Annotated in this window: 56 protein-coding genes (2 of these 56 cut by a window edge); 35 read left to right on the top strand and 21 right to left on the bottom strand. The window is 38.2% G+C overall.

Annotated elements, in window-relative coordinates:
- The 4 genes from M1E96_RS11330 to M1E96_RS11315 all read left to right on the top strand — a co-directional run.
- Positions 1-252, top strand: the end of a protein-coding gene (locus tag M1E96_RS11330) for a YcjF family protein (RefSeq protein ID WP_070929722.1). The gene continues 804 nt to the left of window position 1, outside the view; only the last 252 of its 1,056 coding nucleotides appear in the window; its start codon lies beyond the left edge, outside the window; its stop codon occupies positions 250-252.
- A 235-nt stretch (positions 253-487) separates the two neighbouring features.
- Positions 488-2,053, top strand: a complete 1,566-nt coding sequence (gene tyrR / locus M1E96_RS11325) for a transcriptional regulator TyrR (RefSeq protein WP_369427013.1) — start codon at positions 488-490, stop codon at positions 2,051-2,053.
- The gene (locus M1E96_RS11320) at positions 2,046-2,468 is read left to right on the top strand and encodes a hypothetical protein (protein ID WP_272579721.1); all 423 of its coding nucleotides are present in this window, start codon (positions 2,046-2,048) and stop codon (positions 2,466-2,468) included. The genes tyrR and M1E96_RS11320 overlap by 8 nt, the downstream gene beginning before the upstream one ends.
- A 168-nt stretch (positions 2,469-2,636) precedes the next feature.
- Positions 2,637-3,011 (top strand): ATP-binding protein, encoded by a 375-nt coding sequence (locus M1E96_RS11315; RefSeq protein ID WP_070929719.1) that lies wholly within the window; start codon positions 2,637-2,639, stop codon positions 3,009-3,011.
- A gap of 44 nt (positions 3,012-3,055) precedes the next feature.
- Here the strand turns inward: M1E96_RS11315 and tpx are convergent, their stop codons facing one another.
- Positions 3,056-3,559 (bottom strand): thiol peroxidase, encoded by a 504-nt coding sequence (gene tpx, locus M1E96_RS11310; RefSeq protein WP_070929718.1) that lies wholly within the window; start codon positions 3,557-3,559, stop codon positions 3,056-3,058.
- Between the two features lie 704 nt (positions 3,560-4,263).
- On the opposite strand from tpx, the gene M1E96_RS11305 reads away from it, so the two are divergent.
- Entirely contained in the window at positions 4,264-5,886 is a 1,623-nt protein-coding gene (locus M1E96_RS11305) for a peptide ABC transporter substrate-binding protein (protein WP_349489739.1), read from the top strand.
- A gap of 378 nt (positions 5,887-6,264) precedes the next feature.
- Positions 6,265-7,248 carry a zinc transporter ZntB gene (zntB, locus tag M1E96_RS11300; protein ID WP_272579723.1) on the top strand — a complete coding sequence of 328 codons (984 nt, stop codon included), beginning with the start codon at positions 6,265-6,267 and terminating at the stop codon, positions 7,246-7,248.
- Positions 7,249-7,583: 335 nt separating this feature from the next.
- On the opposite strand, the gene ttcA is transcribed toward zntB, so the two are convergent.
- From ttcA to M1E96_RS11285, 3 genes are all read right to left on the bottom strand, one after another.
- Positions 7,584-8,498: a tRNA 2-thiocytidine(32) synthetase TtcA gene (ttcA, locus tag M1E96_RS11295; RefSeq protein WP_070929715.1), complete on the bottom strand. Its 915-nt coding sequence runs from the start codon at positions 8,496-8,498 to the stop codon at positions 7,584-7,586.
- Positions 8,499-8,766: 268 nt separating this feature from the next.
- On the bottom strand, positions 8,767-9,015 hold the full coding sequence (locus M1E96_RS11290; RefSeq protein ID WP_272579724.1) for a helix-turn-helix transcriptional regulator: 249 nt from the start codon (positions 9,013-9,015) through the stop codon (positions 8,767-8,769).
- Positions 9,016-9,389: 374 nt separating this feature from the next.
- Positions 9,390-10,094: an aspartate/glutamate racemase family protein gene (locus M1E96_RS11285; RefSeq protein WP_369427012.1), complete on the bottom strand. Its 705-nt coding sequence runs from the start codon at positions 10,092-10,094 to the stop codon at positions 9,390-9,392.
- 221 nt (positions 10,095-10,315) lie between these two features.
- On the opposite strand from M1E96_RS11285, the gene M1E96_RS11280 reads away from it, so the two are divergent.
- Positions 10,316-10,657 (top strand): MliC family protein, encoded by a 342-nt coding sequence (locus M1E96_RS11280; protein ID WP_272579726.1) that lies wholly within the window; start codon positions 10,316-10,318, stop codon positions 10,655-10,657.
- A gap of 92 nt (positions 10,658-10,749) precedes the next feature.
- On the opposite strand, the gene M1E96_RS11275 is transcribed toward M1E96_RS11280, so the two are convergent.
- Positions 10,750-14,043, bottom strand: a complete 3,294-nt coding sequence (locus M1E96_RS11275; protein WP_369427011.1) for a M66 family metalloprotease — start codon at positions 14,041-14,043, stop codon at positions 10,750-10,752.
- A gap of 452 nt (positions 14,044-14,495) precedes the next feature.
- Here M1E96_RS11275 and M1E96_RS11270 point away from each other — a divergent pair, with 452 nt between their 5' ends.
- The 10 genes from M1E96_RS11270 to M1E96_RS11225 all read left to right on the top strand — a co-directional run bounded on the left by M1E96_RS11270 (position 14,496) and on the right by M1E96_RS11225 (position 23,156).
- Positions 14,496-15,431, top strand: a complete 936-nt coding sequence (locus M1E96_RS11270) for a substrate-binding domain-containing protein (protein WP_070929709.1) — start codon at positions 14,496-14,498, stop codon at positions 15,429-15,431.
- 76 nt (positions 15,432-15,507) lie between these two features.
- The gene (locus tag M1E96_RS11265; protein ID WP_070929708.1) at positions 15,508-17,064 is read left to right on the top strand and encodes a sugar ABC transporter ATP-binding protein; all 1,557 of its coding nucleotides are present in this window, start codon (positions 15,508-15,510) and stop codon (positions 17,062-17,064) included.
- Between the two features lie 11 nt (positions 17,065-17,075).
- The gene (locus tag M1E96_RS11260) at positions 17,076-18,092 is read left to right on the top strand and encodes an ABC transporter permease (RefSeq protein ID WP_140179163.1); all 1,017 of its coding nucleotides are present in this window, start codon (positions 17,076-17,078) and stop codon (positions 18,090-18,092) included.
- A gap of 400 nt (positions 18,093-18,492) precedes the next feature.
- On the top strand, positions 18,493-18,717 hold the full coding sequence (gene sra, locus M1E96_RS11255) for a stationary-phase-induced ribosome-associated protein (protein WP_070929707.1): 225 nt from the start codon (positions 18,493-18,495) through the stop codon (positions 18,715-18,717).
- 311 nt (positions 18,718-19,028) lie between these two features.
- Positions 19,029-19,808 carry a YaeF family permuted papain-like enzyme gene (locus M1E96_RS11250; RefSeq protein ID WP_140179165.1) on the top strand — a complete coding sequence of 260 codons (780 nt, stop codon included), beginning with the start codon at positions 19,029-19,031 and terminating at the stop codon, positions 19,806-19,808.
- Between the two features lie 362 nt (positions 19,809-20,170).
- Positions 20,171-21,079: a Gfo/Idh/MocA family protein gene (locus M1E96_RS11245; protein WP_070929705.1), complete on the top strand. Its 909-nt coding sequence runs from the start codon at positions 20,171-20,173 to the stop codon at positions 21,077-21,079.
- A 19-nt stretch (positions 21,080-21,098) separates the two neighbouring features.
- A complete protein-coding gene (locus M1E96_RS11240; RefSeq protein WP_369427010.1) occupies positions 21,099-21,536 on the top strand; it encodes a glyoxalase in 438 nt (145 codons plus the stop codon).
- Positions 21,537-21,648: 112 nt separating this feature from the next.
- Positions 21,649-22,077 carry a universal stress protein gene (locus M1E96_RS11235; RefSeq protein ID WP_070929703.1) on the top strand — a complete coding sequence of 143 codons (429 nt, stop codon included), beginning with the start codon at positions 21,649-21,651 and terminating at the stop codon, positions 22,075-22,077.
- 184 nt (positions 22,078-22,261) lie between these two features.
- Entirely contained in the window at positions 22,262-22,600 is a 339-nt protein-coding gene (locus tag M1E96_RS11230; RefSeq protein WP_070929702.1) for a hypothetical protein, read from the top strand.
- Positions 22,601-22,718: 118 nt separating this feature from the next.
- Complete coding sequence (locus M1E96_RS11225; RefSeq protein ID WP_369427009.1) at positions 22,719-23,156, top strand: universal stress protein; 438 nt, start codon at positions 22,719-22,721, stop codon at positions 23,154-23,156.
- Positions 23,157-23,245: 89 nt separating this feature from the next.
- Here the strand turns inward: M1E96_RS11225 and M1E96_RS11220 are convergent, their stop codons facing one another.
- On the bottom strand, positions 23,246-23,539 hold the full coding sequence (locus M1E96_RS11220; protein ID WP_070929700.1) for a DUF5339 family protein: 294 nt from the start codon (positions 23,537-23,539) through the stop codon (positions 23,246-23,248).
- 256 nt (positions 23,540-23,795) lie between these two features.
- Between M1E96_RS11220 and M1E96_RS11215 the strand changes: the two genes are divergently transcribed.
- Positions 23,796-24,203 (top strand): hypothetical protein, encoded by a 408-nt coding sequence (locus M1E96_RS11215; RefSeq protein WP_319065898.1) that lies wholly within the window; start codon positions 23,796-23,798, stop codon positions 24,201-24,203.
- 2 nt (positions 24,204-24,205) lie between these two features.
- On the opposite strand, the gene M1E96_RS11210 is transcribed toward M1E96_RS11215, so the two are convergent.
- Positions 24,206-24,835 carry a TetR/AcrR family transcriptional regulator gene (locus M1E96_RS11210; protein ID WP_272579733.1) on the bottom strand — a complete coding sequence of 210 codons (630 nt, stop codon included), beginning with the start codon at positions 24,833-24,835 and terminating at the stop codon, positions 24,206-24,208.
- Positions 24,836-25,039: 204 nt separating this feature from the next.
- Between M1E96_RS11210 and M1E96_RS11205 the strand changes: the two genes are divergently transcribed.
- The 4 genes from M1E96_RS11205 (at position 25,040) to phoH (ending at position 29,146) form a co-directional block, all read left to right on the top strand.
- Positions 25,040-25,849 (top strand): threonine/serine exporter ThrE family protein, encoded by an 810-nt coding sequence (locus tag M1E96_RS11205; protein ID WP_369427008.1) that lies wholly within the window; start codon positions 25,040-25,042, stop codon positions 25,847-25,849.
- Positions 25,840-26,310: a threonine/serine exporter gene (locus M1E96_RS11200; protein ID WP_180355093.1), complete on the top strand. Its 471-nt coding sequence runs from the start codon at positions 25,840-25,842 to the stop codon at positions 26,308-26,310. The genes M1E96_RS11205 and M1E96_RS11200 overlap by 10 nt, the downstream gene beginning before the upstream one ends.
- 565 nt (positions 26,311-26,875) lie before the next feature.
- Positions 26,876-27,865, top strand: a complete 990-nt coding sequence (locus tag M1E96_RS11195) for an endonuclease (RefSeq protein WP_319065901.1) — start codon at positions 26,876-26,878, stop codon at positions 27,863-27,865.
- A gap of 498 nt (positions 27,866-28,363) precedes the next feature.
- The gene (gene phoH, locus M1E96_RS11190; RefSeq protein WP_070929695.1) at positions 28,364-29,146 is read left to right on the top strand and encodes a phosphate starvation-inducible protein PhoH; all 783 of its coding nucleotides are present in this window, start codon (positions 28,364-28,366) and stop codon (positions 29,144-29,146) included.
- Positions 29,147-29,346: 200 nt separating this feature from the next.
- Here the strand turns inward: phoH and zinT are convergent, their stop codons facing one another.
- Entirely contained in the window at positions 29,347-29,991 is a 645-nt protein-coding gene (zinT, locus tag M1E96_RS11185; protein WP_070929694.1) for a metal-binding protein ZinT, read from the bottom strand.
- Positions 29,992-30,337: 346 nt separating this feature from the next.
- Here zinT and M1E96_RS11180 point away from each other — a divergent pair, with 346 nt between their 5' ends.
- Together M1E96_RS11180 and M1E96_RS11175 are read left to right on the top strand one after the other, a co-directional pair.
- Positions 30,338-33,628 (top strand): hemagglutinin repeat-containing protein, encoded by a 3,291-nt coding sequence (locus tag M1E96_RS11180; protein WP_369427007.1) that lies wholly within the window; start codon positions 30,338-30,340, stop codon positions 33,626-33,628.
- Between the two features lie 20 nt (positions 33,629-33,648).
- On the top strand, positions 33,649-34,203 hold the full coding sequence (locus M1E96_RS11175) for a hemagglutinin repeat-containing protein (protein WP_369427006.1): 555 nt from the start codon (positions 33,649-33,651) through the stop codon (positions 34,201-34,203).
- A gap of 40 nt (positions 34,204-34,243) precedes the next feature.
- Here M1E96_RS11175 and M1E96_RS11170 read toward each other — a convergent pair whose 3' ends face one another.
- From M1E96_RS11170 to M1E96_RS11150, 5 genes are all read right to left on the bottom strand, one after another.
- Complete coding sequence (locus M1E96_RS11170; RefSeq protein WP_369427522.1) at positions 34,244-34,435, bottom strand: hypothetical protein; 192 nt, start codon at positions 34,433-34,435, stop codon at positions 34,244-34,246.
- 208 nt (positions 34,436-34,643) lie between these two features.
- A complete protein-coding gene (locus tag M1E96_RS11165) occupies positions 34,644-35,483 on the bottom strand; it encodes a siderophore-interacting protein (protein ID WP_272579737.1) in 840 nt (279 codons plus the stop codon).
- Positions 35,484-35,657: 174 nt separating this feature from the next.
- Positions 35,658-35,837 carry a DUF2474 domain-containing protein gene (locus M1E96_RS11160; RefSeq protein WP_139158714.1) on the bottom strand — a complete coding sequence of 60 codons (180 nt, stop codon included), beginning with the start codon at positions 35,835-35,837 and terminating at the stop codon, positions 35,658-35,660.
- Positions 35,794-36,804 carry a cytochrome d ubiquinol oxidase subunit II gene (gene cydB / locus M1E96_RS11155; RefSeq protein WP_272579738.1) on the bottom strand — a complete coding sequence of 337 codons (1,011 nt, stop codon included), beginning with the start codon at positions 36,802-36,804 and terminating at the stop codon, positions 35,794-35,796. Before cydB ends, M1E96_RS11160 begins: the two co-directional genes overlap by 44 nt.
- The gene (locus M1E96_RS11150) at positions 36,794-38,131 is read right to left on the bottom strand and encodes a cytochrome ubiquinol oxidase subunit I (protein WP_070929682.1); all 1,338 of its coding nucleotides are present in this window, start codon (positions 38,129-38,131) and stop codon (positions 36,794-36,796) included. Before M1E96_RS11150 ends, cydB begins: the two co-directional genes overlap by 11 nt.
- Before the next feature lie 248 nt (positions 38,132-38,379).
- On the opposite strand from M1E96_RS11150, the gene M1E96_RS11145 reads away from it, so the two are divergent.
- Positions 38,380-39,804 (top strand): PLP-dependent aminotransferase family protein, encoded by a 1,425-nt coding sequence (locus tag M1E96_RS11145; RefSeq protein ID WP_070929681.1) that lies wholly within the window; start codon positions 38,380-38,382, stop codon positions 39,802-39,804.
- Between the two features lie 91 nt (positions 39,805-39,895).
- Complete coding sequence (locus M1E96_RS11140; protein ID WP_070929783.1) at positions 39,896-40,462, top strand: HutD family protein; 567 nt, start codon at positions 39,896-39,898, stop codon at positions 40,460-40,462.
- Here the strand turns inward: M1E96_RS11140 and M1E96_RS11135 are convergent.
- Positions 40,459-41,073 (bottom strand): LysE family translocator, encoded by a 615-nt coding sequence (locus M1E96_RS11135; RefSeq protein WP_272579739.1) that lies wholly within the window; start codon positions 41,071-41,073, stop codon positions 40,459-40,461. The two genes, M1E96_RS11140 and M1E96_RS11135, sit on opposite strands and share 4 nt — an antisense overlap.
- A 155-nt stretch (positions 41,074-41,228) precedes the next feature.
- Here M1E96_RS11135 and M1E96_RS11130 point away from each other — a divergent pair, with 155 nt between their 5' ends.
- Positions 41,229-41,702 (top strand): Lrp/AsnC family transcriptional regulator, encoded by a 474-nt coding sequence (locus tag M1E96_RS11130; protein WP_070929680.1) that lies wholly within the window; start codon positions 41,229-41,231, stop codon positions 41,700-41,702.
- Between the two features lie 159 nt (positions 41,703-41,861).
- On the opposite strand, the gene M1E96_RS11125 is transcribed toward M1E96_RS11130, so the two are convergent.
- Entirely contained in the window at positions 41,862-42,404 is a 543-nt protein-coding gene (locus tag M1E96_RS11125) for an RNA 2'-phosphotransferase (protein WP_070929679.1), read from the bottom strand.
- A 508-nt stretch (positions 42,405-42,912) separates the two neighbouring features.
- Here M1E96_RS11125 and dbpA point away from each other — a divergent pair.
- The 4 genes from dbpA (at position 42,913) to M1E96_RS11105 (ending at position 47,316) form a co-directional block, all read left to right on the top strand.
- Positions 42,913-44,286: an ATP-dependent RNA helicase DbpA gene (gene dbpA / locus M1E96_RS11120; protein WP_272579740.1), complete on the top strand. Its 1,374-nt coding sequence runs from the start codon at positions 42,913-42,915 to the stop codon at positions 44,284-44,286.
- A gap of 212 nt (positions 44,287-44,498) precedes the next feature.
- Positions 44,499-45,092: a LemA family protein gene (locus M1E96_RS11115; protein WP_272579741.1), complete on the top strand. Its 594-nt coding sequence runs from the start codon at positions 44,499-44,501 to the stop codon at positions 45,090-45,092.
- Positions 45,092-46,249 (top strand): YgcG family protein, encoded by a 1,158-nt coding sequence (locus M1E96_RS11110; RefSeq protein WP_272579742.1) that lies wholly within the window; start codon positions 45,092-45,094, stop codon positions 46,247-46,249. Before M1E96_RS11115 ends, M1E96_RS11110 begins: the two co-directional genes overlap by 1 nt.
- Positions 46,250-46,338: 89 nt before the next feature.
- Complete coding sequence (locus M1E96_RS11105; protein ID WP_369427005.1) at positions 46,339-47,316, top strand: Gfo/Idh/MocA family protein; 978 nt, start codon at positions 46,339-46,341, stop codon at positions 47,314-47,316.
- Positions 47,317-47,388: 72 nt separating this feature from the next.
- Here M1E96_RS11105 and M1E96_RS11100 read toward each other — a convergent pair whose 3' ends face one another.
- Complete coding sequence (locus M1E96_RS11100) at positions 47,389-49,038, bottom strand: alpha-keto acid decarboxylase family protein (protein ID WP_272579888.1); 1,650 nt, start codon at positions 49,036-49,038, stop codon at positions 47,389-47,391.
- 123 nt (positions 49,039-49,161) lie between these two features.
- Between M1E96_RS11100 and M1E96_RS11095 the strand changes: the two genes are divergently transcribed.
- Positions 49,162-50,049: a LysR family transcriptional regulator gene (locus tag M1E96_RS11095; RefSeq protein ID WP_369427004.1), complete on the top strand. Its 888-nt coding sequence runs from the start codon at positions 49,162-49,164 to the stop codon at positions 50,047-50,049.
- A 258-nt stretch (positions 50,050-50,307) separates the two neighbouring features.
- The gene (yafC, locus tag M1E96_RS11090) at positions 50,308-51,207 is read left to right on the top strand and encodes a DNA-binding transcriptional regulator YafC (protein ID WP_369427003.1); all 900 of its coding nucleotides are present in this window, start codon (positions 50,308-50,310) and stop codon (positions 51,205-51,207) included.
- A gap of 32 nt (positions 51,208-51,239) precedes the next feature.
- On the opposite strand, the gene dkgB is transcribed toward yafC, so the two are convergent.
- Entirely contained in the window at positions 51,240-52,043 is an 804-nt protein-coding gene (gene dkgB, locus M1E96_RS11085; RefSeq protein WP_319065915.1) for a 2,5-didehydrogluconate reductase DkgB, read from the bottom strand.
- Between the two features lie 318 nt (positions 52,044-52,361).
- Here dkgB and M1E96_RS11080 point away from each other — a divergent pair, with 318 nt between their 5' ends.
- Positions 52,362-52,940 carry an NAD(P)H-dependent oxidoreductase gene (locus M1E96_RS11080; protein ID WP_369427002.1) on the top strand — a complete coding sequence of 193 codons (579 nt, stop codon included), beginning with the start codon at positions 52,362-52,364 and terminating at the stop codon, positions 52,938-52,940.
- Between the two features lie 361 nt (positions 52,941-53,301).
- On the opposite strand, the gene ychF is transcribed toward M1E96_RS11080, so the two are convergent.
- Together ychF and pth are read right to left on the bottom strand one after the other, a co-directional pair.
- Entirely contained in the window at positions 53,302-54,393 is a 1,092-nt protein-coding gene (ychF, locus tag M1E96_RS11075) for a redox-regulated ATPase YchF (RefSeq protein ID WP_070929654.1), read from the bottom strand.
- Between the two features lie 120 nt (positions 54,394-54,513).
- Entirely contained in the window at positions 54,514-55,104 is a 591-nt protein-coding gene (pth, locus tag M1E96_RS11070) for an aminoacyl-tRNA hydrolase (RefSeq protein WP_369427001.1), read from the bottom strand.
- A 294-nt stretch (positions 55,105-55,398) separates the two neighbouring features.
- Here pth and ychH point away from each other — a divergent pair, with 294 nt between their 5' ends.
- Positions 55,399-55,671 carry a stress-induced protein YchH gene (gene ychH / locus M1E96_RS11065; protein WP_070929652.1) on the top strand — a complete coding sequence of 91 codons (273 nt, stop codon included), beginning with the start codon at positions 55,399-55,401 and terminating at the stop codon, positions 55,669-55,671.
- A gap of 244 nt (positions 55,672-55,915) precedes the next feature.
- Here the strand turns inward: ychH and prs are convergent, their stop codons facing one another.
- Positions 55,916-56,863: a ribose-phosphate diphosphokinase gene (gene prs, locus M1E96_RS11060; RefSeq protein WP_006661866.1), complete on the bottom strand. Its 948-nt coding sequence runs from the start codon at positions 56,861-56,863 to the stop codon at positions 55,916-55,918.
- Positions 56,864-56,926: 63 nt separating this feature from the next.
- Positions 56,927-57,671: the 3' portion of a 4-(cytidine 5'-diphospho)-2-C-methyl-D-erythritol kinase gene (gene ispE, locus M1E96_RS11055; RefSeq protein ID WP_140179244.1), read on the bottom strand. It continues 131 nt past the right edge of the window; 745 of the gene's 876 nt are visible here — the last part of the coding sequence; its start codon lies beyond the right edge, outside the window; its stop codon occupies positions 56,927-56,929.

Genomic DNA, 57,671 nt, shown 5'->3' with positions numbered 1-57,671 from the left:
TTTGCGGGGGCGTCTGAATTAATTCGTGAGGTCGGTATGGATTGGCTGTCTCAGGATATTACTGCACGTTTATCAACTCGTGCCGCGCAAGGTATTGGCGCCGGTTTATTAACGGCAAGGCTGGGTATTAAAGCGATGGAGTTATGTCGTCCATTGCCTTGGATTGATGATAAACCACGTTTAGCTGATTTTCGCGGGCAGCTATTAAGCCAACTTAAAAATGCAGTGCCTAGTAAAAAAAGCACGAAATAAACCTTTTACTGGCAGGTTGCGTTGATAGTAAACAACACTTGCCAGTAGAAAAGAACGTCATTTTTTCATTTCATCATAACGCTTTATTTTCCATCGTTATTATAATAATACCTTTGTCATTTGTTGGCTGTAAATCATTGCTGTCAATAATATGTGACACATCTGCTGTATTCCAGCTGTAAATACGCTAAAATATTTAATAACTATTTCTATTTCCGTTAAAGGTTCTTAATCCATGCGCCTTGAAGTGACTTGCCAAGACCGTATCGGTCTCACTCGTGAATTATTAGACTTGCTCGTCTTGCAAAATATTGACCTTAAAGGCATTGAAATATCAGCGCAAAGGCGGATCTACCTTAATTTTACCCCCGTTGATTTTCAGGTATTTAGTACACTGATGGCAGAGATCCGCCGTATTAACGGCGTCATTGATGTTCGGCGTATTTTCTTTATGCCTTCAGAGAGAGAGCATAAAGCTGTTTGGGCTTTGTTAAATTCATTCCCAGAGCCTGTCCTATCTATTGATAACAAACTAAATATTGAATTAGTCAACCCAATGTCATTGCAATTATTTGGTGTTGATGAAAACAAAATTAAACAGAAAACTTTTTCAAATTTAGTCAATAATCACGGGCTACAGCGTTGGTTTGAGCGAGAAGAGCCTGAAGCCTATACCGAAAGGGTGACTGTAAAAGGTAATGACTATTTGATGCAAGTTACTCCCATTATTTTGGATGATGAAAACGGTAAATCACATTGCACTGGTGCGGTATTATTACTTAAATCAGTCGCTATCTTAGAAAAACAGCGTCAGCAAATTGTTGGTGTTGATGTGGATGGCTTTGATTTGATTGTTGCGAGTAGCCCTGCGATGTCACATGTCATCGAACGTGCAAAGCGTATTGCCATGTTAGATGAGCCATTATTACTCGTTGGTGAAACCGGAACGGGTAAAGACTTGCTAGCAAAAGCGTGCCATTTACACAGTGCCCGAGGGAATGCACCTTTCTTAGGATTAAACTGTGCATCAATGCCTGATGATGTGGTAGAAAGTGAATTATTTGGTTATGCGGCAGGCGCTTATCCAAATGCGCTTGATGGCAAAAAAGGCTTTTTTGAACAGGCAAATGGTGGCACCGTTTTATTAGATGAAATTGCCGAAATGTCACCACAGATGCAAATTAAATTACTACGTTTTCTCAATGATGGTACATTTCGGCGTGTAGGAGAAGAGCGTGAAGTAAAGGTCAATGTACGAGTGATTTGTGCGACACAGAAAAATCTTCCTGAATTGGTTGCACAGAAAAAGTTTAGAGAAGACCTTTATTATCGCTTAAACGTGCTAACACTGACTATTCCTCCACTACGAGACAGACAAGAAGATATTTTACCCCTCACTGAAGTATTCGTTACTAACTTTTCTAAAGAATTGAATATTGCCAAACCCCGACTAACGCCATCATTGATTGATTATTTAAGCCGTTATTATTGGCCGGGCAATGTTAGACAATTACGAAATGCAATTTATCAAGGCTTAACGCAGTTAGAAGGTGATGTATTAAATGTCCATGATATTGATTTACCGGATACGGACAGCTTACCCGCTATTGCAATAGATTCTTTAAATGGATCATTGGATGAAATTACCAAACGTTACGAAGCATCGGTACTATCACGCTTATATCGCGATTATCCAAGTACACGTAAATTGGCAAAACGTTTAGAGGTATCTCATACGGCAATTGCAAACAAATTGCGTGAATATGGTTTGAATCAGAAAAAAGAGCAAGATAATGAATAACTATCTATTACTGGTTTTTTTGTTCTTTTGTTTTAATCACCAAAGTATTGGGCAAGAGCTCACTCAATCTGCTGAAATGGATAAGTATTGTCATACCCCACAGCAACAACCTGATGATATTTATGAGAATGGCTATTTGATCGAATGTGATTTTGCTAATGCAAATATACCTGTTGCCTTTGAGCGTTATAAGCAGCTTGATAGTGAAGATCGCTATAATTTGGTTAAAAAATTGGTACCCAATAAAAATATTAAGGTGAAATGTAGTCAAGGTGGTTGTATTGAAGCGGATTATCATTGGCCAAATTCTAAACAGTTAGAAATCAGCTTAATGTTTGAAGGGGGAGAGACGTTGTATAAGTTTATTGAGCAATCAGAAGGCACTAAGTTAGAAATTAGAATGTTCCCGGATTAAACAATCCTTTTATGATTAATGTGATCGCTGACGAATTTTTCATCGCCAGCGGTATCTTTTAGCACAAAAAGCACACTATACTGAAGTTAGCACATCCATATTTTCGCTTTGTTTTGATTGATGATAACCGATGTCGCAAGGCTGTTTAAGAGCCTGCAAGGAGTTGCTATGGATCAATTCGCTCTTAACTTTATTGTTACGACTAAACTGCGCAATTATCTCAACCAGCGCCACTATAAAAATGATATGTTTGAGGTTGCGGCTTCAGCTGCTGAGCTCTATTTAATGAATCGAGCAGCAGCCCGTTATCTGGAAAAGCGTCATCGCTTTACTTGGGAAGCGTTAGTTAAAAATGGTAATAAACCGAGAGATCTGATTATCGATATTCTTACCTCATCTTGCCCTGTTGATAAAGAACAGGCGATGAAGATCCTCAGTTGTTGCTCCCACTCGTTGGTAAACATGATGGGGGATAATAAACTATTCGCGAATGTTGTTAACGCAAAACATCATAAAACATTAAATTGGCTTTATGTTGACTAAAGCCATCAATAAGCAGCCAGCATAATACTGGCTGCTCAGCTAAATTACTTCAGTGCAGCAAGTGCTTTGTCGTAATCAGGCTCTTCAGTGATTTCAGGAACTAACTGGCTGTAAATAACGTTGTCATTTTCATCTAATACCACGACTGAACGCGCCGTTAGGCCTTTCAATGGGCCGCTAGTTAATGCTACTCCGTAGTTATGAGCAAACTCAGGGTTACGGAAAGTAGATAGCGTGACAACATTATCTAAACCTTCGGCACCGCAGAAGCGCGCTTGTGCAAAAGGTAAATCAGCTGAAATGCAAAGAACAACTGTGTTGCTTAAGTCATTAGCCAATTGGTTAAATTTACGAACTGATGCAGCGCAAACACCGGTATCAACACTAGGGAAAATATTCAGCACTTTACGCTTACCTTTGTAGCTATCAAGTGTTGCTTCAGAAAGATCTTTAGCAACTAAGGTAAATGCTTTTGCTTGCTGTCCTGCTTGTAAAAATACACCGTCAACAGAGACGTCATTACCTTTTAATTTTACTGATTGTGACATAATTTATGTTCTCCCATTAGTGAGTCAACGTGCAAGTTATTAGACTAACATCAATTCGCAATGAGTTGCGATAAAACTCATCATTTATATTAGTTTAAACCCCACATAGCGATTTTTGACCAGTTTGGATATTAAATCCTATTGATATGTGCCATTTGGCTTTATCGGCTTTTATTATACCTTAGTTAGCGCTTGGTGATGCATGAGAAAGTGCAAATGATAAGGTAATATGTATTCTATCATTTGATTAATATTTTCTAATAATGAATTAAGAAAACTATTCATTAGTTAAAGGGATCTAGCTAACTTGATATGATGTGAATAAACGCAAATTAGATAATATAAACCTGCAAGTGATATTAATATGCAGATTAATCGATACTGTATGGATTTTTGTTCAATGAACGAATATGATGCCTATAACTCGTTATACTTCAAGTTGCAGCACCTTGTGTTGAGTATGTGACTAATATCAATTCACATTGTTTACATACTTAAATATGCTCCTAACGACTCATTCACTTGTCGCCTAACTGCACCTCGAATTATATAGAGTATAAAAAGCTCTAGGTATGACGTACGATCTAAAGCTTCCGGCTGAGGTATTTTATTGTTTAAAATATCTTTATCATAGTTGAGTTTATTTTTGTCTCGGTGACGAAATACTTAGCTGATTCTTTTGCTAATAAGACAGAATTCCAAAAATGCATAAATGCTCACTTTCATCTTTAGCGATTATTTTCACAGCGATATTTACCGCGGCTCCGGCTATCTCTGCGGTGATCCCAGCCGGTACTGTACTTGCAAAAAATCAAGAAGTTACACGTCATCTAAAAGATGAACCTGCATCATTAGACCCAATTAAATCAGTTGGTTTAACTGAAGCTCAGGTAATGCGTGACTTGTTTGAAGGTTTAGTTAATCAAGATAACCATGGTCGCCCAATACCTGGAGTTGCCCAAAGTTGGAGCACCACAGATAACAAAACATGGCTTTTCAAATTACGTCCTGATGCACGTTGGTCAAATGGTGAACCAGTTACAGCCGAGGATTTTGTATACAGTTGGCGTCGGTTAGTTAAACCTGAAAATACATCGCCGTTTGCTTGGTTTGGCGCGTTAGCAGGGATCAATAACGCACAACAAATTATCGATGGCAAGCTTCCCGCAGAAAAACTTGGTGTTGAAGCCCTTGACAAACATACCCTTAAAGTTGTGTTAGACAAACCCGTTCCTTATTTCCCTTCTTTAACGGCTAACTTTAGCTTATTTCCGGTACATGCAAAGACAATTGAAAAGTACGGTGCAGATTGGATTAAGGTGGGCAATTTAGTTGGAAATGGTGCATTTAGCCTTTCTGATAGGGTAGTGAATGAAAAAATTGTATTAACACCAAATCCGTATTATTGGGATCATGCAAATACGGTGATCACTAAAGTGACATTTGTGCCGATTAACCAAGAGTCACATGCGACGAATCGTTATTTAGCGGGTGATTTGGATATCACAGAATCCTTCCCGAAACAGCGTTATCAAAAGTTACTTGCTGATATTCCAAATGAGGTTTTCACGCCAGATCAGCTGGGAACCTATTATTATGCATTTAATACACAAAGGGCACCCACTAACGATGTACGTGTGCGCAAAGCACTATCTATGGCAATTGATCGTCAACTCATTGCTAAAAAAGTATTAGGCACAGGTGAGAAACCTGCCAATCACTTTACCCCTGATGTCACTGACGGTTTTAAGCCACAAAAAGGAATTTATGAAAGTTATACTCAGAAAGAGTTAGATGAGCAGGCTAAAGTACTATTACAAGCAGCAGGATATGGCTCTCATAAACCATTAGAATTGGTACTGTTATATAATAGCTCGGAAAATCATCAAAAAATTGCTATTGCTGTTGCTTCAATGTGGAAGAAAAAACTTGGTGTTGAGGTCAAATTAGTTAATCAGGAATGGAAAACGTATATTGACAGCCGTAATACCGGTAATTTTGATGTGATCAGAGCATCATGGATTGGTGATTTTAATGAGCCATCAACATTTTTATCACTGTTGACCTCGCAACATAATGGCAATATTCCAAAATTTAATAGTAAACGCTACGATGAAGTGATTGCATCAGCGAGTATTGAAACGAATGCAGACTTACGAAATCGTTATTATAACCAAGCGGAGGCGATTATTGCGCAAGAAGCACCAATTGCACCTATCTACCAATATACCAATGCACGATTAATTAAACCGTGGCTAAAAGGTTATCCAATTGAAAACCCAGAAGATGTTGCTTATAGCCATAGTTTTTATATTACAGCACATTGATTAACATTCTGGTTTATATATTCCAGAGAACTTGAAGAGGCAGGTAGGCGAAAAGTGAAGGTCACCGCGCTGCAACGGAAGATAAGTCTATATTTAATCTGCTACTGTCATTTCATCACGAAAAAGCTCCTTCTGCTGGAGAGTCAGAAGGAGGACCAAAAAAGGAATAAACACTACCTGAGTGATACTAATGCAATCGCATGTTAATTTATTGTTCGTTTGTGGCAAATTGCGTATGGCTATTTAACGAAAATGGCGATGACGTTATTTGAAAGCGGGTAGTGCACAATTCTTAATATACCGTTGTTTTCTTGATATTACTGTTATATTCCCTCTATGCTATAGCTAATACATATTTTTATGGAAGGAGACAACAGCATGGCGCTGATCTATGGTTCATTATTTCAGAGCTCTAGCCCTGTACATGCATTTCAGTTAAATGGAGATGGCGGTTTTTTCCCTCTTGATGTGAATGCAAGTGCAACACAACAAAATCCATTTTGGTTACATTATGATTATAAAAATCGGGATAGTGAGAAATGGATCGAAGGCTCAGAATTATTTAATGAACAGGTCAAATCAGCACTTTGTGGCCATGCAGGGCGTTGGCGCATCTTAAGAGTTGGTGATGGTGTTTTATTAACCTTGCAAACACTAAATACCAATGCTGGTCAAAGGCCTGAACAGTTAGTTGCATTCAGGGTATTTATTAATGGGCGTATAATCATCTCAAGTCGTCACAGAAAAGTGAATTCACTGGATACAGTGATAACCGATTTGCAAGAAGGTGTTGGCGCTGAAAGCACGGGTGATTGGCTGGTAGCGGTCGCAGATGCGATCACTGATGAAATCAGCGATTTTACGGATACATTACATGAACGTTTGATTGAAATGGAAGACTTCATTTTAAACGGTGAAATCCCTGAGCGTGGTGAGTTGGCACTATTGCGCAAACAAATCATTGTGATCCGTCGTTATATGGCACCTCAGAGGGATATGCTGGCGCGTATGACAACAGAAAAATTATTGTGGCTTGATGAAACAGACCGAAGGCGTTTACAGGAGATTTCTGATCGTTTAGGGCGCTGTATTGAAGATTTAGACGGCTTTGTATCTCGAACGGCCATTATGTCTGATGAAATTACCAATATGATGACTGAGATGATGAATCGTCGTATTTATACCATGTCATTACTCGCTATGATTTTCTTGCCAACTACATTTTTGACTGGGTTGTTTGGGGTCAATTTAGGTGGGATCCCCGGTAATGAGTTCCGATTTGCTTTCAGTGTATTTTGTTTTTTACTTGCTGCGCTCATTGGTACGGTTTTCTGGTGGTTGAGACGTAGCCGTTGGCTTTAAAAATAAGTTATTACGACTAACCTTACCTCTTTTGAGGTAAATCAATAAAAAGCATGTCGTTTTAAGGCACTATTAGTTCCGCAGGTGAATGCAACGTTGAGCGATGAACGTTGTGCTCCATAATTGTAGTTTTTCTCATATTGAGTTCTTATACAGAATAATTGACCACTGTAATGCCGATGTATATATCACATCGGCTTTTTTTTGCATTCAAAATAGACTCATTAGACTTCAAGTAGCAGCGCTTTGGCTCAGGTATGAGAGCGATAGTTACGTGTCGCTAGTCGCCTTTATAAGTCATTTTCAGTATATGCCACCAGAAGGTGGCAATAAAATTATTTCACTTCGATGATATCTAAACGCGCAGCCATAAATTCAGGTCTGTCATCTTCATCAATTTCAACCTGTGTAGGGATATCTTCACGATCAAAGGCAAGGTCGCCACCATTAATCACTTCACCGCCGTGGGATACATTTTTAAAATCGAACAGTTCTGTATCGCATAAGTGTGATGGTACAACGTTTTGTGTCGCTCTAAACATCGTTTCGATACGTCCAGGGTAGCGTTTATCCCAATCGCGCAGTAAATCTTTGATCACCTGACGTTGCAAGTTAGGTTGTGAACCACAAAGGTTACAAGGGATAATCGGGAACGCTTTTGCTTGTGAATAACGCTCAATATCTTTTTCGCGACAATAAGCAAGAGGGCGGATAACAATATGTTTGCCATCATCACTCATTAGTTTTGGTGGCATACCTTTTAATTTCCCACCATAAAACATATTTAGGAATAAGGTTTGCAATATATCATCGCGGTGATGGCCTAATGCGATTTTGGTTGCACCAAGTTCAGTGGCAGTGCGATATAAAATCCCTCTGCGTAGGCGAGAGCACAATGAACAAGTGGTTTTTCCTTCAGGAATTTTTTCTTTGACAATCCCATAGGTGTTTTCTTCAACTATTTTATATTCAACACCCAGTTTATCGAGATACTCAGGAAGAATATGTTCAGGAAAACCAGGTTGTTTTTGATCTAAATTGACGGCAATCAGAGAGAAAGAGATAGGCGCACTTTTTTGCAAACTTTGTAGGATAGAAAGTAGAGTATAGCTATCTTTACCGCCAGACAAGCAGACCATAATGCGATCGCCGTCTTCGATCATGTTGAAATCGGCAATAGCTTGCCCTACATCGCGGCGTAATCTTTTTTGTAACTTATTAAAGTTATATTGTTCTTTCTGTGCGTTCATTTTCTACTGTTCTATACCGTTGCTGATAAATAAATTAACTGATGATAAATTGTCCTGAAGGCGCCTATACTCATGGTAACTCTCAGAGCGACTAAGTTAAAGCGCACAAATTTACGGCAAAATACCAAAAAGGAACTCATGATAACAGAAGGAAGGTGCCTTTTGATACGGTTAACGGTGGAAGGCGCATTATTTTTAGTTAGAAACATGCATCGAGGTTGGTAGAGCTAAATGTTTATGTGGAACACACTGATGCTAGCGAATTTACTCAGATCCAAATATCTTTTTTAGGATTTTCAAATGCTTCTAATAAATAGATGATATCGACATCAAGGAGACTAGCAATAATCACTAAGTGTTCCACATAAATTGAAAGAGTACCTGATTCGTATTGAATATAATTACTTTCAGATATTTTTAATGCAGCAGCCATAGCCGTTATTGAAATATTCCGAGAAGTACGTAACTGCTTAATATATTTACCTAAAGAAAAACCTCTAGATTTTGATGATTTCATGAGTATTTATTCCAAGTATAGAATGTAATAACTATTATCAGATATAAAACAAGTAATTCAATAGTCATTTTCTGGTAAATAGGGTTAATAAAATTGAAATTTAATATCTAAGAAATTTAATCTTTATTAAATAATAAAAAAAAAGATAAGTTAACTTAAAAAATATCAAATTTAGATATTTACAGATATTAAAACTAGAGGGTTTACATAAATTTTCTCTTCCATGTTTTAATTATAAGTAAATACACTCATATAAAGAAGATCTCAATTGGATGTTGATGATAGTGGAATCTAATGAGCTATATTTATTATATTTAGCCCATGTCACTGTGTAATAAAAGAATTTTATGAGTTATATAAAAAGGTTTATAAACTCATCTCTGTTTTTTGTTTAAGGCTATATCAACAGCTTTACTTGCATGTAGTGCTGTTGTATCAAATAGTGGTACAGAGGTATCAGATTGATCAACAAGAAGAGTAATTTCAGTGCATCCAAGGATAATCCCTTCAGCACCTTGCTCCACCAATGATGCCATAATTCTTTGATATTGTTTTTTAGAATGAGTATTAATTTTCCCTAAACACAGTTCTTGATAAATAATATCATGAATGATCTTCCTATCCTCATCTGAAGGTGTGAGGACAGATAAATTATATTTTTCCCGAAGGCGGCTTTTATAGAAAGATTGCTCCATTGTGAAAGCAGTAACTAGTAAGCCAATTGTTTTTATTCCAGCAGCAACAATATGTTCACCAGTGGCATCTGCGATGTGCAGTAACGGGATATTGGTATTATGCTCAATCTGCTCGGCAACTTTGTGCATGGTATTGGTGCAAAGGACGATAAAATCAGCACCTGCTTGCTCTATATTTTTACCAGCCTGTGCAAGTAACTGTCCGGCAAGTTGCCATTGTCCCGCTGCTTGTAAATGTTCAATTTCGGCAAAATCCACGCTATAAAGTACAATCTTAGCAGAGTGAAGACCTCCGAGCTGTTTCTTAACACCTTCATTAAGTTGTTTATAATAAAGTAGTGTAGATTCCCAACTCATTCCCCCAATTAAGCCGATTGTTTTCATGTGTGTTCCTTAATTATGATCCCGTTGTACAAGAGAAAGCATTGTTTGAATAAGTCATTAATCAGTTTGGAAATAAGTGTAATTACTTATCAATAACTCAAGACATAAAATGATTATACAAAAAAGGTCTATTTAAGGAAGAATATTATGTTACTAAGTGCTATCTTTACTATGATACTTATGTTGAATTTTAATTAAACCAATTTATTCAAGGAGCAAGTATGCGTAAAGTTATTTCGGTTGCTACGTTAGCGCTGATATCCGCACTCACAGCATCTTCAGCTTATGCCGCAAAAACGGATACTTATAACTGTGAAGGCCAGAAAATAAAAGTCTCTTTTCCAGATGAAAACACGGCAGCTATGTTATACAGCGATGAGTTAATTGTGCTAAAAAGTGTTCCTTCCGCCAGTGGTGCCCGTTATGTGGGCGAAAATATGCAGATCTGGGCACGAGGAAAAAATGAATTTAATCTAGCCACTATTGCTGAAGACGATGTGGTCAATAACCGCGTTTCTGATGATAAAGGCCGTACGTGCACACTGGTTAAGTCATCGAACTGATGCGTATATTCGCATGACAAACAATTATGTTTGAACGATAGCGAAATGAAATTTTACAGTTACCCCTAGTGAATACTAGGGGTAAGAAAAATTTATTGCGTGATACCATTTATTGTGGTTGTGAGCTCTTCGTTATCCAGTTGTATCTCTTGAGTTAAAATAGATTTTCCTTTAATGAATAATTCTGCTTTTATTGGGGATAGCTTACGTTCAATATTAATATGAAATTTATTCATTTTATTATTAACAACCCTAGATCGATTAAGTTTATAATCAATCATTTGCCCATTGGCGAGTGTTATGCGTAAAAATGCGCCTTGTTGGTTTTCTGCATCTGGATGATAAACCATTCCATACGAGCCTTCTAATGCGGGGGTAATAAAATTTTGTAGTTGATTTTCAGGGTCATAATATCCAATTAGGGTAACGACAGGAATACCTTGTTTATATGGTTTCTTGCTATGAATGACCTTTGATAATTGCTCCCATGATTGCCCATTAGATTTAAAGTATAATTTTTCACCATGTTTAATATTTATTTTATCACTGTTAACATGAATTTTCATGTTATAGTCGGATTCTCTAAAGACCTCGATAATATTACCTTTATTCTTCTGTGTAGCATCAGGGATATAAATATTAGGGGTGTAATGGCCATTATAGCTATGGATCTTTAAATAATCGTTGTTATTAAAAAAATGATTTAGCTCATTTTGATCAATATTGGTTTCATTTTTAATCTCAATATTCAGTTTTACAATATTTAGGCTAAGTTGATAGTCTTCCATTTTCTGCGTTTTAGGATCCCATTTTTTATAACCGGTTGGCGAATCTTGATTAAATTCAATATGATTTTCAAAATATTGTTGAATTGATTGCGTTGTAGCGGGTGTATAAAGGGTAAATGCATTAATAGATGAATCATAAGGTTTTCCACCTGACATCGCATCTTTAGTCATGGTGTGTTTTTTATAGGGATGAGCCGCGGGCTGATTGGTTGTGTTTCGATCGTCTAAATAGACTAATTCATTTTTTTTCTCTTTTTCAAAATTGGGAATAAAAACATTATTATCTGAATCCCATCCCCATGTTGAGTTTTTATGATTAGCATGCGCATGTACTCCACCATGAAACCCTTTATGGTAGTGTCCTATTTGAAAATTATGACCTAACTCATGACTAAATTCATTTCCAGTAGAATTATAAAGCGTCGCTTTACCTGCTCCGCCTGACCAGCCATGTACTTGAACACCATTATCATAGTTACCAATCGCATTGTGGATAGTTATTTGCGGAGTAGGTAAAAAATTATTTTCATTAGGTGCTGAAGAGTTGATACCATAATTCGCTAAGTTAATACCATCAGAGATAAGATCTTTAGCTATCTTTTCTCGCATATCACCACTGTGTCCTCCACCGTTATCAGCGGATTTTTGTGTATAGCGAGTACCATTTGGTAAAACAACTTCATTGAGTTGAACAGGTTTATATTTAGTTACTATTAATTGGCTGGTGGGGAGCTGCTGCAAAAATTGGCGATGTAATTCAGGATCATCTTGGAAACTAAATTCATCTCGATAGGGAGTTAACATACCAATATCAATAGTATGCAGTAACAGGGAGGACGGAGCTCCAACTTTAACTGTAGGTAATGAGCCTTGTTTATTTTTATAGTGAAAGCTCAATTTTATTTCTGGTTTAATATGACTTTTAGGAATAATGGTAGACCAACCATTTTCAATATATTGTATTTCTTCTTCATTAGAAATTAATGTTTCATCTTCAATTGTGCGCCAAAAACCAAATTTATCCGAGACAAATAGTTTACTTTGGTTAGTTTCTATCGTGATTTTTTTATCACCGTAATAAATATCAGTATTGTAGCTGGCAGAGGATGAGACGTAGATTTTCTTATTTGCAAATTTAGGGTCTGTATCTAGTATAAATTTTGAGGCCCAATTTCCATCAGATGTGAATATAGACACACTATCATTTATGGAAATGATTTTATTTAATTGCTCTATATCTTTTGAAATTTTCTGAATTTGTTCGTTATTATCTATTTTTATAGAAAATGAATCAGGTTTTGAATAGTCAATATTTTCTTTATATCTACTGTTTGCTATTGACCATATTCCATTTTTATCGCTAACAAATAATTGTTCCTCATCGGTAGAAACTCTGATTTTATTATCACCATAAGAGATATCGCTATGAAAGGAAGCTTGAGATGAAAAGAGTATTTTTTTGTTCGAATATTTTTTTCCATTGGGAAGGTTGAAGTTTTTCGCCCAATATCCATCTCCAGTTGAAATTTTTATTAAATTATTTTTATTCAGGATCTCATCAAAGTATTCAATGTTTTTAGAAAAACTGTTAATTTTCTCATTAGAATCAAGCTTTATATCAAAAGAGGCTGGAGTTTTATTTTTAGTATAATGGTTTAATGCATGTTTATAATGCTGAGACAAGCGAGCATCTTCACGAGTATGCCAATTACCGTCTGCATCACTTACCATAACAATTGACCGATCATTAGCCATTTTGATGAGTTTATTATTGTATTTTATTTTAGCATCAACATTATTCTTAATATTAAAAATGATTTTTTTATTTGGATGCTTAGCTAAAGAGTCAAATGATAGAAAAAATGGTGAGCTTGTTTCATGTATGTTTAAGTTTATCGTTGTGTTTTGAGTTAAGAACTGATTTAAATAAGATGGATCTTTAGATATTTGATTAACTAGATCAGGTGAGTTAATATCAGCATCAAAAATAGTTGGTATAAAAAAATCGTCTGGTGTTAGTTCAATAAAATCACTCTTATTGTTAGGTAATCTCGGTAGCTCTGATGGGGGAGCTAATTTAGCGGAGTATATTTCTTCATCATCTTTATTAAGTATTTTTAGCTCTAAATTTCCATTATTTTCAATTTTTACATGTGGCTTAAAAATGACTAGTGTTTTACGATCAGCAACAAGATGAGGATGCTGATCATCATCTATATGGTAAGCTGCTGGAATAATACTACTTTGAGCATAGAATACATTTCCTTTAAGCTCTCCTTGAATATCGCTTGGGAACTCACTGGTATTAAAATAAAATAACTTTCCAATTTCTTTTTTATATTCTAGCATCAATGCACTATAGTGTTTGTTTTCCTTATCAGTATTTTTACTTAAATTTTGGTTATTTAATAATAAATCTAATGTTTTGAGCACGGTGTGATGCTCCAGCAAATATTGCCATATTTCATTCAGCTGACCATTATTTATTCTATCATTTTGCAAATTTAGAAATGATTGTGAATGACTATTATCAACAATAGTTGAAGGCAGAATACTTGATTGCTGGTTTTGGCAAATACAAATTGTACAAACTAACATATAATTCCTTTTTATTTATTAGCTCTAGCTATTTAATCAATCCAATTGACTTGTCGATATACTATAGAAAAATAAAAAAATAATAAGTAAATTATTTAAGAGTCATTCTTAATTTATTAATGTAATTGTAACTATTGCGATATCAACTCGTTCTAGAAATCAATTCGTTCAGAAATAAAATGAAAATTTCAATCATCATTAAAATTGAAAGTATGAAGTAAATTTTTATCGTCAATCATCTCCTATGGTTCGCTCCCTCAGAGAAAATCGTGACCCATCTAACATTTTTTAAGCACTTTCTCGCTGTTTTCGTTATCAGCTCAACAAAAATAAAATTTTCATATAACAAAAATTGGAATATATGTTTCATTGTTGTATATCTATGTTATCGCCTTGTTAACGGATGGCGAAAATCTACACAACACACATCTATAATCAGTGGGAAGGGCAAAATGAAGAAAATCATGAAATTAACCGCGCTGGTTGCTGTTCTTGGGCTAACGACGCAGGCGATGGCAAAAAATGAACAGATCGTTTTTAGTCCACCAACATTGGCGAGCCCATTTGAAGTTCATATGCAAAAATCTGCGGTAAAAACAGCCAAAGAGCTTGATGTTAATATTCAAGTTTTAGACGGCCAAGGCAGTTCACCGAAACAAGTCGCCGATATTGAGAATGCGATTACACGTGGTGCTCAAGGTTTTATTGTTTCACCAAATGACGTTAATGCTATTGCTGATGCGGTAGTTGAAATTCAAAACGCGGGTCTTCCTGTCGTGACACTTGATAGAACGATCAATGCACAAAAACCAGTCCCACACTTCGGTGCCAATAATTACAAAGGCGGTTATGCCATTGCTGAATATGTTAAACAGCAATTTCCTGATGGAGCGGATCTTATTTTAATTACGGGTCAGCCTGGTTCGTCCTCAAATATTGAACGTACTAAAGGTATTCGAGATAGCTTAAAAGAAGGTGGTACTAAATACCGTTTAGTTGCTGATCAAAATGGTAACTGGATGCGAGCGGAAGGGATGCGTATCACTGAAAGTTTACTACCTTCATTACCTAAAAAACCCGACGTGATCTTATCTGCTAACGATGATATGGCATTAGGGGCAATTGAGGCATTGAGTGCGCAAGGCTTTAAACCAGGAGAAGTACTCGTTACTGGTTTTGATGCAGGTCCTGAAGCGCTAGGCCGAATTAAAGAAGGTTGGATGGCTGTGACTGCCGATCAACGAGCAGGTTATGCGGTGAAAATGGCGATGGGACAACTAGTGGATAATATCCGCGATAAAAAAGAAATTACAGGCGCTGATTACGCCCCGACCATTATCAGTAAAGACAACCTAGACCAAGCAGAACGTATCGGTGAATTGAAATAATTTCAGGGGCTAAAGAGGGAGCAGATGGTTATCCCTCTTTAGCAGTAAATCCCTGATTTCCTGAAAAGGAGTTTTTATGTCAGAGCCACTACTTAAAATTACCAATTTAGCGAAAAGCTTTTCAGGAATTTGGGCATTGAGCCAAGCTCAAATGACCGTGATGCCAGGGGAAGTACACGCTTTATTAGGAGAAAATGGGGCAGGTAAATCAACGTTTTTAAAGGCTTTAGCGGGTGCTCAACCACAAACTAGCGGTGATATTTGGTTTAATGGCGAAATACTCTCATTAACAGATTCTCCTGTTGTTCGCCAGCAAAAAGGGATCATCACGATTTACCAAGAATTTAATTTACTGCCCAATATGACAGTTGCTGAAAATATGTTTTTGGGGCGAGAGGCGCTAAAAATGCGCTGGATGGTGAATGAAAAAGTACTTAATCAAGAAGCAAAAGCCATTCTTGATTATTTGCAGCTAGCCATTTCACCCACCACGCAAGTCGCACGTTTAAGCGTTGCACAGCAGCAAATGATAGAAATTGCGAGAGCATTAACACTGAATGCTAAATTAATTGTAATGGATGAACCCTCAGCGGCATTAAGTGATGTTGAGGTAGAAAGCTTACATCGTGTCGTCAGAGAATTAAAACATCGAGGTGTTAGCGTTATTTATGTCACTCACCGTTTACATGAAGTTTTTCAAATTTGTGACAAGTTTACGGTATTCCAAGATGGGCGATATACAGGCTCAGGGAATGTTGCTGACACATCAGTACAAGAGATTATTCGTATGATGGTGGGTCGTAATGTTATTTTTGAACGACGTCCTGCGAGCGAAACCTATCATCGAGACAAACCTATTCGCTTGTCCGTTAAGCATTTATATAAAGAAAAACCCCCTCTCGACCCGCATGGTATTGCATTACATGACATTAACTTTGATGTTCATGAAGGGGAAATTTTAGGTATTGCTGGGTTAATGGGGGCAGGGAGAACAGAAGTTGCTCGTTGCTTATTTGGTGCTGACAAATATACATCAGGAGAGTTTACCCTTGATGGGCAACCTTACCAGCCAACAACGCCTATGCATGCGTTAGATAAAGGGATTGCCTTAGTTCCTGAAGATCGCAAAAAAGAAGGTGCAGCTTTAGGGTTATCGATTCGTTATAACTTGTCCTTATCAGGTTTATCCCAGTTATTAAAAATGGGCTGGATGGTTGATACCAATAAAGAAAATGCATTAATAGAAAGTTATAAACAAGCCTTACAAATTAAAATGGCAAGTAGTGAACAAGAAGTGCGTAAATTGTCAGGCGGGAATCAACAAAAAGTGATCCTTGCTCGTTGTATGGCGATGTCCCCGAAGGTATTGATTGTTGATGAACCTACACGAGGTATTGATGTAGGTACTAAATCTGAAGTGCATCAGGTTATTTTTGAAATGGCTAAGAAAGGGGTGGCCGTGATCGTTATTTCCTCTGATTTGCCTGAAGTGATGGCGATTTCAGATCGGATCATTACTTTAAGTGAAGGGCGGATGACAGGCGAAATTTTAGGTGATGATGCGACAGAGGAAAAATTAATGATGATGATGGCAATTTGTCATCAAAACTCCATGATTGAAACTGCCGTATAAGAGAGGTTTATATGTTACAACAATCTTCTACGGCGGTTAGCCGTAATAAAATTGATTTTATTGCATTTTTTGAGCGTTTTGGCGTGCTAATTTTTATGGTGTTATTGGTATTATTTTTCCAAACACAAAATAGTAATTTTCTGACAGAACGCAATGTGACTAATATTTTAACTGAAGTGTCTATTTACGGCATTATGGCTGTTGGCATGACATTAGTTATCTTAACTGCGGGGATCGATTTATCGGTTGGTTCAATACTTGCTGTTAGTGCGATGACGGCGGCCTTTATTATTAAGGGGGACAATTTAGTTGGCTTAGATGCTAATGCGTGGGGGGGAATGAGCTGGCTAGTTGGTTTAGTCATTTGTTTAGCGGTTGGAACCGGTATTGGTTTCTTACAAGGACTAGGTATCACTCGCTTGAATATACCGCCGTTCATTGTGACGTTAGGCGGTATGACAATTTGGCGCGGTTTAACATTAGTGATTAATGATGGTGCGCCTATTTCTGGATTTGATGCAGGCTATCGCTGGTGGGGACGTGGAGAATTACTGGGTATTTCTGTACCGATTTGGATCTTTGCTATTGTTGCATTGATTGGCTATTTAGCTCTGCATAAAAGCCGCTGGGGACGTTTTGTGTATGCCGTAGGCAGCAATCAAGAAGCTGCTAGATTAGCAGGGGTTAATGTCAAACGTGTGTTAGTCAGCGTTTATGTTGTGATTGGTTGTTTAGCAGGGTTGGCAGGATTTGTATTGAGTGCACGTTTAGGGAGTGCTGAAGCTGTTGCAGGTATGACATTTGAGTTACGTGTGATCGCATCTGTGGTTATTGGCGGAACCTCATTAATGGGAGGATATGGCCGTATTGGGGGAACGATTATTGGCTCAATTATTATGGGTATATTAATTAATGGTTTAGTCTTAATGAATGTTTCAGCTTATTATCAGCAAATAATTACAGGTTTAATTATTATTTTAGCAGTTGCATTTGATACTTACGCTAAAAATCGTCGTGGTGCACATTAAAATAGTGAGCTTTTTGTATCAACACCTTTTCATTTATATATGAAAAGGTGTTTTTTAATATAATATACTCGTGATACTTCAAGTTGTAGGGCTTTTTGTTTAAGGTGTAAGTGACTACGTGATACACATTGATTCACCGTGTTTATCTATACTTCTCGTCTATTTTCGCTTGTCGCCTACCCGCAACTCGAATTATTTAGAGTATATATACTTTCAATTATAACTATTTTTATGGTTTTATGCGGTGGCTAATTTGGTTGTTTAATTATTTTTTATTACTGCTATACTATTAGCGTTATTTCTTTATATAAAAAGAAAATAACCCATGTAGTCACACTGGCTATATTTTTGATGTTCAATATATTGTTGAATTAAAATACTTAGTTTAGGAGTCGATAAAATGGTAAGTAATAATGCAGCACGTCGCTTGTTAGGCATGCCTTATAAATTGAGCCGTTCTAAGAAAAATTTGCGTGTATCAATTGTCACCAAAGAGAATGCCACTTCAAATTTACCCGACGATTTGCAAAATAAATCGGTCGTTGCTGCACTAAAAAATACAGCGACAGAGAAAAAAACATATCATTCAACAACAGTCTTTTATCCTGAATATGTTGTTAGCTAATTGAATGTATGTTTACCCTCTAGCATGTATGGCTAGAGGGTATATATTAAAATTTGTATTTATTAATATCTCCAAACGGTTTAATTTCATTAAAAATAAATTTTATTATTTTATCTACATTAAAAAACTTTTTTGATGAGAGTTCCCTCCTGATCGTAACTAGTATGTCGTTGCTAAATTGTGATTGCAGTAACTAGTGCCTTTGTTGAAAATCAAGCACAATATTGAGACCTTTCTGATGAAAGAAGAATGGCTAACTTGGTTACAGTGCTTAGTATATAAAGATAAAAATTGGGTAGGGATCCCTGTTAATGAATTACAAATGTTTGATTTTATGTTTGTGTCTACTGGTTATTAGCGGTTGTTCTACGGGTTTCAAAAAAGATGAAGAAACTAATAGGTTAAAATTTAGTATCCAACAAGCAAACACGATACCGATTAAAGAATCCGTTGAGGTATTAGCAGTTTCAGATATGTTACCTGGAGATATTTTATTATCATCGGCAACAGGGTTGAACTCATGGGGGATCCGCTTATTCAGTATCAGTGGGGTTAGCCATGCCTCAATCTATTTAGGTGCTGGAGAGGTTGCGGAATCTGTCGGCAGTGGGGTAAGGATCATTTCCCTCGATCAAGCGATTTCAGATTCTAATAATATGGTGGTATTACGTCAATCAGGTTTGACATCGATGCATGCGAATAAATTACGCGAATTTTCTGTGCAAAATGATGGTGGTAAGTATAACTATAAAGGTATCGTCATGATCGCCCCTTGGATGCTGACTAAGCGTGTTTGCGAATTACCCTTAATTGGCCAAACGATACGTAATTTTTGTTTGAAAACACTAGCAAGCGTACAACTAGGTAATGATGTTGACCAAGCAAATGGTTTCTTTTGTTCGCAGTTTGTTTTAGATGCTTATAAATATGCAGGTATGCCATTATTTGAAGGCAATTCGGCTTGGATCACGCCAGCAGATATTCTACATATGCGAACTGATGATGTACCTACATTTATGCCTACCCATCGATTGAGTTACGTAGGACACTTGAAATCATGGAGTTTTGCGAGTGCTATTCGTAAAAAATAACAGTTTTATCAATTAATTGTAGTTAAAAATAAAAAAAAGGCCAACTCAAAGTGGTTGGCCTGCTAAAACTGGAAGCAATGTGAGCAATGTCGTTAACAAAAACTTGAGTAATTTACTCAGGTATTCGTTAAGTAAAAGATAACCATTCTCATTTAATAAATCAACCCTTTTTTGTCAGTTAATGAAGATTTTAATCGAATATGTACATTCTTAAAAATAATATCTATAAATTCAGTTAGTTGAGTGATGTTCTGATTTTGTGCTAGGATAAAATCAGACTGCGGGTACCCGGGTTTCAAAATAGCAGCATAGGTATATTTACTAGTATTTTTCTGAATTCAGCATATAGGAGCCACTCTTTGATGGGAAAATTACGAATTGGTATTGTGGGTCTAGGTTCGATCGCTCAGAAAGCTTACCTTCCAGTCTTAAGTAAAACCGATAGTTGGCAATTGATTGGGGCTTTTTCCCCTAACCAAATCAAAGCAAAGGTGGTATGTGATAATTACCGTATTCCTTTATATTCAGATATTAAGCAATTAGCCTCACAATGTGATGCCGTCTTTGTACATACCAGTACGTCGAGTCATTTTGAGGTGATCCACACTCTGTTATCAGCAGGGGTTCATGTGTATGTTGATAAGCCACTCGCAGAAACACTGACTCAATCAGAGCAACTTATTAATTTCGCAAAAAAACAAAAATTGTTTTTGATGGTTGGTTTTAACCGCCGTTTTGCACCTTTTTATCAATCGCTTAAACAAAATCTGGGTCAGGTGGCATCATTGCGAATGGAAAAACATCGTAGCAATAGTGTCGGGCCAAATGATGTGCGTTTTACATTATTAGATGATTATTTGCATGTAGTTGATACTGCGATTTGGTTAGCTGGTCATCATGCGACAATTCAAAGTGGCAGTATTATTGCTACCGAAAAACAGCAGTTATTTTATGCAGAGCATCATTTACTCGTTAATGGTTGTTGGGTGACAACGTCAATGCATCGTCGAGCTGGAAGCCAGCAAGAACAAGTTACCGCAACGTGTGATGGCGGGATCTATCAAGTGACTAATATGAACCATTGGTTGAGTGAGGATCAATCAGGCATAAAACAAATACAGCCATCTAGCTGGGATTCTATTTTAGTGCAAAGAGGGTTTGATGGCGCAATCCGTCATTTTATTGAAGCGGTGAGTCATCAAACAGAACCTGAAATTAGTGGCGAACAAGCCATTTATGCACAACAATTAATTGAAAAATTTTTGGCATAAAATAAATAAGGTAGGCAATATGTTTAATCCTGCTCAAGATTCAGAAGTGTTATTTGTTGCCGGTTTTGGTCCTATAACACGTGACTCATTGGCGAGTCGTCATTTTTATCAGGCTGCGCTTGGGTTACCTTTACAAGAGATGGAAGTGAATAGTGATTACTTAACTTGTGAAGAAGAGCAGCTAGGTGGCATTAATCATTTTGCCTTATGGCCGCTTGAGCAGGTAGCACAATCTTGTTTTGGACAAGAACACTGGCCAAAAGAGCATATTATTCCTCAAAGTTGGATTGAATTTGAAGTCGCAAGTTTATCTAAAGCCACGCAAAATTTTATCGATCACGGTTATTCTTTACTGATTAACCAGAAAATAGAACCTTGGGGGCAAACTGTTACTCGTTTATTGAGTCCTGAAGGAATGTTGGTGAGTCTGACGATTACGCCTTGGTTAAGAGAGTAAACATAAATTTATTGTGAGAGATCTCATTTATTTAGTTGTTGACGAGATATTTTTACATAACGGTATATAATTCTTCTGTTAACTTAAATTCTATTTTTTATCAGGAGGGGATATGTATAAAACAATTCTGGTTCCTATAGATTTAACTGAAGATGAACTTACCAGTAAAGCGGTTCGTCATGCAGTTAATTTAGCTAAACAATCAGGGGCAAAGCTGCATTTAATTCATGTACTGCCGATTTCTTCTGCAATTATTAATGCTTATGCGCTGGGATATATGGAAATCAAAGATCGCGCAACCGTTAAGGCAGAAGAAGATATGAAAATGTTAGTGGATTCAATCGACTTGCCACTGTCTGATGTAAACTACACAATTACATTTGGCTCACCTCGTGATGAAGTGATTAATACTGCAAAAGATATCAATGCAGATATTATTGTGATTGGCTCACGTCGTCCAAATATTACTACCCATCTTTTAGGTTCAACGGCAGCGGGTATTGTCCGTTACGCAGAAACATCCGTTTTAGTTGTGCGTTAAGGAGCGAAGTAAACCTATCTGTATTCAGGTAGGTTTTTAGGTACCCATTCAGCACATTTAAAATCAATATAAATCAATCTTTTTACGACTGTTTGTTTGTCTTTTATTTTACCCCATTTAAGCTATTGAATGTTATAGTTCAGCATACTGAATTTTATTGCATAAAAGGAAAACGAGCTTATTTATGGAGAAGTTCTCAAAAGAAGTGATCCGCATTGAGCACTTTATATTAAGGGTACTGCGTTTTTATTGTTTATCTCTATTGGTCTTTTTTCTTGGGCTATTGCCAGGCATTATTGGTTTTTATTTTATTGAAGGTCATTCACTCATGGAGTCGATGCTCAATGCATTATCTATGTTAAGTGGCCAAGAAATAGAACCTGCACCAATAACACAAGGCGGACGTTTTTTTATCGCCATTTATGGCTTATTTTTGCAGAGTGTATTCATCATTAGTATTGGTCTAATTGTGACTCCATTTATCCATCGTATTCTGCATAAATGGCATTTAGAGGAAGATTAGTATTTTGATGAAATTGTGAACTAGCTTTAACAAATCATCATTTAGCTCACGGCAGTTTGATTTTATTGAAGCTATACTTTACAGGATAAGCACGCTTACATGTTAATGAGGGTATCATATGTATAATAAAATTTTGGTTCCTGTCGATATTTCTGAAGATGTTCTGACGGATAAAGCGTTAAAACATTCTATTTATTTGGCTAAAGCATCAGGAGCAAAAATACATCTTTTTCACTCTGTACCCGATGTGTCCCGGTTTTCGATGAGTTATAGCTACCATTATGATCTGCTGTCTTCTTTTGCGAAAAAAGCACTTGAACGTTCAGAAGAACAGCTAAAAGAGATTATTGCGAAGATTGATTACCCACATGAAGATATTAGCTTCAAAGTTGTGTTTGGCTCGCCACGAGATAAAGTTTTATCTGAAGCGGAAGAAATTGGTGCAGATCTTATTGTTATTGGTTCTCGCAATCCAAGTATTACGACTCATTTATTAGGCTCAAATGCTTCGGGTATTGTTTCGTATGCGAAAATTTCAGTGTTAGTTGTTAGATAAGAAAATGCAGATAAGGTCAGTTTATCACTGACCTTACTTTTAGGATTGTGTATTAAGCTAGAATTAGATGAGAGTTATAGAATTAATGGTTATTTCCCTTCAACCGCTTCTTTTGCTTTTTGGATAGCTTGAATGCCTTGTTCGCATGCTTGTTCTTGTGCATCTTCTGGATAATCAGCTAATGCTTTTTTAGCGTCAGCTAATTGTTGTTTCATTTCTGCGATGCGTTCTTTAGCATCGGGCTCGCTTTTATATTGCTCTTCAGCTTGTTTCACAAGCGCATTCATTTCTTGAAAATAAGTATCACAGTTTTTTCCTGCATTTGCGCCAAATGCAGTTAATGTAACTATTATCCCTAAAACGGCCGGTAGTAATTTTTTCATAATTTATTCGCTTTTTTGACGTAACAATAATGCGAGAATAGCATTCCATATTAAAAAAGACATCATCCTCAGTAAGCATATTTTCTTCAGTGCGGTTTTTTTTCTACATATTAGGATTTATCTGTTCGTTTTATCTTCTTTTTACAACACAGACAAATAGCACGAAATGTCTAAATATAAATGAGAATCATTATTGACCATGCCATGGATTAAAGTGTACAGTTAAGTACACTTTTGGTTGTAAGGAGATAGAGTGATGCCGAATAAAACTATTATTAATACAGTGGAATGGCCTGTTTGTGTGATAAATACGTTTCCTGAAACAATGGATGAAACACGTTTATGGCTAGAGGAAATGGACTTGCTACTTGCAAGAAGACTACAATTTGCGTTGATTTATCCTCCTGTACAAAAGCCAAAAGGCAAACCAACTACAGAACATATGGAAGCGATGAAATATGTTCGCCGCTGGTTAAAACATGCGAGGGAGCCAATGATAGAGCATTGTCGAGCAATGGTCGTAACATTACAACCTAACGGCAGCAATAAAGCAGAGATGGAAGAAATGGCGCCATTACTTTCTAATTTATATGGACCTGAAGTTATTATTGAAAGTGATATTACCTCAGCAAAACAACGAGCAACAGAATTAGTCGCTAAATAAATTTAGCGACTAATTTTGCGAATGTAGCTGGCGATGATATCAACGGAAAGCGAAATTTGCTGAGTTATAAATTCATCACTAGGTTGGAAATCAGCAACACAGAAAGTGGTAATAAACACATCTGCTTTTAGCATTTCCAAGAAGCGTGATGAAATACTGAGCAGTATTTTTTCATTAACTTTTACTTCAGGTAACTCAAGAAGTTTTTCTGCTAATAATCGATAGCTACGCACGGGGCCTTGTTCAAAAAAGGCCTGACTGATTTCAGGAAAACGATTATATTCGCCAAGGATCAAACGGTATAAACCAATGGATTGTGGTTTAATCACATTCAGCAAAAATCTCGCACCATAAAAAGATAATACAGACTCGATGGTCTGAGGTGCAGGTGGCGTGGTTTCATAGTCACTGAATATATCATCAATCATTGTTTCGATAACGGCGGCAAATAATCCCTCTTTATCGCCAAAATTTTTATATAAAGTAGAACGCGATCCCCCCGCGCGCTCAATAATCATATCCAGCGTTGTTCCTTCAAACCCATGTTGAATAAAAATCTCAGAGGCCGCAGAAATTAATGCTTTATTACGGCGTTGTCCTTTGGGGGTTTTGGCTGGAAATGGGGTATTCATGCAATATTATTCCTAGCATTATGATTTATTTAATGATTAATCCTAACTCGTGATTATCATGAAAGATAAGGTCGATAATGATTAATCATACTTAACCTGAAAGAGATCATGATTCAGGCTATTATTTCGCTCTATGATACCGACAAAGGTTATCATGTTTGAACTATTATCTGAATAATTACAGTGTTAGTGAGGGAGAAGGTGATGAAAGAGGGTACAATTGATGCGGAGCAGAGTAATAATGTCATCTCAAACAGCCAACGAGAAATTACTCGCTTATGTATAGAGTGTGGGCTGTTACTACTACAGCATGGCGCAGAAAGCATGTTAGTGGAACAACTTACTACACGTTTAGGCGTTGCTTTAGGCGCGGAGCAAGTTGATAGTGCTATTTCCTCAAACTCTCTGGTTCTCACAACGATTATTGATGGTCACTGTTTGACATCGACCCGAAGAATTATTGATCGCGGCATTAATATGCATGTTGTGACTGAGGTTCAACACGCGATAATTTTAGTTGAGCATCATTTATTAGATCGTAAGCAATTACAGAAAAAACTGTCGTCAATAAAACCGTTACGCTACCCACGTTGGATGATGGTTTTGATGGTGGCTCTATCATGTGCTTGTTTTAGTAAGCTCAATGGTGGGGGTTGGGATGGCTCGCTAGTGACTTTTATTGCCAGTGGCTGTGCAATGTATATTCGCCAAGTTCTAACATCACGGCAAATGAATCCATTGATTAATTTTTGTATTACGGCATTTGTTGCCACTTCAGTCTCTGGCTTGTTATTGAAATTACCTTATTTTGCACCGACAGCCAGTATTTCAATGGCTGCGAGTGTGCTACTGCTCGTGCCGGGCTTCCCTTTAATCAATGCTGTTGCAGATATGTTTAAAGGTCATGTAAATACGGGGCTTGCTCGCTGGACAATGGCGAGTTTATTAACATTAGCAACCTGTATTGGAGTGGTGATGGCGATGGCGGTGTGGAATCTGAGGGACTGGGCATGAATTTTATATTAGCACTGTTAGAAGATATGTTTCTGGCCGCAATCCCTGCCGTTGGCTTTGCAATGGTATTTAACGTGCCAGTAAAGGCTTTAAAGTACTGTGCTTTATTAGGTGCAATAGGCCATGGTTCAAGAATGACAATGATGACATTAGGTTTAAATATTGAGTGGGCAAGTTTTATTGCTGCGATCCTTGTCGGAGCGATAGGTATCCAGTGGTCAAGGTCGTGGTTAGCACACCCAAAAGTTTTTACAGTCGCAGCGGTAATACCCATGTTTCCGGGGATCAGTGCTTATCTTGCTATGATCTCCGTAGTAAAAATTTCTCATCTCGGGTACACCCCAGAGCTATTCGAAACCTTGGTCACAAATTTTTTAAGGGCATCGTTTATTGTTGGTGCGTTATCCATTGGTTTGTCATTGCCTGGCTTATGGTTATATCGTAAGCGACCGAGTGTATAATTAGAGGGACTGGCCATTACTGCTGATTTTTACGACTAAAAAAGATTAAACAAAAGTCTAAAAAATGGCTTTGTGTCTTCAGCAATTTAGCGCTTTATTATTTGAGTTAATTGTTGTGTTTAAATGTTGCCCTATGAATTCGATTAAAGCACACTTCACTTATTGGATACTAGATTGAGGGCACTTGTCTCACACTAAAATAGCTTTAATTCGCATAAAATTTAACCCACAAAGTTCAACAATCCCGAGTTTAATGGGGTTCATAAATATTAATGACTGACGTTAAACGATGTACAGTTATTTAATTAGGCAGTGTCATAAGTTATTCGATTAATTAATAAACAAAACTGTAATTATTTAAAATTTTTCGCATTATATGATTGCTTTAATACGCCACTGTAGTGGTATGACGAGCGCATTATGCCGACTAAATAGGTTGTTTCTAATATTCATCCAAGGCAAAAAGGTTTATATTCAACCGCAATTCTGCCATGAGAAAAATTGCAGTATATTACAGTGTGCGTTAATGCATTCAGGTTACTTGTTTATTATTAGTGGTGCTATTTTGAGTCAATTATTCTTTTTTTCGTGCTCTAAGTGGGCACTTTCGTTTTTTATATTGTTATTTACTTCCTCTCTTATTGCCGCCCCCGCTGGATTTGATGAAGCGAAAGTATTAAGTAAAACCAAAGTTTATATGGATCAGACTCATCAAGGTGAAGGGACATTGTATTGCGGTTGTGATTGGAATTGGGTGGGTAAAAGTGGTGGTCGTGTTGATTTAGCATCTTGTGGCTATCAAGTTCGTAAGCAGCAAGCACGGGCGGAAAGAATTGAATGGGAACATATTGTTCCTGCATGGGTTTTTGGTCATCAAAGACAATGTTGGCAGAACGGTGGACGTAAAAATTGTATTGCGACTGATGCCATTTTTCGCAAAATGGAAGCGGATATGCATAACTTAGCGCCTTCTATCGGTGAGGTAAATGGGGATCGTAGTAATTTTAGTTATGGACAACTTACTGATGCCGTGGAGTACCCTTATGGCCAGTGTCGTAGCCGTGTTGATTTTAAACAGCGTGAGTTTGAGCCTCGCAATGAAGTGAAAGGGCAGGTTGCGCGAGTCTACTTTTATATGCATGATCGCTATAACCTTTCCATGTCGCGGCAGCAGCAACAATTATTGATGGCATGGGATAAACAATACCCACCTAATCAATGGGAAAAACTGCGTGATCAGCGCATTGCTGCACAAATGGGTCATCATAATCCTTTTGTAACAGGGGAAGCGTCATGGCAGCTTGGGCATAAAAATAGTGCTCAGGGGCTTAAGTTTGATAATGATGTTTCACCAACGCAGGTAAAAACAACAGTATCAAAACCACAATCGACCGAAGGTGTGATGCAGGTGAAAGGGAATCGTAATTCCCACAAGTATCATTTATCACATTGTACCGGTTTTAAAACGACATCCGAAAAAAATGCAGTTATGTTTGCAGATGAATTAGCCGCTCAAGCAGCAGGTTATGAATTAGCTGGTAACTGCAAACCATAAATAATTCGATACCCAGTATTGTTTTAGTTACTCAACACTGAGTTTTTATATTGTTAATAATCAATTTGTTACGCTTTAATTTATTAAAGCGAGTTGAGTCTTATTTATTAATTTAGGGTATAAATGCAAAAATATATCATTATAAGTGTTAAATTATTGTTGCATTTAAAAGAAATACAGCGGTATAGTCTTTTTAACGGATGCACGTAACACCATAAGAGTTAACAGATTTAAATTTACGGTGTTTTGTCATAATAGTGTCATAGAAATTCATTAGTTTACGGGTATAGCCTAGCAGGGAGGAACTAATGGGAACTAAGTCTTTGTTTATGTGTTCACAAGGCCGGTTACTGTTCCATCATGAAATTGTCATGGTGAGATTAGTAACCGGTTTTTTTATTGCATGTTCAACCAACACGAGCTTGAAGGGAGCTCCTCTCTGTTCTGAATAGTCCGTCATTTGAATTGACTTCAACGATACCTGGAAGGGTTAATACTATGAGTAGACAGAAAGCTGCAACAAAGACACGCCGTGAAATGAAACGTTCATTACGTAAAGAGCGCGCAGGTCGTTACGAAATGGCCAGTGTAACTTCCTTTGCTGATTTTACTGGCATTGAGCCAATCGGAATGGCAAAAGAGCGGCGTGATAATTCGCCGATCACCCCTCGTAATGACGCACAAAAGCTCTATATCAATTCGATTAAGCATAAACAATTAATTTTCGCAAATGGGGAAGCCGGTTGCGGTAAAACGTTTATTAGTACCGCACTTGCTGCGGATGCATTAATCAATAAAGACATCAATAAAATCATTGTCACACGACCTGTCTTGCAGGCAGAAGAAGATCTCGGTTTTCTTCCGGGCGATATGGCTGAAAAGTTTGCGCCATATTTTCGGCCGGTTTATGACGTATTAGTGAAAAGATTAGGTAATTCCTTTTTACAATACTGTTTGCGGCCTGAGATTGCTAAGGTTGAAATTGCACCATTTGCCTATATGCGTGGTCGTACATTTGAAAATGCGATTGTGATATTAGATGAAGCGCAAAATGTGACTGTCACACAAATGAAAATGTTCTTAACGCGTTTAGGAGAGAATGTCACAGTGATTGTTAATGGTGATGTAACGCAGTGTGATCTACCTGAAGGTGTTACATCTGGATTAGCCGATGCCTTACAGCGTTTTAGCAGTGATGAAATGGTTGCGATGATCAATTTCACTGTTGATGACTGTGTGCGCTCAACATTGTGCCACCGCGCTTTATTAGCTTATAGCTAGCGCATAAACTGTCTTATCCATAGCCCCACAGAGTGGGGCTATAGTTTTGCTACGAAGTATTTCTGCTTTATGTTATCCGTTAAAAATAAATAATTTGATTTTCCTACGTTATTTTAAAAAAATTTATGTCCCCGATAAATATATATGCCAGCTAGCACGCTAACTTAAGATTGCTGAGATATTCTTTTTAATTATAGTGACTAGTGATGTAGCATCTCATGCACAATTTGTTCGTCATTGAGTGAATAAGGGTAATAAGTTGGCCAATTATCCATTTGTTGTAGCAATTTTTCTTGTGAATCATTGCCCATATAGAGATGGAAATGGCTGGAGGCTTGTGGCTCGATAATATGATCACTAAATTGAATGTATTTTGGCGCTTTTGATGCAGGATCTTGGCACTCAAATAGATAACGAACGCCTTTTTTACCTGAAGTATAATTAAGGATTTTATAGCCTGAATAATGGTAAGTGCAACTGTGAATTTGCCCGTTTTGGCTAAACTCAATGATATTATTTTCAATACTTATGCTATCAACATCCGTTGCATAACCTTTTTTATAATACGCACGATATTCTTCAACCGTTTTATCTTTATGAGTTTTGGCTTTTTGTTCTAATACGGGATCCAATCTGCCATTGAGTAATAGTGGGTTAACAGATTCCCATATTCCATCCCAATCACTCAGTTTTCTATCTTTTACATCAGCATCATCAAAAAATCCTTTACTGGCTTGAATGGCTTTCTCAGATTGAGGATGAGCGTGGCTATGAGCAAAAACATTAAAACTCGTCAATAATGCGCAGACACTTAATGTCATTGTAACAAGTGATTTGTTGTTCATTGAGGGGATCCTTAGCGGTCAATTAACTAAAGTGTTATGTTATAATATAACATTAATATAAATGCAAAAGATTATTTTGTAGAAAAAGAAGAAGTTCTAAAGGAATGCGGTAATGATATGAAAATTAAGAAAAAATATAGCCTTAAGATAGGCCATATTTTTAGAATAAAGTGGAAATCCGAAAATTAATACCTTGGTTTGCTGATCTGCTGCTCTCGATAAATGTTTTGGTTTTGATGGATTATTTTCTAGCCTTGGTGATCTTGTTTTAACCACGACGACGGTAGTTAACCAACTTGCTGGTGAGATTAGTGGGCAAAACACACGTATTAAAGCCAGTGGACAGGTGATTAATACAGGGTTAATAGATGGTGGATTAATACATATCACGACCAATACATTAGATAACCTAAGAACAGGGCGTATTTATGGTGATTTCCTCGCTATTGCGGCTAATACTTTATTAAATGATAAACAAGGCGATAAGGCCGCAGTAATTGCTGGGCGTAAAGAAACCCATATTGCAGTTTCTGAGCTATTAAACCGTGATCACGCATTGATTTACAGTGATGGTAATTTAACTATCGGTAATACGCTTAATGACCAGCTGCAAGCATCAGGCCATGCTAAGAGTGTGAGAAATCAAAGCGAAAACATTGAAGCAGCTGAAGATCTGACATTAAAAACAGCGTTTCTTGAAAATAAAGATATTCACTTACAACTCACAGCAAAACCTGTTGAAGTGAGCCGAGAGCATTTTGATTGGTTTGATTTTGGAAATGGTAAACGTTATAAAATTCAGCCACGTAATGGTAACGATACCCGCTATGCTATCAATGATGATGGTACTCTAAATAAAGAAGTTGGTATCCATTATGAAAAATCGAACCGCTGGCGGATGTTCGAAAATGGCAATTGGACAAAAGACTTCTATGAATATGATTACGACCGTGTTGTTTATGAAACACAGGTCATCCAGCGGGATGCCGCACTAGTCACGAGCGGTAAACATTTAACAATTGATGGGCAACAACTTAATAACGAAAATTCTCGCGTGGTGGCGGGACAAAATCTGATTTTAACTGGCTATGCGCTCAATAACCAAGAAGAGCAAGGTATTCGCCGCACTGTGGAAAGTGGTAATACGATTTATCGCTATAAAGGTGGTGGAAAATGGAAAACGCGTGAATCAGTCTATGCTTACCAAGGAGTAAACAGCGAAGAAGATTTACCTCTGCACTTATTAGAAGTCACTGAACAGGCAGGAAGTACAGGCAAACCTAAGTTGGATGACAGAACAGTCTATCAACTCGATGGCAAAGCGGGGGAAGTTGCTAATTCAACGCTAAACGAAAATCAAGGTGTGATACTGACTGAAGCAGTCTTAAAAGACAGTAAACATACACCTTTGGAACTTTCTGCTGGTCAACAGGCCGAGGTGACACCACTTCCATCCATTACTAAGGAAGTGGATGTTGCCGATGATAAATCCGTGACAGCCACTCAAGTGGATGATGCGAATATCGCTAATTATATTGATGTTCAAGGGCAAAGCGATGCCGGCAAAGGGCAAGATGTTACGGTAGAGCATACCCCTGAAGGTAAAGATAACCTCGATACAGTGATCAGAACGGTTGAGCCGAATACTAAATTGCCTGATAACAGTCTATTTAATCTGACGCCGGGTAGTGATAGCCAATTTCTTATCGAAACGGATCCCCGATTCACGAATTATAAAAAATGGCTTTCAAGTATTGATATTGTCTCTAATGATCAACTGCATAAACGCTTAGGTGATGGTTATTATGAGCAGCGTTTAGTGCGCGACCAGCTAATTGAAACCACAGGGCAACGCCTACTGGGTAACTACAGCAGCGATGAAGAACAGTATCGCGCCTTACTGACTAATGGTGTTGCATTTGGTCAACAATTTAACTTGACGCCGGGTATCGCGCTTTCTCCTGAACAAATGGCGAACTTGACTACCGATATTGTGTGGATGGTTAACAAAGAGGTTACTTTACCGGATGGCCGAGTTGAGATGGTCAGTGTGCCGCAAATGTATGTCCGTGCTCGTCAAGGTGATTTAAACGGTAATGGAGCATTACTGGCTGGGAGCAATGTATCAGCCAATATGACGGGTAATATTCTAAATAGTGGAGAAGTCAGTAGTCGTGAACTGACTGATTTACGCGCTGATAATATTGAAAATAGCGGGCGGATCCAAGGTAAGGATGTACAGCTCAATGCCTTGAAAGACATCAAAAATATAGGCGGTGAGATACGTGGATTAGACAGTGTATCACTCTCAGCTGGACGCGATATTGTTAGTGAAACAGTACAGCGTGGTGATGGTAAATCCGAATGGCTTGATCGTCCTGCCAGTATTTATGTGACAGGTGAGAATGGGCAACTGACCTTAAAAGCAGTGCAAGATATCAATTTGATTGCAACTGAAATTGGCAATTTAGGTGTCGAAGGTAAAACCTCGATCATTGCGGGCCGTGATATCAGTTTAGAGACAAGAGATATCAGCTCAGCATTTGATTACACCCATAATTCCACCAATTACTATCGTGGTGCTAATAGCACAGAAGTGGGTACAGAAATTCATAGCAAGGGAGATTTAACGTTATCTGCGGGGCAAGACTTATCGGCGAGAGCGGCAAATGTGTCCAGTGGTGGCACGCTCGCAGTGAATGTTGGGCGCGATATCAATATCACATCTGGTGTTGAAACCAGTGAATATGCGAAACACACTAAGCATACTGATAAAGGCTTCTTATCCAGTAGCACCAAAGAAACTCATGATGAAGTGAATGAACGTACTGCTATTAGTAGCACTTTTAGCGGTGATAGTGTGGATATGCAGGCAGGAAATAACGTCAATATTGCTGGCAGTAATGTGCTTGGAACAAATGATGTTAGTGTTAATGCCGAAAATCAACTGAATGTCACGACCTCGGACGAAGCGTTACATGAAACCCACATGTCGAAAACGACCAAGTCAGGGTTGATGAGCACCGGGGGCTTAGGCTTCACGGTTGGTTCAAATTCACAAAAGGTTACCACTGACAGCGAAAGCAACCTGAAAAAAGGAAGCGTGATTGGTAGTACCGCAGGTGATGTGAACTTAACTGCTGGTGGAGCTACTAATATTCATGGTAGTGATATTATTGCAGCAAAAGATATCAATGTTACAGGTAGCGATGTCAATATCAGTGCAGCTGAAAATAGCCGTACAGATATTACAACGGTAGAAACTAAATCAAGTGGTTTGACTGTATCGCTAGGCGGTACCGCGGGTAGTTTGTTAGATGGTATGGTGCAGACGGCTAAATCAGCGAAAGAAGAAGATGACGGTCAATTAGCTGCACTTAAAGGGATGAAGGCTGGTTTACAAGGTGTTCAAGCCAAGCAAGCAGGTGAATTAGCTGGGATTAAAGAAGGCGGTAGTGTTACTGATGCCTTTGGTGTAAACGTGTCTTATGGCACTAGCTCATCAAAATCAATCACTAAGACAGAGCAAAATACCGCATCAGGCAGTAACTTGAGCGCTAGCGATAATATAAACCTCACGGCGACAGGTAAAAAAGAGGGTAGCCAAGGTAATTTACGGTACAAGGCAGCCAAATAGATGCGGGTAAAGATATTACTTTGACCGCGAAAAATGATATTAACCTGACTAGTGCTATCAATACGCAAACCGTGGATGGTAAAAACGAAAGCAAAGGCTGTTCAATTGGCGCGGGTATTAGCACTGGCGGTTGGAACGTGAATGCGAGTGCAAACAAAGGCAATGGTTTTGAAAAAGGTAACAGCCAGTTCTACACCGATACCGAAGTGAATGCGGGTAAACAACTGACGCTCAATAGCGGGAAAGATACCACGCTAACAGGCGCTCAAGTCAGTGGCGAGAGCGTGAAAGCTAATGTGGGCGGTGATTTAACCTTATCGAGCCAGCAAGCGACGGATAAATATGATTCGAAGCAACAGAGTGGCAGCGTTTCTGGCAGTATAGGAACTGGGGTGAATACTACTGTTTCGCTGAATGCCAACAAAACCGAAATGCACTGCGACTATCAATCGGTGGATAGACAAACGGGTATCTGGACAGAAGTAAGGGGTAAGATAATAAATGAAGGACAGACTAATAATGTAGTTATTAATATGTCTGATACTAAAGTATTTGCCCCTGAACTTCAGCTGTAGCTTACTAAGTGCCCAATAATGGGATTAGATAAAGTTATTATCATTGATAAAACTGATAACGCAGTTGGTCATTCGGCCTACGTTCATATTCATCCAACATCAATATCAACATCAACACCAACACATCGGCACTCACTGCGAGCGAAATCGCTAGCCTGCGAATAATATCTAAGGTAGGTTGAGAACTTCCCCTTTCGTAGCGGCGTATCTGTAAAACAGCAACAGCAGTTATGTCTGCTAAAGCTTATTGAGCCAATTCCTCCAATCTCGAAGTATGGTGAGTAAATTGTTGTATAACATTTTCGTTCTACAATTAGGATATTATCAATGCAGTTTAAAACTAACTCGATGAGATATAGTCGGTGTTGAGGAAATTAAAGGTATGAAGCTGAAAAAATAGTGATGGCTTTGCCACCACTATCAGCGATTGATATCACTCATTAATCATCAGGGTTATCCATCACATTATGGCGTTCATGATGATAGCCTTCCTCATCATAACCATAGCGCCAGTATGGAATGGCATAAATATTTTCACGGCCAAACCCTTTTTCACGGCGAATATAACGACGTAAATCACGAATAATTTGATCTTCGCCTGCAATCCAAAATGAAGCATCTTCTGTTGGTATATCCCAAGACTTAAATGTACTAATTAATTCAGCGGTCTTGCTGATATCACCACAAATCCATGTCACATCAATACCCGCTGGTTTACGAAGATCGCGCACATCATCTGGACTATCGAGTCGTAAAACAACTTGACCTGTAGCGTTTGCAGGCATTTTTTCAAGGAGGGCTGCAATGGCAGGTAGTGAACTTGAATCTCCAGCCATAAAATAATGTTGAGTTTGTGGCAGTAAAGGATCAGGCCCACCAGGGTTTGTGATCCCCATCCAATGGCCTGGTTGTGCATCACGAGCAAACAAATAAGCAGGCCCTGTTACGCCATCATGCATCGCAAACTCAATATCAATTTCTTTTATTTCAGGGCGAATGGCGCGTACGGTATAAGTTCGCACAAATGGGCGCGGTTTGTCTTCGGGCCAGCTGCGGCCATCTTTAGTTAATACAGGTAATGCAGGTTCACTTTTTAGATCAGGGGCAATAAAAATTTTGAGGTGACCACCTTCGCATTGAGTAGGGTAATCACGGAGTCGTTCTCCCGTGAAAGTGATACTTCTAATTGAAGGGCTGATATCGGTAATGGATTTAACCTGAATAAGCTGTGGTGGCGCCGGGCGGTATATGTTTTTTTCGACTGGTTTTTCACTAGCCACTAGCGAGCTCCTTTATATAAACGATAATGATAAAATTATTATTTGCTAACTGTTATCATTATCATATCACGCTTTCGTAGAATAGAAATAAGTGAGAGTAAAACATTTTTTCCTTAATAATGAGTAAAAATAATGCCGTACCAGTTCAACTAGTACGGCATATATTGTAAAAATCTATTTTACTTTCATTCCAGCAGCGGTCATTAGTAGTCTAAATACAGAAGAGAAGGCAAATAATACCAGTACACTTCCTAACCAAAGCACTGCCATCCAACCCATTTTTTTCCACCACGGTGAGTCAATAGATTGATCAGTGGTAGCCTTGTTCTGGGGTAATTTTTCCTCTGAAGACATAGTAACTCCAATAGGTGTAAACCAATATAACTGGGATAATAAATAGTGCACCAACTAGCATAAAACCTAAACTTTCCATTGGGCCGGCGGCATCACGGAAACTAATTGCAGGCGGAATAAGATTTGGCCAAACACTGATACCTAATCCAGTAAAACCAAGAAAAATTAACAGTAAAGCCGATAGAAAAGGAATACTGTCAGACTTCTGTTGCTTAGCACTCTTTAACATAACCCAAACACAACCTAGCACTAATAATGGAACAGGTAGGAAGAAGAAAAGGTTAGGCAAGCTAAACCAGCGACTATAAATGGCGGTATTGAGTATGGGTGTCCATGCACTGATCACGACAATAACGGCTAACATAATCAGTGTTAATGGGCGTAATAATCGATACATAGTGCTACGCAAATGTCCTTCAGTTTTCATAATCAGCCAGCCACAAGCGAGTAGTGCATAGGCGATAACTAAACCAAAACCACAAAATAGTGGGAAGGGAGAAAACCAATCAAAATACCCGCCCATATAAACGCGGTTCTCGACATGAAAACCTTGAATAAAGGCACCCACAACAACGCCTTGCACAAAAGTGGCAAAGATTGAGCCCCAAATAAAGGCATGATCCCAATGTTTTCGATGCGATTCATCCGCTCTGAATCTAAATTCGAATGCGACACCTCTAAAAATCAGTGCGAGTAACATGAATGTTAATGGAATTGATAGCGCATCAAGTACGATCGCATAAGCTAATGGAAATGCACCAAAAAGCGCGGCTCCACCTAGCACTAACCAAGTTTCGTTACCGTCCCAGACGGGGGCAACACTGTTCATCATTAAGTCGCGATCTTGGCTATCTTTTAGGGCTGGGTAGAGAATACCAATTCCTAAATCAAAACCGTCCATCACGATATACATCAAAATACTGAAGACAATGATGACAAACCAAATCAGTGGTAAATCAATGCCCATGAGTTGTCTCCTGTTGAATACCTTTACGAATTAACTTCATCATGTACATATACCCGATCCCAAATACTCCGCCATAGACGGCAAAAAAAGCGAGTAAGCTGATACTCATATGCATTTCACCATGAGCACTCACAGCATCTGAGGTTCGTTGTAAGCCGTATACGACCCATGGTTGACGACCAATTTCTGTCGTGAACCAACCTGCTAGAATGGCAATTAACCCTGATGGTGCCATGACGAATACAAAGCGTAAGAATGTTTTAGAATCGTAGAGTTTTTTACGATAGCGTAGCCAAAGTCCCCATACCCCTGTTGCGATCATCAATAGACCAAGGCCAACCATGACACGAAACGACCAAAACACCATAAATACATTTGGCCTGTCTTCTGGTGGATAATCTTTTAATGCAGGTACTTGCTTATCAAGACTATGGGTTAAGATGATGCTAGCTAGGTAAGGGATTTCAATCGCATATTCGGTTTTTTCTTTTTCCATATTTGGAATACCAAATAAAATTAATGGCGTTGCTTCCCCTGGTTTATTTTCCCAATGTCCTTCCATAGCAGCGACTTTGACGGGTTGATGCTTTAAGGTATTTAATCCATGTGCATCACCAATAAGAGCTTGAATTGGTGCTAAAACTAAAATTAACCACAAAGACATAGAAAACATTTTCTTCATTGCTGAAGACTTATTGCCTTTCAGTAAATGCCATGCGCCAGAAGCTCCAATAAAAAATGCAGCCGCAAGGAATGCTGCTGTTGTCATATGAAGCAAGCGATATGGGAAGGATGGATTGAAAATAACCGCTAGCCAATCAACAGGCACGATGCGATTATCAACGATTTCAAATCCTTGCGGAGTTTGCATAAAGCTATTAGACGCGAGGATCCAAAAAGTGGAAATAATTGTGCCTAGTGCGACCATACATGTCGCAAAAAAGTGGAGTTTTTCACCCACTCGTTGCATACCAAAAAGCATCACACCAAGGAAACCTGCTTCGAGGAAGAATGCTGTCAGTACTTCATAAGTGAGCAATGGGCCAGTAATACCGCCCGCAAAATCTGAGAAAAAACTCCAGTTTGTGCCAAATTGATATGCCATCACTAAGCCTGAAACAACGCCCATACCAAAATTGACAGCGAAGACTTTTGACCAGAAATGAAACAATTTTATATAGTCATCATCCCGAGTTTTCAGCCATAGGCCTTCTAGCACTGCCAAAAAACTGGCAAGACCGATAGTGATTGCCGGGAAAATAATATGGAACGAGACCGTAAACGCAAATTGTATACGAGCCAGTTCCAGCGCAGTTAGTCCAAACATATTGACCCCTGATTGGAATTGATAGTACGCACATCACAATTTCACTTTTGCCGCTGATAGGTGTGTAGTGCTGTTCCTTAGCAAAAAAACAATAGCAGCGGCTATTTGCCGAAAAGGCAAACGGAGTAAAAATGTTTTGTGCTTATAGTTAAAAAAAGTCAGGTGAATGTATGGATAAGTAGAACATGAGAAGATAAACTATAATAGTAACAATTTTTGAGTTATTAACTATAACAGTTGAGGCGGGTATGACGCGATATGAACAACTGGCTGCACAAATACGTCAACAGATAGAAGATAATATCTGGCAAGTTGGCGATAGATTACCGTCACTTAGGGAGAGTGTGAAACAATCAGGTTTAAGCTTGATGACTGTCGTGCAGGCTTACCAATTACTCGAAAGCCAAGGCTGGATTGCAGCAAGGCCGCAATCAGGCTACTACGTTGCGCGTAGAAATACCAATTTTGCCGCAGCAAAAGGCGGAAAAGGTTTACATTTAAATGAAAATGTAGAAATTAACGCGTCAATTTTTGGTGTACTACAAGCTTGTAAAGATCCCGATATTATTCCATTTGGTTCTGCATTTCCTGAACCAGCACTACTTGATGAGCCTAAATTAGGTAAAAGCCTCGCCTCAGTGGCACGGCGTTTAGCCAGATTCAATACGACAGCAAACCTGCCACCGGGCAATGAGCAGCTACGTCGTAATATCGCTCAACGCTATGCTAGCCAAGGTATTCATGTTGCGCCTGATGAAATTGTGATCACAGCTGGTGCAATGGAATCTTTGGTGCTCAGTTTACAATCTGTGACCCAACCAGGTGACTGGGTAGTGATTGAATCACCTGCTTTTTATGGTTCATTGCAAGCCATTGAGCGCTTAAAACTAAAAGCCATCGCGATTAAAACCGACCCATTATTTGGTATTGATTTAGATGCGTTAGAAGATATTGCTGCGAAATACCCGATAAAAGCCTGTTGGTTGATGACGCATTATCAAAATCCATTAGGTGGTACGATGCCACCTGCAAATAAAAAGCGTTTAGTAGAGATCCTTAATAAAAATCAAATCGCATTGATTGAAGATGATGTCTATGGTGAGCTCTATTTTGGTAGCCAACAACCTATTCCAGCGAAAGCGCTCGATGTAAAAGGTAACTTTTTTCATTGCTCCTCATTTTCAAAGTGCTTAGCGCCGGGTTATCGAGTTGGTTGGGTCGCTGCTGGGCGCCATGCGACGAAGATCCAACACCTACAAATGATGAGTACCGTATCGGCGAGTGTACCAACGCAATTAGCTATTGCTGAATACCTGACCCAAGGTGGTTATGACAGCCATTTAAGAAAATTGCGTCAGACGATGGAGCAGCGCCAACATCAAATGCTAGGGGCTATCGCACAATATATGCCGTCTTCAGTAAAAGTGAATACACCAAAAGGCGGTTATTTCCTTTGGCTTGAATTTGAACCGCCATTTAATGCGATTCGGTTATACCAATTAGCATTGAAAGAGGGGATCAGCATCGCACCGGGCAGCATGTTTTCAACGAGTGACCAATTTAATCATGCTTTCAGACTGAATACGTCTTTTACATGGAACGAGCAACTTGATCAGGCGATGAAGACATTAGGGCGCTTATGTCATTCTTTAATTATTGATAAACGCGGTTAGTCACATTTTAAGTGTAAAGCCATTGCCCTGAGCAAACATGTTTGCCACTCTTAATATCATGATTGATGATGATATTTGCTTGGGGGAAGGTATGAAGATTAAATGTTTTGATGCAACTGAGTTACCTATCCAAGAATGGCAAGATGGATGTGGAAGCAGTACAGAGATATTTTGTTGGCCAGTTGCATCAGACTTTTCACTTCGCGCTAGCCTTGAACACATTACCCATACAAGTTTTTTAAAGCATAATATCGAGGGAGAGCGGCTGAGTATTTCCCTCAATAAGGATCCTGTATCTCTTATCGATCAACATCAGTGCCAACATATATTGAACGATATTGGTGATAGTTATCAATCAGCGAGTTGCGACTCTATCAAGCTTGAATTACAGGCATCGCCAGCTCGTTTCTTAAACTTAGAATTTAATACGGAGCGTTGGTCTGCGCAAAGCTGTGTTATCACTCAAAAGCAGCGTTTACCGATTGGGCAGGCCGGTGTGGTGTATATTTTAGCGGGTGAATGGAGTATTTCAGGGGCAAACTGCAAAATATTAAATGCCAATCAAGGTGGTTGGTGGCTACCTGACATAGGTGAAGGTATTGTTTCACCAAATACGGCAAGTAGCATTTTAATATGGGTAGCGGTAACGCCTTGTTAACTAGCTGCAAGGCCTATCGCAGCTAATGTTAACATACCACCAGCCACGCCATCAGTAACTCGACGTCGTTTATCGCTGTAGTTATCTTTTTTATACATTGCAGCGAATATCATGCCAATTGCCCCATAAATAACAATACATAAGGCAATCAATGTTGCGGATAAAATCATTGATTGTATTGCAATCTGTTCAGTTGAGTGGATGAAATTAGGCAAAATAGCAAAATATACCAACAACCCTTTAGGGTTCAGAAAGCTAGTTAAAAAACCTTTACCAATAATCGCGTTAGGTGAAGTCGGTTTTAACATTAATAATTTTCCTGGTTTCATTGCCGAAAGCATCATTTTGATGGCTAAATAGCTAACATAAGCGACTCCCAGCCATTTTATGATATTAAATAATAATGGATAAGCGGCAACAATTGCGGCTAAACCTAATGCAGCTAAAATTGCATGCATGATGTAACCGGAAATAATACCTAGGTTTGCTTTCCAAACAGCGGAGGATCCACCTGATATGCCTTGAGATGAAATAAATAAAATATCAGGCCCTGGTGTGCAAACGAGTGGGATGACTGTTGCGCTGAATAGGATTAGTGTTTGCAGCTCCATGTATGCTCCTTATATTGTTGTTAGATTGGATATTCATTTGCTCAGCTTGGATAAAAAATTATAGCGATTTTGCAGAAATGTAAGGTTGTTTTTTTACTAAAAATAAACTTTAATTTGGCAGTGAATATCAATATTTATTAAAATAAGGGAAATTAATGCCAATAAAATTAGATGGATTAGATCGCCATATTTTGCAGGTTTTGCAACGCGATGGAAAAATCGCTAATAATGAATTAGCAAAGGAAGTTGGTTTATCACCATCACCTTGTTTACGTCGCGTAAAATTGTTAGAAGAAGCAGGGGTGATTAAACGTTACGTTGCAGTACTTGATGGCAGTAAAATTGGTGCAGGTTTATCATTATTTGCGCGTATTTGGTTTAAAACACAGGATGCTCAAACTATTAATCAGTTTGTCTCTGAAATCAAAGAAATGCCTGAAGTTGTTGAATGTCATCTGATGGCTGGTGAGTGTGACGCCTTGATTCGAATTGTCACTGAAGACCTAGCATCCTATCGTCGTTTTCATGCGGATCATTTGACACAAATTCGTAGTATCCAAAGTATTAAAACTGAAGTTCCGATGGAAACAGTGAAAGTGACTTATGCCTTACCGTTATACTCTAAATAATTTGGAATATCGTTAGGTAACAAGAGTATGGCCTCCTAAACGTTTAAAAAAGTCTGTGTTTAAGGCGCACCATGCCTTAATACAAGGTGTTATCACTTAAATGATGCTAGGTGTATAAGCTACTGTACAAAATTGACGGTAGCTCATGAAATTTTGCGGCTAAACTAAGATAAATTGTGATGGCACCTTATCAGTTAGCCAAACTTGATTATCTGAAAGATAAAATTTATAACCTGACTCAAACATTTTTCTGGCTTCAATGGTTAAGACAACCGGTTGGCCATGGCGAGCGCCAACTAATTTGGCGGTTAACCCATTATCAGACAAATGAACATGATGTCGTGATTTTGAAATTAAGCCTTGCTGATTAATGGACTCAAGAAAATGGATAGCTGTTCCATGATAAAGATATTGAGGTGGAAACTGTTCACTTAATTCCATTGCGACTTGTTGACTAGAGTGGCCTTGTGCCGCTCGTATCATACTTTTATCAGTGGAGAAGCTGAAACGCTTTTTATCATTGGTCGCAACAATAGATTCTAATGTGGTGTGATCTATTGGATACCCATGTTGATTCGCTTGGTAGAGTAACGTATCGACAGAAACCCAGCCATTAGGGTCTAATTTGACCTTTATGGATTCAGGTTTATGTCGTAAAACATAGCTTAAAAACTTACTGAGCTTTATCGTATCTTTTTGCATATTAACCCCCTTGTTAAATCAAACTATCCTTATTTGCCATAATAGCGATGTGTTATTACTGCTCAATTAAAAGCATAGAAGATAATAACCAAGATGCACGTAATGTCGATACTTAATTTAAAATATAATTACTTGAATTAAATTGATTTATTTTACTAATCTTTATGATGATAAAATTTATTAGATATTGTTTATGTACAATATTTTAAACTTACTATTAAACATTTATCGCTATAACTAAGTATTGATACCAATTAAATTAATCCTCTAATTTAAAAAATATCAAATAATACACTTTTGAAGTGAAAAACACTCATCGAAAATAAACTATCATTATTTAAATAAAATATAGGTGTCGAACTGTATTACCTAGATATGTTTGGTTCAGAATAGACCACTTGGTGAATAAATGAACACAAGATACAAATTTTTCACGACACACTAGGAAAGGAATAGTATCATAATGGGCTAATAGCTTTATTTTCTTATTTTATTCGGAACTTTCACTGTGACTTCATTTGCTGAACTTAACGCGCTTCCTATGGAGCAACTCGCTAATCTGACGGAACTAGGCTATCTAACCATGACGCCTATTCAAGAAGCAGCGTTACCTCTGATCCTTGCCGGAAAAGATGTCCGTGCACAAGCAAAAACAGGGAGTGGTAAAACTGCTGCATTTGGGCTCGGGTTATTACAGCATATTGATGCTAAACAGTTTAATACACAATCTCTTGTATTATGCCCAACTAGGGAGCTTGCTGATCAAGTAGCTAACGAACTACGTCGTTTAGCGCGTTATATGCCGAATATTAAAATACTTACATTGTGCGGTGGCGTTCCATTTAGTATTCAACGTGATTCATTGATCCATGCAGCTCACATCATTGTTGCGACACCGGGTCGTTTACTGGATCATTTAAATAAAGAGACGGTTAATCTAGACGCATTACAGACATTAGTATTAGATGAAGCCGACCGTATGTTGGATATGGGATTCGCTGATGACATCGACCAAGTCATTGATTATGCACCCACTCAGCGGCAAACATTGTTGTTTTCAGCAACTTGGCCTGATGCAATCACGGCGATAAGCCAGCGAATTCAACGTAATCCAATGACTATTGAAATCAATTCAGTGGATGAATTACCTGCGGTTGAGCAACAGTTCTATGAAGTTTCACGTAATGGGAAAATTAATTTATTACAAAAATTATTGAGCCGAGAACAACCCGCTTCTTGTGTTGTTTTTTGCAATACCAAAAAAGATTGCCAAGCTGTTTATGATGCTTTGTCTGACAGTCATCAAAGTGTTTTAGTGTTACATGGCGATATGGAACAGCGCGATCGTGATCAAACATTGATACAATTTGCTAATGGTAGCAGCCGTGTTTTAGTCGCGACGGATGTGGCTGCACGTGGGCTAGATATTAAATCATTAGAAATGGTGATTAATTATGAGTTGTCATGGGATCCTGAAGTCCATGTCCACCGTATCGGTCGTACCGCTCGAGCTGGTGAAAGTGGATTAGCAATTAGCCTTTGTGCGCCTGAAGAAGCTCAGCGAGCTAATGCTTTAGAAGAAATGTTAAATATGAAGCTAAATTGGCAGCCGCTCCCTACTGGTATTGCAATCATACCTCTTGAAGCCACTATGGCGACACTGTGTATTGATGGGGGTAAAAAAGCCAAAATGCGTCCCGGTGATATTTTAGGTGCTCTAACGGGAGACATGGGGCTTGATGGTGCAGACATTGGTAAAATAACCATTCAACCAATGCATGCTTATGTTGCTTTAAAACAATCTGTGGCTCGTCATGCGTGGAAGCAACTACAACAAGGTAAGATTAAAGGTAAATCGGTTAAAGTACGGCTGTTAAAATAGTTAAAAGGGAGTGTAAATTCCTTTTAACAAACATAAGTGGAATAAAATAAAATTTCTGACCATGCAATATGATTTTGAGTTAATTATATTGCATTCGTCATTTTATCATTTTGAGTATTTAACAATACTGCTTAGCGATATATAATTCATAAAGAACAGTAGAATTTAAAATTATATCCTAGTTTTTTACTTTAAAGCTTAAAGGAATAAGTATGCGTATTTTTTATATTTTGTTATTAATATTAATTGTAGTTATTTCTACTATTTTTATTTCTAATTATAATACTATTCAGAAGAATGATGAAGCTGTCATTGCAAGTGCCTCAGAAGTATTAAATCAATATCAGAGGCGTGCAGACTTAATCCCTAATCTGATTAGTACGGTAAAAGGCTATTCCAATTATGAAAAAGATGTATTGCAAGAGGTCACAAATGCGAGAGCATCAATTGGTCGAATAAGTGTTAGCGCGCAGCAGCTAACCGACCCAAACGAGATGGCCACTTATCAAAATGCACAACAAGCACTAGGACAATCCTTATCTCGCTTATTGGCTGTGTCTGAAAGATATCCTGAATTACAAGCCAGTTCACTATATCAAGATTTAATGGTGCAATTAGAGGGTGCTGAGAATCGTATTGCAGTAGCTAGGGGGAATTATATTAAAGCTGTTCGTGAATATAATACGTTAATAAGGCAATTTCCTTACAACCTTATTGCTAGCCAGTTTGGCTATCAAGAAAAAGCAAGTTTCAATGTGAATGATGAACAGACTATAAAACGTGTTCCTGTGGTGGACTTTAACTAATGTTACGTAATTTTTTGTTTATTCTTATTTTTTTGGGGTTTAATACATTAGCAGATGAGATTAAGCTCCCTAATTGGGGAACTGAAAGGGTAATCGATAGCGCTAGGCTATTAACGAAAAATGAGTATCAAGCATTAAATGAACAATTAATTAATTTTGAAAATGAGCGTGGTGATGGTTCTCAGTTTTTATTATACATACTACCTACAACGGGAAGTGAGAGTATAGAACAATTTTCAAATAGGGCATTTAATCATTGGGGAATTGGCCACAAAGAGAAAAATAATGGCTTGCTGCTAGTTGTTGCGATCAATGACCATAGAGTCCGTTTTGAAGTTGGATATGGATATGAGGGCGTTTTTTCCGATGTTATTGCTGGCCGGATTATTCGTAATTATATCACACCAAACTTTCGTTCTGAAAATTATTATCTAGGTATCAAGTCAGGTATTGAGGCAGCAATTCAAATTGCGAGTGGAGAACCTATTGAAAATATCGAATCGACGAATAATGTGTTATTTTTGAAAGTACTTCAAATGCCTTTTATGGGTGTTTATTTGGCTATTTTCATATTGAGTTATATGTATAATTTGGTATTTGGTACACGGTTACGAAAAATAAAAATTAATAAAGATATAAAAAAAGCTAAAGAAAATAAAATTTCATCGAAAAAATCGAACAAGCCTAGAGGCCACAAAATCAAACGAAAAACGTTAATGAGATTAAATGACTTTTTACAGTACAAATATTTTTTCCCGACGTTTTCGAATATGGCACCTATGATGATAGTTTTAACATTATTGGTAATATTTTTTGTTCAGGTTGCCTATGATGGAGAAGTAACGCCAATCACGGTGATGGCTATGGTTTTTCTGGATCTTTTTTTAAACTTATTGATATTGCCGCTATTGTTGGGAGTATTAGGATTGGCTATACCTATAGCAAGGCGTCAGAAAAAGGAATGGGCTTTGATTGCAGGATATGACATTGTTCATACAAAATCGTTATATTCATCTAGTTCATCAAGGCGTGAATCGGATTATTCAGGTTCGTATAGCAGCTCATCTAGCAGTTCATCGAGTAGTTCATCTAGCTCCTCATCGAGTGGCGGCGGCGGTGGCTCTAGTGGCGGGGGCGGCGCATCGGGAAGCTGGTGATAAATTATGACTTTTTTTTCCGGATATAGCATGATGTCGATCACTAAAGCCTTTTAATGATAGCGACCATGTACTAATAGGTAACTCCAATGAAAATAGCACTCATAGGTTCCGGGAAAATTATTATGTCTGCACTTGATGCGTTAACACAAGTGCAAGATATAGAAGTCGTTGCGTTATGTGTCAGAGCATCAAGTATTGAAAAAGGTAAGTCAATCTGCCAGCAATTTAGCATTAATAAATTGTATAGCGACTATGAAGAGTTACTGCGAGACCCTCAAATTGAGGTGGTCTATATTGGTTTACCTAATCATTTGCATTATGACTATACATACAAGGCATTGATGGCTGATAAACATGTTATTTGTGAAAAGCCGTTTACTCCACAATGGCAGCAGCTACAAGAACTTGTCCTATTATCTCATCAGCGAGGGCTTTATCTATTTGAAGCGATTACTGCGATACACACCCCAGGCTTCCAATTTATACAACAAAATATGGAAAAAATTGGTGATATCAAAGTGATCCAAGGTAACTATTCACAATATTCTAGCCGATATGATGATTATTTACTGGGTAATGTTCATGCGGCATTCGATCCAAAGCAAGCTGGTGGTGCTCTGTATGATATTAATCTTTATAATATTTATGTATTAACTGCACTGATGGGAGAGCCTGATAGTCGTCATTACATTTGTAATAAAGGGCATAATGGCATCGATACGTCGGGGGTCGTTACATGCCAATTTGGTACAACTGTTGCGACGTGCACTGGCGCGAAAGATTCAGCAAGTCCAGGTTATTTCATTATTCAAGGGACAAAAGGTTATATACGTGTAGAAGGTGCTCCAAGCCTTTGCCAGTCAGTGGAAGCTTGTATTGATGGTCAAGTGACAAAAGTAAGCCAAAATGAACATACAAACTTTATGATTTTTGAGTTTGCATTTTTTCGTGATCAAATCGCCTCTAAACAATTTGTAAAGTGCCATGAGCTACTTGAATTGGCAATAATTGTTTCAAAAATACTGACAGCATCAAGAAATGATGTTGGCATAGTATTTGAGTAAGTTATGTAAATTATTTAAGTAAAGCCATTGGTGGCGATGTGTGATTGCTCCCAATGGCTTAACGCGGATTATTTAAAATGAATACAGTGATCCTCTCGATTTACCGAGTTTTTGTGCTAGCTCAGATGCTGCGTATCTGTCCATAACGATTTCAATATAGGATGCAGTATCTATTGATTCAGCAATGGTTATTGCAGTATTTAATTCATCACAGGTAGTGACTTGTACGCAGTGCCAATCTTGGCAACCAAGTGCCTCAGGCAATTGCGCATAGTTCCATTTTGGCAAGTCGTTATAATAAGCTTCAGGGTTGTTACATAGTAATCTTTCAATTAAATAGCCATCATTGTTTAGTACTAAAACAATGGGTTTTAACCCGAAACGAGCGAACTGACTAATTTCTTGAGCTGTGAGTTGATGTGAACCTTCACCCGTAATTAGGATAACTCGGCGGTTAGGAGCTGCAATGGCGGCACCAAAAGCAGCAGGGGTCGCCCAACCAATTGAACCCCATAGCGTTTGGTTGTGAAATTGAGCGTTACGAGGGAGTCGTGCGAAACCCAGTCCCATAGAAGCGGTGCCTGTTTCAGCGATAATTATATCGTCTTCTCGAAACATTTTTTCAAGTCTAGGATAGAGATAGGTTGCGGTAATTTTTCCATCATCTCCCTGAATTGGCTCGCCAAGTCCTTCGGCTTTAATACCTTGGTGTTGCAAAGAAGGGGCATGTTGTTTTAACTGTTCCAATATATCTTTCATATAAACTTGTGGATAAACGGCAGAACCGACTTTGACATGATCCGCAAGAATATTAATGCGATTTTCAGGTTGGATTGTTGCAGTAAAACTACCTGAGTTAAAATCAGTCAATTCGGCACCAATCCCTATAATACAATCACAGCTTTCAACAAATTCGCCTACTTTTGGATTCATCAATTTCCCGTTATAGATACCCATATAGGTTGCATTTGATTCGCTAACTATACTTTTATCCATAAACATAGTGGCGTATGGGAGCCCTGTTTTATCTATAATTTTTTGAACATCATTGGCATAGCCTAAACGAGCACTTAGGATCCCAGGGATTAGGCAGGCTTTTTTGCTTGAATTTAGTTTTTCTAGAATAGCAGTAACGGCTGCTGATAATGACTCGCTATTACTTTTATGCATAGTTATAGCATCAGTATTTTTATCAGTAACAACAGGCATAACCGCATAATCAGAGGGGATCCCGATATAAACAGGACGACGTTCATTAAGCGCGGTAGTAATTAAACGTTTGGTTTCGGCGATGCAGTTTTCTGGTGTTAGGATTGCGTGCGCACAACTGATATGTTGGCTCATTTTATAAAACACATCAAAGTTACCGTTGCCGAGTGTATGATGAACAAGTCTATGATTTTTTTGTACTCCACTTGCTGGCATCCCCACTAAATGGAATATTGGCAAGTGTTCTGCGTATGAACCAGCAATACCATTTAAAGCACTTAATTCACCCACACCAAAAGTTGTTGATAGTGCGGCGCAACCTTTAATTCGTGCATAGCCATCTGCGGCGTATGAGGCATTGAGTTCATTACAGTTGCCGATCCAACGCATGTTTTCGCTTTCACAGATAGCGTCTTCTATGGGAAATGCATAGTCTCCGGCCACACCAAAAACGTCATGGATCCCAATATCATATAAACAGGCTAAAACGTGCTCAATAACTGTCTTCATTATATCACCTCTAATAATTCAACGGTTAATAATTCTAGTTATTATTAGTTTTAGCGTGAATATTACTTGTAAGGAAATTATTTATAATTATTCTATCTATAACTAAAATTTATAGCGGGATAAGATATGGATGTGCGTTCACTGCGTTATTTTGTTGAAGTTGTGCAATTCAATGGATTTAGCCGAGCCGCAGACAGTTTATTTGTTACCCAACCGGCGATCAGCCGAAGTATTAAAAAACTTGAACAAGAGCTTGGTTATAAATTATTAATTAGAGAGGTTGATGGCGTCAGTCTTACTGATGAAGGGGAAATATTACTGATCCATGCTAAACAGATCCTTGAGCAATTCAACCAAATGAATAAGGCATTAAAGGAAAAATCAGGTCCATTAGAAGGGGTTTTACATGTGGGATTACCCCCTGTTATCGCTTCAACTTATTTTGCCGATATCATATTAGCTTTCAGTCAACGCTATCCTTTAGTCGAATTAAAAATTATTGAATTAGGGACGCGAAAAATGATGGATGCGATGTTAAATGGTGATGTGGAAACTGCCGCGGTGATGCTACCACTTGATGATGAGCGTTTTGATTTACATGTTTTCTCCACTGACCGCCTTATGTTATTAGTTAATGAACAACATCCTTTAGCACAGCGTCATTTAGTCAAATTTATTGAACTGCTTAATGAGCCATTTATTTTTTTCTCAGATGATTTCCGAATTAATGAATTAGTCACTAGTGCTTGTGGTCTTTATGGTAAGAAACCGATAATTGCAGGTCGTAGTAGTCATCTTGATTTAGTCACCGCCATGGTGAGAGCAGGGGTTGGCATTACATTGCTTCCGGGCAGCATGTGGAATAAAACCAGAACAGATGGGGTAGCAATCATCCCTGTGATTGAACCTGTGCTTTCCTATGAATTGGCGCTGGCAACATTAAAAAATGGCTCTCAAACTCGAAAAGCACAAGCATGGAATGCTTTGTCGAGGGAAATATTAAAGAACCCATAGTGATATGGATCTTAATAAAACTTCTTAGGTTTTTTGTATGATATCTTAATCACCAAATTTATAGAGGTTGTTAAGAAACACAATGAAAAATAAATAGCATAGACTTGAGACAATATTATGAATTATATGGTGGTTTATTATTGATGAATATCTTAATCGAATGATGTGCAATGTTACTTTACATGCCATTTGAACTTCAATTTTTGCTACTATAAACCATCATCTGTTTGATCATTTATCTTTAATAAGAAAACTATTATGAAAGCAACATCCGAAGAAGCTCATGTATTTATTGAAGTAGTAGAGCAAAAAAGCTTTAGTAAAGCAGCGGATAAGCTCAATTTGGCAAATTCAGCTGTGAGCCGAATCGTCAAAAAGTTAGAAGAAAAATTGGGTGTCAATTTGCTTAACCGTACAACTAGACAAATTGACTTAACTACAGAAGGTGAACTCTATTTTCAACGGATGAAAGTTATTTTACAGGCAATGCAAGAGGCAGAGAATGAATTATATGAAGCACAGCACTCACCAAAAGGTTTATTGCGGATTGATGCAGCAACACCAATTGTGTTGCATATCCTAATTCCTTTCACTTCTATTTTTCGTAAACAATATCCTGATATTCATTTATCTTTGGTTTCATCAGAAACTTTTGTTAATTTAATAGAACGAAAAGTGGATGTTGCGATACGTGCTGGACAGCTCAATGATTCTAGCTTACGAGCTCGCCCTTTGTTTAATAGCTATCGTAAGATTATTGCTTCACCAGACTACATTGAGCAATATAGCGAACCTGTACAGCCTCAAGATCTCTTCAACCATACATGTCTCACTTTTACGGAACCTGCTTCATTAAATATATGGCCAGTTAAAACTGTAGATGGACAATTAATTGAAGTAACTGATGGAATATCATCAAATAGTGGGGAAACGTTAAGGCAGCTTTGCTTAGCTGGCAATGGAATTGCGTGTTTGTCTGACTTTATGGTCAATAAAGACATTCAAAGTGGTCAGTTTATTGAAGTATTAAAAGAAGAGTTACAAACTATTCCTTTGCCATTTCATGCGGTTTATTACAGTGACCGAGTAGTTAGTCAACGTATTCGCGTTTTTATTGATAGTTTAACTCAATATATTTCAGAAATTCAGAAGCCATAACGAATTATGGCTTCTGAAAATACTGGAAACAATTAGTCCCAGTTTGGCGCCAAACCTTCAGGGCTAACTAAGCGATCATTACAATCTAATTTTGCGATGGCAGTTTTGTCATCACTGTCTAACTGTAATCGCGTTGCTTGTAAGTTACTTAATAAGTTTTCACGCTTTGTCGATGATGGAATAACAGAATATCCTTCACCAATAGCCCAAGCTAAAATAACTTGAGCGGGTGTTGCATTGTGTTTTTGTGCAATACGCGCGATAGTTTCATCTTTTAATGCTTTGCCGTATGCTAACGTCATATAAGATGTAATGTGGATATTATGTTGTTTTGCCCACTCAACAACTTTTTTGTTTTGTAGGTAAGGTGATAATTCAATTTGGTTTGTCGCAATATTTTCTGCGCCAACTGCGGCAACTGCTTTTTCCATTAATGGAATGGTGAAATTAGAAATACCAATTTCTCGAGTTAATCCTTGTTTTTTGGCTTCCAATAAAGCCTGCATAAACTCTTCTACAGAAACAGCATCATTTGGAGATGGCCAGTGTACGAGAGTTAAGTCAACATAATTAGTTTGTAAGTCACTTAAGCTTTTTTTCAAACTAGGGATGAGTTTATCTTTACTTAAATTCTCAATCCAAATTTTTGTGGTTATATAAAGTTCATCTCGAGAAACACCACTTTCAGCAATAGCTTGCCCAACAGCGGCTTCATTGTCATAAATTTGCGCAGTATCAATAGCTCGATAACCAACATCTAACGCATTTTTTATTGAATCAATTACTACATCATTTTTTAAACGGAATGTACCAACGCCGATTACAGGAATAGTCATTATGTTATCTCTCTTAGATTTCATTAATAATTTGTATGCAATAGAGAATACGCGCTAATGATACTGACAAAAATAGCAATAAATTCAATAGACTTTTGCTAAAAAATCAACAATCGCTCGAAATTGTTATTTTAACTTTAAATTGTGATTTTGGTGTTATTTTTAACTAATAAAAAAACCGTGATCTATTAATTAATGAAATATTAATCTGAGTATGTCGAGTGGGTAACTAATGGATTGGCATGACTTGGCTTTTTATCTTTATTTTAGTTTGTTAGCCTAAATACAACTTAGCAATTAATAAATAAGGCAATACAAGTGAAAATTCTCCTTCTGAATGGCGGGCAAACACTTGCACATTCTGCCGGCCAACTCAATCGTACTTTACATAATGTAGCAAAAAATAGCTTAAGTGAATTAGGGCACACTATTCAAGAAACGCATATTGAATCAGGCTACAGCGTGGAAGATGAAGTTAAAAAATTTCTTTGGGCAGATACCATAATTTATCAAATGCCAGGTTGGTGGATGATGATGCCTTGGACAGTAAAAAAGTATATGGATGATGTTTATACTCTTGGTCATGGTTATTTGTATGCAAATGATGGACGTACCCGACAAGATCCAAAAAAACAATATGGTACAGGGGGATTACTGCATGGAAGAAAATACATGCTTTCAGTGACTTGGAATGCACCAATTGATGCATTTGAAGAGTTTGATAACTTTTTTGATGGCCGTGGTGTAGATGGTGTTTATTTTGCCTTTCACAAATCACAGCAATTCCTAGGATTGAAAAAATTTCCAACTTTTATGGTTAATGATGTAATCAAAGAAACGGATGTTGAAAAGTATATTCGTGAATACAAAACTCACCTTATTGACATTTTTAAATAATTAAAGTCAGAAGGTTGAGTTTTCCTAAATAAGCTCAACCTTCTAAGTATTAACCGCCGAAAATAACTTTTTCTATTCTTTTGTAATCCATACAATAACGATTTCATGTTGTTATGGGAAAGAGCTTCACTCCACAATCTCTCTAGATTGAACAATGCTTTTCTTATTTCCAATCCGAATTTGTTCGCAAGCAAAGAGGATTATCTTCATAAAAAATATATGTATTGTACTTACATCAAGATCCAATCAATAGCGAAGTATTATAAAACTCAGAATGGCAAAAAACAGCATAAAACCCAGTGAATATCATACGTTTTATGCTGTTTTATTATGAAGTGATACTTAAAAATTAAAAGTCGGCTTACACATTAAATAAGAAGTTAAGTACATCGCCGTCTTGAACAATATAATCTTTACCTTCAGCGCGCATTTTACCTGCTTCTTTTGCACCTTGCTCACCACGGTATTTGATAAAGTCATCAAACGCGATAGTTTGAGCGCGGATGAAGCCTTTTTCAAAATCAGTGTGGATCTTACCCGCTGCTTGTGGTGCTGTAGCACCAACAGGGATAGTCCATGCACGAACTTCCTTCACGCCAGCGGTGAAATAAGTTTGTAAGTTAAGCAGTTGATAACCGGCACGAATAACACGGTTCAAACCAGGCTCTTCAATGCCTAAATCTGCCATAAACTCATCACGTTCTTCATCATCAAGTTCTGCGATATCAGATTCGATAGCGGCACATACAGGAACGACAACAGAACCTTCTGCTTCTGCAATTTTGTACACCATATCTAAGAATGGGTTATTTTCGAAACCATCCTCATTGACGTTAGCAATGTACATAGTGGGTTTTAATGTCAGGAAGCTTAAATAGCGGATCACAGCTTTTTCTTCAGGGCTGAGATCTAAAGTACGCAACATGCCTGCTTGTTCAAGGTGCGGTAAGCATTTTTGTAATGCTTCTAACTCTGCCTTAGCATCTTTATCACCGCCTTTTGCGCGTTTTTGAACACGATGAATAGCGCGTTCACAAGTATCAAGGTCAGCCAATGCTAGCTCAGTGTTGATAACTTCGATATCTTCAGCTGGATTTACTTGGCCTGCTACGTGGATAATGTTGTCGTTTTCAAAGCAACGAACCACATGACCGATAGCTTCAGTTTCACGGATATTCGTTAGGAATTGGTTACCTAAACCTTCACCTTTAGATGCCCCTTTTACCAAACCTGCAATATCAACAAATTCCATTGTGGTAGGCAAAATACGCTGTGGTTTGACAATTTCAGCCAATTGTTCAAGACGTGGGTCTGGCATTGGCACAACACCCGTATTCGGCTCAATCGTACAGAAAGGGAAGTTGGCTGCTTCGATGCCGGCTTTGGTCAATGCATTAAACAGTGTAGATTTACCCACGTTAGGCAGACCAACGATACCGCATTTAAAACCCATATGTTTCTCACCTTAAAATCACAAGGGGCAGGCGAGTGCTGCCCTAAATGTTAGAAAATTGGCGCTGATTATACACAAAAAGTTGATTTTAACGAAATGAACTCTTTTATCTGCTTCTAATTAAGCGGTAGCTTTAAAGCTATGCAGGCGATTCATTGCCTTTTCTATTCCATCATTGAGTAGAATATCGGTACATCTTAATGATTCATCGATAGCTTCATCGATCAGCTTTTGCTCTGAAACAGGCGGTTTACCGAGCACAAAGCCAACCACTTTATTTCTATCTCCTGGATGACCAATACCGATACGTAAGCGATAAAAGTTAGGGTTATTGCTAAATTTGTTTTGGATATCTTTCAGGCCGTTGTGGCCACCATTACTACCACCCAATTTCATTTTAGCAACGCCGGGTGGTAAATCTAATTCATCGTGGGCGACTAAAATTTCATCAGGATTAATACGATAGAAACTAGCGATGGCCAATACTGACTTACCGCTTAAATTCATAAAGGTTGTTGGTACTAATAATCGAACATCATTGCCATTAAGGTTAATTCGTGCGGTATAACCAAAAAATTTAGGCTCTTCTTTTAGAGGTTGGTTATGGCGATCAGCAAGTAAATCAACATACCATGCACCTGCATTATGACGAGTTTGGGCATACTCAGCCCCAGGGTTGGCAAGGCCAACAATTAATTTTATTTTGCTCACGGCTAAGAATTCACTGTCAGTTAAGTCAAAAATTAGGTCTAGTTTACCCCGTGAAGGGTTAAATGTGCAAAATTGAATTAAGCCTATGGGTAAGTTAGTTACAAAGAAAATAATTCGGGAAAAATTCTTTTAAAAAAAGCATCTTTTGTACAGAAATAATAGAAAAAGTCTCACCCTGTGATACCCATCGCAAACAATTTTACTTATTGCACTATAATAAAGGCATAAAGATATATATTTTCCGAATATTTAATACTGGCTTTGCTTATCAGTCTACTGACATGGGAGGTAGATATGAAACGTAAAACGGCTGTTTTAGTAGGTAATATTTTGATGGTTTTAGGGTTAATTGCGATGATTGGGAGCTTAGCGGTTAATTTATCTTCTCATGTTTTTAGCCTTAATTTGCCAGATATGATCACGATGGGGTCACTATTTGGGATCTTCGTCGGTGCAATGATTTGGCTTGCCGGCGCAAGATTGGGCGGCAGAGATAAAGTGGCAGACCGCTACTGGTTGATAAAACACTATCATGACTCAAAGCATGATAATCACCGTTACCCATAGTGGATAGGGCTTACGTCTATTTTAGAGTCCCTTAACTTTAAAGAAAAATGTCATAAAGGTGCTGATTTTAGTGCCTTTATTATTTTGCCTTATGTTTAGCATAAATATGGACGTAAACGTGGTGATAAATAAAGCCCCTACGGTTGATGAACAACGGTAGGGGCGCTACTTAAATGTTATGACATTTCTTAAATTGTCTAAACACATAGAAAAAACGGGGTAATAATACCCCGTTAAGTCATTCTTAGTGTTCGAACATCGCAGAAATTGACTCTTCATTACTAATGCGGCGAATCGCTTCTGCCAGCATGCCTGAAAGCGTCAGCGTACGAACTTTGTTCAATGCCTTGATTTCAGGAGAAAGAGGAATTGTGTCACAAACAATGACTTCATCAATCACTGAATTTTTGATGTTGTCTACAGCGTTGCCAGAGAAAATAGGGTGAGTTGCGTAAGCGAATACGCGTTTAGCTCCACGCTCTTTCAATGCTTCAGCTGCTTTACACAGCGTGCCACCAGTATCTATCATATCGTCGACTAAAATGCAGTCACGACCAGAAACGTCACCGATAATGTGCATGACTTGAGAAACGTTTGCGCGAGGGCGACGTTTGTCGATGATAGCCATATCAGTGTCATTTAACAGTTTCGCAATTGCTCTAGCACGTACGACGCCGCCGATGTCTGGAGATACAACGATTGGGTTTTCCAAGTCTTTCTGTAACATATCTTCCAGAAGGATAGGGCTACCGAACACGTTATCAACAGGAACATCAAAGAAGCCCTGGATCTGCTCTGCGTGTAGGTCAACAGTGAGAACACGGTCAACACCAACACTGGACAGAAAATCGGCAACAACTTTAGCGGTGATTGGTACACGGGCAGAACGTACGCGACGATCCTGTCTTGCATAACCGAAGTAAGGAATAACAGCGGTAATACGACCAGCAGATGCACGGCGTAGCGCATCGACCATAACAACCAGTTCCATCAGGTTATCATTGGTTGGTGCACAAGTTGACTGGATGATAAAGATATCACCACCGCGGACATTTTCATTAATTTGAACACTGACTTCGCCGTCGCTAAAACGACCAACAGCCGCGTCTCCAAGATTAGTGTAAAGGCGGTTAGCAACACGTTGTGCTAGTTCCGGTGTAGCGTTACCAGCAAAAAGCTTCATATCGGGCACGAGAAAAACCTCAGGCTTGCGTCCAGAGAGATATTGTTGACCAATAAAACGATTAAGTCGTGATTATTGGTGCAATACACGGGTTATCCCAGCGCGGAATCTGTGCAATGGTGATTCGTTCACCCCTTGAGCGACGAAACCTTGCACCCACGATGGGGCTTTATTTAACACCTGCAAGGCAGCAGCCTGTGTTTCAAATTCAGAAAAAACACACGCACCTGTTCCTGTTAGGCGAGACGGTGCATATTGTAACAGCCAAGAAACGAGCTGTTCAACCTCACGAAAACGTTTTCTTGCAATTGTTTCGCAATCATTTGCGTACGGAGCCAGTAATAATGCGGCTAGTGAGCGTTTTGGAGAATTTCTATTTAATTGCGGATCTGTGAAGATCATCGGGGTTGAGATTTCAATTCCGGGATGAGCGACCAAATACCATTTCTCTTTAGGTGACGCTGGTGTCAAAATTTCACCAATTCCTTCGGCAAAAGCGGCATGACCACGAACAAACACTGGCACATCTGCACCTAAGCTTTTACCTAGATCGGCTAACACATCATCAGAAATTTGAGTCCCCCAATGTTCATTTAATGCGACTAACACAGTAGCCGCATTTGAAGAACCGCCACCGATACCTCCTCCCATAGGTAAAATTTTATGAATAGTAATATCCGCGCCTAGGGGGTGTGTGAGTTTAAGTATTTCGTGGCAGTAGTGTTGTAACAATTTGGCTGCCCTAACGATTAAATTTTGTTCGGGCTCGACGCCTTCCATATGCGTCAGTAAATTGATTTGGTTATCAGTTCGGGTT

The sequence above is a fragment of the Providencia sp. PROV236 genome (genome assembly GCF_033676985.1).
Taxonomy (GTDB): Bacteria; Pseudomonadota; Gammaproteobacteria; order Enterobacterales; family Enterobacteriaceae; genus Providencia; species Providencia manganoxydans.
This window is presented reverse-complemented; position numbering and strand designations above follow the sequence as displayed.

Excerpts from the sequence above, each read along its gene's own strand:
- M1E96_RS11245 (WP_070929705.1), top strand. The coding sequence starts at position 20,171 with ATGGGAAAATTACGAATTGGTATTGTGGGTCTAGGTTCGATCGCTCAG.
- M1E96_RS11220 (WP_070929700.1), bottom strand. The coding sequence starts at position 23,539 with ATGAAAAAATTACTACCGGCCGTTTTAGGGATAATAGTTACATTAACT.
- M1E96_RS11210 (WP_272579733.1), bottom strand. The coding sequence starts at position 24,835 with ATGAATACCCCATTTCCAGCCAAAACCCCCAAAGGACAACGCCGTAAT.
- M1E96_RS11150 (WP_070929682.1), bottom strand. The coding sequence starts at position 38,131 with ATGTTTGGACTAACTGCGCTGGAACTGGCTCGTATACAATTTGCGTTT.
- M1E96_RS11160 (WP_139158714.1), bottom strand. The coding sequence starts at position 35,837 with ATGTCTTCAGAGGAAAAATTACCCCAGAACAAGGCTACCACTGATCAA.
- M1E96_RS11145 (WP_070929681.1), top strand. The coding sequence starts at position 38,380 with ATGACGCGATATGAACAACTGGCTGCACAAATACGTCAACAGATAGAA.
- ttcA (WP_070929715.1), bottom strand. The coding sequence starts at position 8,498 with ATGAACGCACAGAAAGAACAATATAACTTTAATAAGTTACAAAAAAGA.
- M1E96_RS11270 (WP_070929709.1), top strand. The coding sequence starts at position 14,496 with ATGAAGAAAATCATGAAATTAACCGCGCTGGTTGCTGTTCTTGGGCTA.
- dkgB (WP_319065915.1), bottom strand. The coding sequence starts at position 52,043 with ATGACTATTCCTGTAATCGGCGTTGGTACATTCCGTTTAAAAAATGAT.
- M1E96_RS11235 (WP_070929703.1), top strand. The coding sequence starts at position 21,649 with ATGTATAAAACAATTCTGGTTCCTATAGATTTAACTGAAGATGAACTT.
- M1E96_RS11095 (WP_369427004.1), top strand. The coding sequence starts at position 49,162 with ATGGATGTGCGTTCACTGCGTTATTTTGTTGAAGTTGTGCAATTCAAT.
- M1E96_RS11105 (WP_369427005.1), top strand. The coding sequence starts at position 46,339 with ATGAAAATAGCACTCATAGGTTCCGGGAAAATTATTATGTCTGCACTT.
- M1E96_RS11115 (WP_272579741.1), top strand. The coding sequence starts at position 44,499 with ATGCGTATTTTTTATATTTTGTTATTAATATTAATTGTAGTTATTTCT.
- M1E96_RS11265 (WP_070929708.1), top strand. The coding sequence starts at position 15,508 with ATGTCAGAGCCACTACTTAAAATTACCAATTTAGCGAAAAGCTTTTCA.
- M1E96_RS11215 (WP_319065898.1), top strand. The coding sequence starts at position 23,796 with ATGCCGAATAAAACTATTATTAATACAGTGGAATGGCCTGTTTGTGTG.
- M1E96_RS11280 (WP_272579726.1), top strand. The coding sequence starts at position 10,316 with ATGCGTAAAGTTATTTCGGTTGCTACGTTAGCGCTGATATCCGCACTC.
- M1E96_RS11225 (WP_369427009.1), top strand. The coding sequence starts at position 22,719 with ATGTATAATAAAATTTTGGTTCCTGTCGATATTTCTGAAGATGTTCTG.
- M1E96_RS11230 (WP_070929702.1), top strand. The coding sequence starts at position 22,262 with ATGGAGAAGTTCTCAAAAGAAGTGATCCGCATTGAGCACTTTATATTA.
- M1E96_RS11240 (WP_369427010.1), top strand. The coding sequence starts at position 21,099 with ATGTTTAATCCTGCTCAAGATTCAGAAGTGTTATTTGTTGCCGGTTTT.
- M1E96_RS11250 (WP_140179165.1), top strand. The coding sequence starts at position 19,029 with ATGAATTACAAATGTTTGATTTTATGTTTGTGTCTACTGGTTATTAGC.
- ychF (WP_070929654.1), bottom strand. The coding sequence starts at position 54,393 with ATGGGTTTTAAATGCGGTATCGTTGGTCTGCCTAACGTGGGTAAATCT.
- M1E96_RS11135 (WP_272579739.1), bottom strand. The coding sequence starts at position 41,073 with ATGGAGCTGCAAACACTAATCCTATTCAGCGCAACAGTCATCCCACTC.
- M1E96_RS11320 (WP_272579721.1), top strand. The coding sequence starts at position 2,046 with ATGAATAACTATCTATTACTGGTTTTTTTGTTCTTTTGTTTTAATCAC.
- M1E96_RS11125 (WP_070929679.1), bottom strand. The coding sequence starts at position 42,404 with ATGCAAAAAGATACGATAAAGCTCAGTAAGTTTTTAAGCTATGTTTTA.
- zinT (WP_070929694.1), bottom strand. The coding sequence starts at position 29,991 with ATGAACAACAAATCACTTGTTACAATGACATTAAGTGTCTGCGCATTA.
- M1E96_RS11260 (WP_140179163.1), top strand. The coding sequence starts at position 17,076 with ATGTTACAACAATCTTCTACGGCGGTTAGCCGTAATAAAATTGATTTT.
- M1E96_RS11205 (WP_369427008.1), top strand. The coding sequence starts at position 25,040 with ATGAAAGAGGGTACAATTGATGCGGAGCAGAGTAATAATGTCATCTCA.
- tpx (WP_070929718.1), bottom strand. The coding sequence starts at position 3,559 with ATGTCACAATCAGTAAAATTAAAAGGTAATGACGTCTCTGTTGACGGT.
- tyrR (WP_369427013.1), top strand. The coding sequence starts at position 488 with ATGCGCCTTGAAGTGACTTGCCAAGACCGTATCGGTCTCACTCGTGAA.
- yafC (WP_369427003.1), top strand. The coding sequence starts at position 50,308 with ATGAAAGCAACATCCGAAGAAGCTCATGTATTTATTGAAGTAGTAGAG.
- zntB (WP_272579723.1), top strand. The coding sequence starts at position 6,265 with ATGGCGCTGATCTATGGTTCATTATTTCAGAGCTCTAGCCCTGTACAT.
- M1E96_RS11275 (WP_369427011.1), bottom strand. The coding sequence starts at position 14,043 with ATGTTAGTTTGTACAATTTGTATTTGCCAAAACCAGCAATCAAGTATT.
- M1E96_RS11285 (WP_369427012.1), bottom strand. The coding sequence starts at position 10,094 with ATGAAAACAATCGGCTTAATTGGGGGAATGAGTTGGGAATCTACACTA.
- cydB (WP_272579738.1), bottom strand. The coding sequence starts at position 36,804 with ATGGGCATTGATTTACCACTGATTTGGTTTGTCATCATTGTCTTCAGT.
- M1E96_RS11110 (WP_272579742.1), top strand. The coding sequence starts at position 45,092 with ATGTTACGTAATTTTTTGTTTATTCTTATTTTTTTGGGGTTTAATACA.
- M1E96_RS11130 (WP_070929680.1), top strand. The coding sequence starts at position 41,229 with ATGCCAATAAAATTAGATGGATTAGATCGCCATATTTTGCAGGTTTTG.
- M1E96_RS11315 (WP_070929719.1), top strand. The coding sequence starts at position 2,637 with ATGGATCAATTCGCTCTTAACTTTATTGTTACGACTAAACTGCGCAAT.
- sra (WP_070929707.1), top strand. The coding sequence starts at position 18,493 with ATGGTAAGTAATAATGCAGCACGTCGCTTGTTAGGCATGCCTTATAAA.
- M1E96_RS11140 (WP_070929783.1), top strand. The coding sequence starts at position 39,896 with ATGAAGATTAAATGTTTTGATGCAACTGAGTTACCTATCCAAGAATGG.
- ychH (WP_070929652.1), top strand. The coding sequence starts at position 55,399 with ATGAAACGTAAAACGGCTGTTTTAGTAGGTAATATTTTGATGGTTTTA.
- phoH (WP_070929695.1), top strand. The coding sequence starts at position 28,364 with ATGAGTAGACAGAAAGCTGCAACAAAGACACGCCGTGAAATGAAACGT.
- M1E96_RS11290 (WP_272579724.1), bottom strand. The coding sequence starts at position 9,015 with ATGAAATCATCAAAATCTAGAGGTTTTTCTTTAGGTAAATATATTAAG.
- M1E96_RS11305 (WP_349489739.1), top strand. The coding sequence starts at position 4,264 with ATGCATAAATGCTCACTTTCATCTTTAGCGATTATTTTCACAGCGATA.